At 75.4% G+C, this 56,484-nt stretch carries 51 protein-coding genes and 3 pseudogenes (2 of these 54 running past the window's edge); 24 read left to right on the top strand and 30 right to left on the bottom strand.

Features of this window, described 5'->3' with window-relative positions:
- Both GTY84_RS02180 and GTY84_RS02175 read left to right on the top strand, forming a co-directional pair.
- Window positions 1–298 carry the 3' portion of a DMT family transporter gene (locus GTY84_RS02180; RefSeq protein WP_161224286.1) on the top strand. It extends 566 nt beyond the left edge of the window, so only the last 298 of its 864 coding nucleotides appear in the window; the start codon falls outside the window, past its left edge; its stop codon occupies window positions 296–298.
- A gap of 190 nt (window positions 299–488) precedes the next feature.
- Window positions 489–929 (top strand): hypothetical protein, encoded by a 441-nt coding sequence (locus GTY84_RS02175; protein WP_237531986.1) that lies wholly within the window; start codon window positions 489–491, stop codon window positions 927–929.
- A gap of 38 nt (window positions 930–967) precedes the next feature.
- Here the strand turns inward: GTY84_RS02175 and GTY84_RS02170 are convergent, their stop codons facing one another.
- The 5 genes from GTY84_RS02170 to GTY84_RS02150 form a co-directional block, all read right to left on the bottom strand.
- Window positions 968–3,343 carry a glycosyl hydrolase family 65 protein gene (locus tag GTY84_RS02170; protein WP_161224284.1) on the bottom strand — a complete coding sequence of 792 codons (2,376 nt, stop codon included), beginning with the start codon at window positions 3,341–3,343 and terminating at the stop codon, window positions 968–970.
- Between the two features lie 40 nt (window positions 3,344–3,383).
- A complete protein-coding gene (locus tag GTY84_RS02165) occupies window positions 3,384–5,768 on the bottom strand; it encodes a phosphoketolase family protein (protein ID WP_161224283.1) in 2,385 nt (794 codons plus the stop codon).
- Window positions 5,769–6,203: 435 nt separating this feature from the next.
- Window positions 6,204–6,680, bottom strand: a complete 477-nt coding sequence (locus tag GTY84_RS02160; RefSeq protein ID WP_345943313.1) for a GNAT family N-acetyltransferase — start codon at window positions 6,678–6,680, stop codon at window positions 6,204–6,206.
- A 94-nt stretch (window positions 6,681–6,774) separates the two neighbouring features.
- A complete protein-coding gene (gene tsaD, locus GTY84_RS02155; protein ID WP_161224467.1) occupies window positions 6,775–7,830 on the bottom strand; it encodes a tRNA (adenosine(37)-N6)-threonylcarbamoyltransferase complex transferase subunit TsaD in 1,056 nt (351 codons plus the stop codon).
- A gap of 501 nt (window positions 7,831–8,331) precedes the next feature.
- Window positions 8,332–8,610, bottom strand: a complete 279-nt coding sequence (locus tag GTY84_RS02150) for a metal-sensitive transcriptional regulator (RefSeq protein WP_161224282.1) — start codon at window positions 8,608–8,610, stop codon at window positions 8,332–8,334.
- A gap of 65 nt (window positions 8,611–8,675) precedes the next feature.
- Here GTY84_RS02150 and GTY84_RS02145 point away from each other — a divergent pair, with 65 nt between their 5' ends.
- The 4 genes from GTY84_RS02145 to GTY84_RS02130 all read left to right on the top strand — a co-directional run bounded on the left by GTY84_RS02145 (window position 8,676) and on the right by GTY84_RS02130 (window position 12,395).
- The gene (locus GTY84_RS02145; protein WP_161224281.1) at window positions 8,676–9,263 is read left to right on the top strand and encodes a rhodanese-like domain-containing protein; all 588 of its coding nucleotides are present in this window, start codon (window positions 8,676–8,678) and stop codon (window positions 9,261–9,263) included.
- Between the two features lie 31 nt (window positions 9,264–9,294).
- Window positions 9,295–10,038 carry a TetR family transcriptional regulator gene (locus GTY84_RS02140; RefSeq protein WP_161224280.1) on the top strand — a complete coding sequence of 248 codons (744 nt, stop codon included), beginning with the start codon at window positions 9,295–9,297 and terminating at the stop codon, window positions 10,036–10,038.
- A gap of 132 nt (window positions 10,039–10,170) precedes the next feature.
- Window positions 10,171–11,727 carry an MDR family MFS transporter gene (locus tag GTY84_RS02135; RefSeq protein WP_202549024.1) on the top strand — a complete coding sequence of 519 codons (1,557 nt, stop codon included), beginning with the start codon at window positions 10,171–10,173 and terminating at the stop codon, window positions 11,725–11,727.
- A 215-nt stretch (window positions 11,728–11,942) separates the two neighbouring features.
- Window positions 11,943–12,395: an NAD(P)H-dependent oxidoreductase gene (locus GTY84_RS02130; RefSeq protein ID WP_161224278.1), complete on the top strand. Its 453-nt coding sequence runs from the start codon at window positions 11,943–11,945 to the stop codon at window positions 12,393–12,395.
- Window positions 12,396–12,496: 101 nt separating this feature from the next.
- Here GTY84_RS02130 and GTY84_RS02125 read toward each other — a convergent pair whose 3' ends face one another.
- The 3 genes from GTY84_RS02125 to GTY84_RS02115 all read right to left on the bottom strand — a co-directional run bounded on the left by GTY84_RS02125 (window position 12,497) and on the right by GTY84_RS02115 (window position 15,232).
- Window positions 12,497–13,429, bottom strand: coding sequence for a M56 family metallopeptidase (locus GTY84_RS02125; RefSeq protein WP_161224277.1), 933 nt, complete (start codon window positions 13,427–13,429; stop codon window positions 12,497–12,499).
- 6 nt (window positions 13,430–13,435) lie between these two features.
- A complete protein-coding gene (locus GTY84_RS02120; protein ID WP_161224276.1) occupies window positions 13,436–13,822 on the bottom strand; it encodes a BlaI/MecI/CopY family transcriptional regulator in 387 nt (128 codons plus the stop codon).
- Between the two features lie 396 nt (window positions 13,823–14,218).
- Window positions 14,219–15,232: a zinc-binding dehydrogenase gene (locus GTY84_RS02115; protein WP_161224275.1), complete on the bottom strand. Its 1,014-nt coding sequence runs from the start codon at window positions 15,230–15,232 to the stop codon at window positions 14,219–14,221.
- A 114-nt stretch (window positions 15,233–15,346) separates the two neighbouring features.
- On the opposite strand from GTY84_RS02115, the gene GTY84_RS02110 reads away from it, so the two are divergent.
- The 4 genes from GTY84_RS02110 (at window position 15,347) to GTY84_RS02095 (ending at window position 20,273) form a co-directional block, all read left to right on the top strand.
- Window positions 15,347–15,952, top strand: a complete 606-nt coding sequence (locus GTY84_RS02110; protein ID WP_202548981.1) for a TetR/AcrR family transcriptional regulator — start codon at window positions 15,347–15,349, stop codon at window positions 15,950–15,952.
- 241 nt (window positions 15,953–16,193) lie between these two features.
- Window positions 16,194–16,646 (top strand): hypothetical protein, encoded by a 453-nt coding sequence (locus GTY84_RS02105; RefSeq protein ID WP_161224274.1) that lies wholly within the window; start codon window positions 16,194–16,196, stop codon window positions 16,644–16,646.
- Window positions 16,647–16,746: 100 nt separating this feature from the next.
- Window positions 16,747–17,385, top strand: coding sequence for a class I SAM-dependent methyltransferase (locus GTY84_RS02100; protein WP_345943312.1), 639 nt, complete (start codon window positions 16,747–16,749; stop codon window positions 17,383–17,385).
- A 608-nt stretch (window positions 17,386–17,993) separates the two neighbouring features.
- Complete coding sequence (locus GTY84_RS02095) at window positions 17,994–20,273, top strand: catalase (RefSeq protein ID WP_161224272.1); 2,280 nt, start codon at window positions 17,994–17,996, stop codon at window positions 20,271–20,273.
- 134 nt (window positions 20,274–20,407) lie between these two features.
- Here the strand turns inward: GTY84_RS02095 and GTY84_RS02090 are convergent, their stop codons facing one another.
- From GTY84_RS02090 to GTY84_RS02070, 5 genes and pseudogenes are all read right to left on the bottom strand, one after another.
- Window positions 20,408–21,289 (bottom strand): YegS/Rv2252/BmrU family lipid kinase, encoded by an 882-nt coding sequence (locus GTY84_RS02090; protein ID WP_161224271.1) that lies wholly within the window; start codon window positions 21,287–21,289, stop codon window positions 20,408–20,410.
- A gap of 134 nt (window positions 21,290–21,423) precedes the next feature.
- Window positions 21,424–21,849 (bottom strand): annotated as a pseudogene (locus tag GTY84_RS02085) (FAD-linked oxidase C-terminal domain-containing protein); the annotation flags it as partial.
- Window positions 21,850–22,250: 401 nt separating this feature from the next.
- On the bottom strand, window positions 22,251–22,529 hold the full coding sequence (locus GTY84_RS02080; protein ID WP_345943311.1) for a hypothetical protein: 279 nt from the start codon (window positions 22,527–22,529) through the stop codon (window positions 22,251–22,253).
- Between the two features lie 165 nt (window positions 22,530–22,694).
- Window positions 22,695–22,868 carry a CsbD family protein gene (locus GTY84_RS02075; protein WP_161224270.1) on the bottom strand — a complete coding sequence of 58 codons (174 nt, stop codon included), beginning with the start codon at window positions 22,866–22,868 and terminating at the stop codon, window positions 22,695–22,697.
- A gap of 210 nt (window positions 22,869–23,078) precedes the next feature.
- A complete protein-coding gene (locus GTY84_RS02070; protein ID WP_345943310.1) occupies window positions 23,079–24,530 on the bottom strand; it encodes an MFS transporter in 1,452 nt (483 codons plus the stop codon).
- Between the two features lie 384 nt (window positions 24,531–24,914).
- Between GTY84_RS02070 and GTY84_RS02065 the strand changes: the two genes are divergently transcribed.
- From GTY84_RS02065 to GTY84_RS02045, 5 genes are all read left to right on the top strand, one after another.
- Window positions 24,915–26,279 carry an FAD-dependent oxidoreductase gene (locus GTY84_RS02065; protein WP_161224269.1) on the top strand — a complete coding sequence of 455 codons (1,365 nt, stop codon included), beginning with the start codon at window positions 24,915–24,917 and terminating at the stop codon, window positions 26,277–26,279.
- A gap of 557 nt (window positions 26,280–26,836) precedes the next feature.
- Entirely contained in the window at window positions 26,837–28,057 is a 1,221-nt protein-coding gene (locus tag GTY84_RS02060; protein WP_237531968.1) for a hypothetical protein, read from the top strand.
- A 424-nt stretch (window positions 28,058–28,481) separates the two neighbouring features.
- Window positions 28,482–29,054 carry a 2Fe-2S iron-sulfur cluster-binding protein gene (locus GTY84_RS02055; protein WP_161224268.1) on the top strand — a complete coding sequence of 191 codons (573 nt, stop codon included), beginning with the start codon at window positions 28,482–28,484 and terminating at the stop codon, window positions 29,052–29,054.
- The gene (locus tag GTY84_RS02050; protein ID WP_161224267.1) at window positions 29,051–30,043 is read left to right on the top strand and encodes a xanthine dehydrogenase family protein subunit M; all 993 of its coding nucleotides are present in this window, start codon (window positions 29,051–29,053) and stop codon (window positions 30,041–30,043) included. The genes GTY84_RS02055 and GTY84_RS02050 overlap by 4 nt, the downstream gene beginning before the upstream one ends.
- 35 nt (window positions 30,044–30,078) lie before the next feature.
- Window positions 30,079–32,229, top strand: coding sequence for a xanthine dehydrogenase family protein molybdopterin-binding subunit (locus GTY84_RS02045; protein ID WP_161224266.1), 2,151 nt, complete (start codon window positions 30,079–30,081; stop codon window positions 32,227–32,229).
- A 292-nt stretch (window positions 32,230–32,521) separates the two neighbouring features.
- Here the strand turns inward: GTY84_RS02045 and GTY84_RS02040 are convergent, their stop codons facing one another.
- Complete coding sequence (locus GTY84_RS02040) at window positions 32,522–33,856, bottom strand: hypothetical protein (protein WP_161224265.1); 1,335 nt, start codon at window positions 33,854–33,856, stop codon at window positions 32,522–32,524.
- Between the two features lie 158 nt (window positions 33,857–34,014).
- On the opposite strand from GTY84_RS02040, the pseudogene GTY84_RS33325 reads away from it, so the two are divergent.
- Window positions 34,015–34,305 (top strand): annotated as a pseudogene (locus tag GTY84_RS33325) (hypothetical protein); the annotation flags it as partial.
- Between the two features lie 211 nt (window positions 34,306–34,516).
- Here GTY84_RS33325 and GTY84_RS02030 read toward each other — a convergent pair.
- From GTY84_RS02030 to GTY84_RS02015, 4 genes are all read right to left on the bottom strand, one after another.
- Window positions 34,517–34,747 carry a hypothetical protein gene (locus GTY84_RS02030; protein WP_161224264.1) on the bottom strand — a complete coding sequence of 77 codons (231 nt, stop codon included), beginning with the start codon at window positions 34,745–34,747 and terminating at the stop codon, window positions 34,517–34,519.
- 209 nt (window positions 34,748–34,956) lie between these two features.
- Window positions 34,957–35,217, bottom strand: coding sequence for a DUF5133 domain-containing protein (locus GTY84_RS02025; RefSeq protein WP_161224263.1), 261 nt, complete (start codon window positions 35,215–35,217; stop codon window positions 34,957–34,959).
- Window positions 35,218–35,406: 189 nt separating this feature from the next.
- On the bottom strand, window positions 35,407–35,949 hold the full coding sequence (locus tag GTY84_RS02020) for a hypothetical protein (protein ID WP_161224262.1): 543 nt from the start codon (window positions 35,947–35,949) through the stop codon (window positions 35,407–35,409).
- A gap of 28 nt (window positions 35,950–35,977) precedes the next feature.
- Complete coding sequence (locus tag GTY84_RS02015; protein ID WP_265291864.1) at window positions 35,978–36,544, bottom strand: ATP-binding protein; 567 nt, start codon at window positions 36,542–36,544, stop codon at window positions 35,978–35,980.
- 190 nt (window positions 36,545–36,734) lie between these two features.
- On the opposite strand from GTY84_RS02015, the gene GTY84_RS33320 reads away from it, so the two are divergent.
- Window positions 36,735–36,962 (top strand): DUF397 domain-containing protein, encoded by a 228-nt coding sequence (locus tag GTY84_RS33320; RefSeq protein WP_161224260.1) that lies wholly within the window; start codon window positions 36,735–36,737, stop codon window positions 36,960–36,962.
- A 154-nt stretch (window positions 36,963–37,116) separates the two neighbouring features.
- Complete coding sequence (locus GTY84_RS02005) at window positions 37,117–38,031, top strand: helix-turn-helix transcriptional regulator (protein WP_161224259.1); 915 nt, start codon at window positions 37,117–37,119, stop codon at window positions 38,029–38,031.
- 117 nt (window positions 38,032–38,148) lie between these two features.
- Here GTY84_RS02005 and GTY84_RS02000 read toward each other — a convergent pair whose 3' ends face one another.
- Both GTY84_RS02000 and GTY84_RS01995 read right to left on the bottom strand, forming a co-directional pair.
- Window positions 38,149–39,525: a hypothetical protein gene (locus GTY84_RS02000; protein WP_161224258.1), complete on the bottom strand. Its 1,377-nt coding sequence runs from the start codon at window positions 39,523–39,525 to the stop codon at window positions 38,149–38,151.
- A 581-nt stretch (window positions 39,526–40,106) separates the two neighbouring features.
- Window positions 40,107–40,925 (bottom strand): SAM-dependent methyltransferase, encoded by an 819-nt coding sequence (locus tag GTY84_RS01995; RefSeq protein WP_161224257.1) that lies wholly within the window; start codon window positions 40,923–40,925, stop codon window positions 40,107–40,109.
- Between the two features lie 341 nt (window positions 40,926–41,266).
- Here GTY84_RS01995 and GTY84_RS01990 point away from each other — a divergent pair, with 341 nt between their 5' ends.
- The gene (locus tag GTY84_RS01990; protein WP_161224256.1) at window positions 41,267–42,148 is read left to right on the top strand and encodes a Gfo/Idh/MocA family oxidoreductase; all 882 of its coding nucleotides are present in this window, start codon (window positions 41,267–41,269) and stop codon (window positions 42,146–42,148) included.
- A 196-nt stretch (window positions 42,149–42,344) separates the two neighbouring features.
- Here GTY84_RS01990 and GTY84_RS01985 read toward each other — a convergent pair whose 3' ends face one another.
- A complete protein-coding gene (locus GTY84_RS01985) occupies window positions 42,345–43,238 on the bottom strand; it encodes a GNAT family N-acetyltransferase (protein ID WP_161224255.1) in 894 nt (297 codons plus the stop codon).
- A 419-nt stretch (window positions 43,239–43,657) separates the two neighbouring features.
- Between GTY84_RS01985 and GTY84_RS01980 the strand changes: the two genes are divergently transcribed.
- On the top strand, window positions 43,658–43,879 hold the full coding sequence (locus tag GTY84_RS01980; protein WP_161224254.1) for a hypothetical protein: 222 nt from the start codon (window positions 43,658–43,660) through the stop codon (window positions 43,877–43,879).
- A 265-nt stretch (window positions 43,880–44,144) separates the two neighbouring features.
- Here GTY84_RS01980 and GTY84_RS01975 read toward each other — a convergent pair whose 3' ends face one another.
- The 6 genes from GTY84_RS01975 to GTY84_RS32810 all read right to left on the bottom strand — a co-directional run bounded on the left by GTY84_RS01975 (window position 44,145) and on the right by GTY84_RS32810 (window position 50,821).
- Entirely contained in the window at window positions 44,145–44,672 is a 528-nt protein-coding gene (locus GTY84_RS01975; protein WP_237531967.1) for a DUF5709 domain-containing protein, read from the bottom strand.
- Window positions 44,673–44,862: 190 nt separating this feature from the next.
- Window positions 44,863–46,434, bottom strand: coding sequence for a hypothetical protein (locus tag GTY84_RS01970; RefSeq protein ID WP_161224253.1), 1,572 nt, complete (start codon window positions 46,432–46,434; stop codon window positions 44,863–44,865).
- Window positions 46,435–46,708: 274 nt separating this feature from the next.
- Window positions 46,709–49,063 carry a glycosyl hydrolase family 65 protein gene (locus GTY84_RS01965; protein WP_161224252.1) on the bottom strand — a complete coding sequence of 785 codons (2,355 nt, stop codon included), beginning with the start codon at window positions 49,061–49,063 and terminating at the stop codon, window positions 46,709–46,711.
- Window positions 49,060–49,800: a beta-phosphoglucomutase family hydrolase gene (locus GTY84_RS01960; protein ID WP_161224251.1), complete on the bottom strand. Its 741-nt coding sequence runs from the start codon at window positions 49,798–49,800 to the stop codon at window positions 49,060–49,062. Before GTY84_RS01960 ends, GTY84_RS01965 begins: the two co-directional genes overlap by 4 nt.
- A 92-nt stretch (window positions 49,801–49,892) precedes the next feature.
- Window positions 49,893–50,300, bottom strand: coding sequence for a DUF3662 domain-containing protein (locus GTY84_RS01955; RefSeq protein WP_161224250.1), 408 nt, complete (start codon window positions 50,298–50,300; stop codon window positions 49,893–49,895).
- Between the two features lie 350 nt (window positions 50,301–50,650).
- Complete coding sequence (locus GTY84_RS32810) at window positions 50,651–50,821, bottom strand: hypothetical protein (RefSeq protein WP_202548979.1); 171 nt, start codon at window positions 50,819–50,821, stop codon at window positions 50,651–50,653.
- 146 nt (window positions 50,822–50,967) lie between these two features.
- On the opposite strand from GTY84_RS32810, the gene GTY84_RS01950 reads away from it, so the two are divergent.
- The gene (locus tag GTY84_RS01950) at window positions 50,968–51,909 is read left to right on the top strand and encodes a MurR/RpiR family transcriptional regulator (protein ID WP_345943309.1); all 942 of its coding nucleotides are present in this window, start codon (window positions 50,968–50,970) and stop codon (window positions 51,907–51,909) included.
- Window positions 51,910–52,261: 352 nt separating this feature from the next.
- Window positions 52,262–52,645, top strand: a complete 384-nt coding sequence (locus tag GTY84_RS01945) for a hypothetical protein (RefSeq protein WP_202548978.1) — start codon at window positions 52,262–52,264, stop codon at window positions 52,643–52,645.
- Between the two features lie 50 nt (window positions 52,646–52,695).
- Here the strand turns inward: GTY84_RS01945 and GTY84_RS01940 are convergent, their stop codons facing one another.
- Window positions 52,696–53,562: a hypothetical protein gene (locus GTY84_RS01940; RefSeq protein ID WP_161224247.1), complete on the bottom strand. Its 867-nt coding sequence runs from the start codon at window positions 53,560–53,562 to the stop codon at window positions 52,696–52,698.
- Window positions 53,563–53,761: 199 nt separating this feature from the next.
- On the opposite strand from GTY84_RS01940, the gene GTY84_RS01935 reads away from it, so the two are divergent.
- Window positions 53,762–54,475, top strand: a complete 714-nt coding sequence (locus GTY84_RS01935; protein WP_161224463.1) for a TetR family transcriptional regulator — start codon at window positions 53,762–53,764, stop codon at window positions 54,473–54,475.
- A gap of 247 nt (window positions 54,476–54,722) precedes the next feature.
- Complete coding sequence (locus tag GTY84_RS01930) at window positions 54,723–55,130, top strand: zinc ribbon domain-containing protein (protein WP_345943308.1); 408 nt, start codon at window positions 54,723–54,725, stop codon at window positions 55,128–55,130.
- A 102-nt stretch (window positions 55,131–55,232) separates the two neighbouring features.
- On the opposite strand, the gene GTY84_RS01925 is transcribed toward GTY84_RS01930, so the two are convergent.
- Together GTY84_RS01925 and GTY84_RS01920 are read right to left on the bottom strand one after the other, a co-directional pair.
- The gene (locus GTY84_RS01925) at window positions 55,233–55,622 is read right to left on the bottom strand and encodes a PPOX class F420-dependent oxidoreductase (protein ID WP_161224246.1); all 390 of its coding nucleotides are present in this window, start codon (window positions 55,620–55,622) and stop codon (window positions 55,233–55,235) included.
- 103 nt (window positions 55,623–55,725) lie between these two features.
- A pseudogene (locus tag GTY84_RS01920) lies at window positions 55,726–56,484 on the bottom strand (aminotransferase class I/II-fold pyridoxal phosphate-dependent enzyme) (it continues 418 nt past the right edge of the window).

The following is a 56,484-nucleotide window of genomic DNA, read 5'->3' as shown; positions in this document are numbered from 1 at the left end:
GTCCGCCGGCGGAGTGGTGGGGTTCCTGACCGCGTGGCAGACCTACGGGTTCGCGGTGGCCGGGCTGTGCGCGGTGCTGCTGCTGGAGCACGCCATGCAGGGCGGGCCGCTGGTCGCCTCGCAGCCCGCCCTCACCCTGGGGGACGCGACGGTGAGCCTGCTGCTCGGCGTGGTCCTGTACCGCGAGGACCTGCGCATGGGCTGGTGGGTGCTGCCCCAACTCGTGGGTGTGGTGCTGATCGTGGTGGGAGTGGTCACCCTGGCCCGGCGGGGCGTCGACCTGAGCTCGGGGCGGTGAACGGCGCGGGCCCCGGGCCGGTCCGTGCGCGCCGGGACCCCGCGGCCCGTCCCGGCGGGGGCCGCCGTTACCCCTCCGGGGTGGGGGTAGCCCGTCCGAGTGGTGGGCTCGCGGGGGCGGCCGTACGGTCGGTACAGCGCGGAGACACGCGACCCCGAGACGGCCGGGAGCAGACATGGGCAGAAACCCGATGAGGGCAGTGGTCACACTCTGTGCCGCCGCCACGCTCGCAGTACCCCTCGGCACGGCCTCCGCCGCGCCGTCGCCGGACCGGACCACGACACGGCGGGGCGGCGACCCCGTCCTGGTCGACTGCGCCTCGCGGCCCGAGGTGGGACCGGCCTCGTTCATCCTCGCCTGCGGGGACGGCAACAGCAGGCTGGCCTCGATGAGCTGGGTGCGCTGGGACGCGCGGGCCGCCGCGGGCCGGGGCGTCAACGTCGTCAACGACTGCGTGCCCTACTGCGCGGCCGGCACCTTCCACTCGTATCCGGTGCGGGTCCGCCTGGACCAGCCCCGGCCCTGGGAGAAGGACCCGGGGCAGGAGCACTACACCCGGATCACCCTCGTCTACACCGATGGCGCGCCGGACGGGGCGCCCCGCGTGGTGACCCTTCCCCTCTGGAGCTGACCCGCTCAGCTCGTGAAGCACCTCCGGAGCTGACCCGCTCAGCTCGGAAGCACCAGCCGGCAGGTGTCGCCGGGCCGGAGCCGTACGGACCGGTCCGGCAGCCGGATGTCCAGGGCCGGGAGGTCGGAGTCGGGCACGGCGATGTCCAGCCGGCCGTGCCGCAGCCGCAGCTCCACTCCCCAGTGGCCCTGGAAGCGGACGGAGAAGCCGTACGACGACAGTTCCGGCAGCGGCACCGGGTCCAGGTGCAGGGAGCCGTCCCGGGTCTCCAGTCCGGTGAGCCCCCGCTGGACGAGGTCGAGGGTGCCGGCCATGGCGCCGAGGTGGATGCCCTCGCCGGTGGTGCCGCCCTGGAGGTCGGCGACATCGCCCTTGAGCGCCTCCTGGCAGAAGGCCCACGCCTCGGCGCGGCGGGCCCTGGCGAGGATCCGGCCGTGGACGAGTCCGCTGAGGGTGGAACCGTGGCTGGTGCGCTCCAGGTAGTGGTCGACGGTGCGCTGCCAGGTGTCCTCGTCCAGGTGGTAGCCCAGCCGGGCGAAGAGGGAGCGCAGTTCGCCAGGTGGGAAGAGGTAGCCGAGCATGAGGACGTCGGCCTGCTTGGAGGCACGGTAGTTGTTGGGGCTGTCGCCCTCCGCCTCCAGGACGCGGTCCAGGCGGCGGATGTCCCCGTAGCGGGCCCGGTAGCCGTCCCAGTCGAGTTCTGCGAGGTCGCCGTAGCCCTCGAACTGGCTGATGACGCCCTCGTGGAAGGGCACCCGGAGGGTCCGGGAGATGTGCTCCCACCGCTCCGATTCGGCGGCGTCCAGGCCGGTGCGCTCGACGAGTTCGCGGCGGCGGGGCTCGGGCAGGGCGCGCAGCACCTCCAGGGTGCGGGCGAGGACCCAGGCGGCGGTGACGTTGGTGTAGGCGTTGTCGTCGAGGCCCGGCCGGTCGGCGCCGGGATAGGCGTCGTGGTACTCGTCGGGGCCGACGACGCCGAGCAGCCGGTGGCGGGCCAGCCGGTCGTCCCAGACGGCGGAGTCGGCCCAGAAGCGCGCGATCTGCAGCATCATCTCGGCGCCCTTGGTGTGCAGGAACTCGGCGTCGCCGCTGGCCTCGCAGTACTGCCAGACGTTGTAGGCGATGGCCGAGCCCACATGGCGCTGGAGGTGCGAGTGGTCGGGCAGCCAGCGGCCGGAGTGCGGGTTGAGGTGGAGCCGCTGGGTCTCCTCGCGTCCGTCGCTGCCGCTCTGCCACGGGTACAGGGCGCCGCGGCGGCCGAGCGCGCGGGCGGCGGCCCGGGCGCGGTCCAGACGGCGGTGCCGGTAGTGCAGCAGGGCCCGGGAGACCTCCGGAAAGTGCAGGTTGAGATAGGGCAGGACGAACAGTTCGTCCCAGAAGACGTGTCCCCGGTAAGCCTCTCCGTGCAGTCCCCGGGCGGGCACACCGACGTCCAGGTCGGCGGTGTGCGGGGAGAGCGTCTGGAGCACGTGGAAGAGGTGCAGGCGCAGGATGGCGCCCGCCTCGCCGGGGACCCGCAGCCCGGCGCGGCGCCACAGCAGCCCCCAGGCGGTGCGATGACCGGCGAGCAGCCCGTCGAAGCCGGGGGCGTCGTCGACTCGATCCACGGCGGCCTGGAGGGGGTCGCTGATGGCGTGGTCCCGCGAGGTGTGCAGGGCGACGGTCTTGTCGACGGTGGCGGGGCGCCCGGGGGCGAGGCCCAGGGTGGCGCGCTGGGTGATCCGCAGGTGCCCCCGGCCCACCGCGAGGGGCGTTGCGGCGGTGGTGCGGGCGGCCATGCCGACGCGGATGTCGGAGGTGCGGGTGCGGCAGCGCAGCCACACCGTTGCGGGGCCGGCGGTGCCGGTCCGCACATGGGTGAGGTGGCGGCCCGCGAGGTCCCGGTAGCGGGGCACGCCCGCGTTGGTGACCCGGCCGTCGAGGGCGGCCTCCACCTCCAGGTCGAGGTGGCCGCCCTCGACGGTGAACTCGGTGCGCAGCGCGGCGAGATGGGGATCGCCCATGTGGACGATCCGCAACTGGCGCAGGGTCAGTTCCCGTCCGCCGTCGAGCCGGTAGCGGGTGCGGCGCTCCAGGACGCCCGATTCGAGGTGGACGGTCTGGCGGTGGTCGAGCACCTCGGCGGTGTCCGGGGTGAGCCAGTCGCCGCCGACGGGACGGCAGCGCAGCGGCAGCCAGTTGGGGAGGTTGACCAGGTCCTCGTTCTCCACCCGGCGTCCCGCGACGGTGGAGGTGAGCCGGTTGTAGCAGCCGGCCGCATAGGTGCCCGGGTAGTGGACGTCGTCCGCGGCGCACTCGGCGAGCGCGCCGCGGGTGGCGAAGTAGCCGTTGCCGAGTGTGCACAGGGACTCCCTGAGCCGCTCCCGCTCGGGGTCGTAGTGCTCGTAGTCCCAGGTGGAGGCGGTGGCGGTCACGGTGCTCCCGGTGTTTCGACGGTGTGGCGGGCGGTGTCGGTCAGCCGCCCCAGGTCCAGTCGGCCACCTCGGGCAGGTCGACGCCGTGTTCGCGGATCCAGTCGTGGTGGCGCAGCCGGGTGTCCTCCATCCGCTGCCGCACGGCCGCCGCGCGCACGGCGAGGCCGGGCACCCGGTCGATGACGTCCATCACCAGCCGGTAGCGGTCCATGTCGTTGCCGACGACCATGTCGAAGGGCGTGGTGGTGGTGCCGACCTCCTTGTACCCGCGCACATGGAGGTGGGCGTGTCCGGTACGGCGGTAGGCGAGGCGGTGGATGAGCCAGGGATAGCCGTGGTAGGCGAAGACGACGGGCCGGTCGCGGGTGAAGAGGCCGTCGTACTCGAAGTCGCTCATGCCGTGCGGGTGTTCCCCGGCGGGGAGCAGCCGGGCGATGTCTACGACGTTGACCACGCGCAGGGCGAGGCCGGGCAGGTGGCGGCGGATGAGCTGGGCGGCGGCCAGCACCTCCAGGGTGGGGACGTCCCCGGCGCAGGCGAGGACGACGTCGGGTTCCCTTGAGCCGTCCTCGGTGCCCGCCCAGTCCCAGATCCCGGCGCCGCGCGCGCAGTGCACCCGGGCCTCGTCCATGGACAGCCAGTCGAAGCAGGGCTGCTTCCCGGCGACGATGACGTTGACGTAGTCACGGCTGCGCAGGGCGTGGTCCGCGACGGAGAGCAGGGTGTTGGCGTCCGGCGGCAGGTAGACCCGGACGGCCTCGGGGCTCTTGTTGAGGATGTGGTCGACGAAGCCGGGGTCCTGGTGGGAGAACCCGTTGTGGTCCTGGCGCCACACGTGCGAGGTGAGCAGGTAGTTGAGGGAGGCGATGGGGGCGCGCCAGGGGAGCCCGCGGGTGACGCGCAGCCATTTGATGTGCTGGTTGACCATGGAGTCGACGATGTGGACGAACGCCTCGTAGCAGGAGAACAGTCCGTGCCGGCCGGTGAGCAGATATCCCTCCAGCCAGCCCTGGCAGGTGTGTTCGGAGAGGATCTCCATGACCCGGCCGTGCCGGTCGAGGTGCTCGTCGACGGGCAGGGTCTCCTCCTGCCACGCCTTGCCGCTCGCGGTGTAGACGTCCTGGAGGCGGTTGGACGCGGTCTCGTCGGGGCCGACGAGGCGGAAGTCGCGCCGGTCGGCGGTGGCGGCCATGACGTCGGCGAGGAGGCCGCCGAGGACGCGGGTGGGTTCGTGGCTGCTCGCGCCGGGCTTGCCGACGGGGACGGCGTGGGTGTCCAGGGGCGGCAGCGGCAGTTCGCGCAGCAGCAGTCCGCCGTTGGCGTAGGGGGTGGAGCCGAGGCGGCGGGGGCCCTCGGGGACGGTGGCGAGGACGGCGGGGCGGGGGGCGCCGTGTTCGTCGAAGAGTTCTGCGGGGCGGTAGGAGCGCAGCCAGCCCTCCAGTTGCCGCAGGTGGTCCGGGTCGGAGCGGACGGCGGCCAGGGGGACCTGGTGGGCGCGCCAGGTGCCCTCGACCGGCAGTCCGTCGACCTCGGCGGGCCCGGTCCAGCCCTTGGGGGTGCGCAGGACGATGACGGGCCAGCGGGGGCGGTCGGTGGCGCCGTCCTCGCGGGCGGCGCGCTGGAGGGCGGCGATCCGGTCCAGGGCGGTGTCCAGGGCCGCGGCCATGGCGCGGTGCACGGCGGCCGGGTCGTCGCCGGTGACGTGGAGCGGGTCGTGCCCGTAGCCGCGCAGCAGCGCGTCGAGTTCCGCCTCGGGGAGGCGGGCGAGGACCGTGGGGTTGGCGATCTTGTAGCCGTTGAGGTGCAGCACGGGCAGGACGGCGCCGTCGTGGACGGGGTCGAGGAACTTGTTGGAGTGCCAGGAGGCGGCGAGCGGGCCGGTCTCCGCCTCTCCGTCGCCGATGACGCAGGCGACCACGAGGTCCGGGCGGTCCAGGGCGGCGCCGTAGGCGTGGGAGAGGGCGTAGCCGAGTTCGCCCCCCTCGTGGATGGAGCCGGGGGTCTCGGGGGCGACGTGGCTCGGGACGCCGCCGGGGAAGGAGAACTGCCGGAAGAGGCGGGCCATCCCGGCGGCGTCCCGGGTGACGTCCGGATAGGTCTCGGTGTACGAGCCCTCCAGCCAGGAGTTGGCGAGGACGGCGGGGCCGCCGTGGCCGGGCCCCCAGACGCACAGGGCCTCCAGGTCGCGGGCCTTGATCACCCGGTTGAGATGGGTGTGGACGAGGTTGAGGCCCGGTGAGGTGCCCCAGTGCCCGAGCAGGCGCGGCTTGATGTGCGCGGGCCTCAGCGGCTCGGTGAGCAGCGGATTGGCCATCAGGTAGATCTGGCCCACGGAGAGGTAGTTCGCGGCGCGCCAGTGGGCGTCCAGGGCGGCCACCTCCTCGTCGGAGAGGCCGGGGAGCGCCTGCTGCGGGTCGGCGGGCATCGGGGGTCCTTTCCCGTTCGGGAGACGGTCGTCGCCGGGGCGGGTGCCGCGGTGCACATCCCACACCCTGCTGGGACGGGGCGGGTACCCGTGAGGGCCGTTCGGGTCACCTGCCGGGCCGAAGGGGGCACGGGGCGTTCCGGGAGCGGGGGCACGGAGCGATCCGGGAGCGGGGGCACGGCGCGGGCGCCGGGACGGGACGGCGTCACCCGGAGCCGGGACGGGCGCCGTTCCGGGACGGGCCGGACGCTCCGGGGCGGGGGCGCTGTTCGCGGCGGCCGGTCCGGTGGCGGGCGCCCTCTCCGTGTGTCAGGGCCGCGTGTCCGGGCCGCGTGTCCGGGCCGCGTGTCCGGGACCGCCGCGGCCGCGGGCGGCGAAGCGGTCGAGGAAGGGGCTGCCGATGTCAGCGGTACGCACGAGTGCTCCCCGGGTCGGTCAGAGCGGATGGGGAGCTTCGGCACGGGCCTGATGCCCGGGGCCCAGGAGGACGACGAGGCCGCTGCCCTCGGGCGCGGGAGGGGCGGCCTGTGTCCGGCCCCGGCGCCGGCGGAACGCGGGCGTGGTGCTGGCGCGGACGGAGGTCAGCAGCCGGCACCGGCCCCCGGGGGCGTCCGCGGTGACCGCGTCCAGGAGGGCCGTGCCCACCCCGCGCCCGCGCACGGACGGAGCGACGGCCGTCCCGTCGACCTCCCGGCCCTCGCACAGCCACCCCGCCGTCCGCTCCGCCCCCAGGACGGCGGCGCCCTGCGGGTAGCAGCGGCCGGACGGAAACGGGACGGGCGTGGTCCGGGCGGTGGCCGGGCCGAGCGGGACGTCGTCCACAGTGAGGGCGCCGACGGCGGTGAAGCCGGGCCGAGCGGTGGCGCCGGCCGGTCGACGGACCGGCCCGCCGTCGAGGCGTCCTCCGACCACGACGGACCGGCGAACGCCTCCCGGTACACACGCCGCACGTCCTCCCCGCGGGCCGGCAGCTCGGCCCCGGTCGGAGAACGCGCGGCCACTTCCCTCACGCCACCCGCGCGGGCTGGGCGGCCGGGTGCAGCACGGCGCGCTCCAGCGGGGCGGACGGGTCGACGGACAGGTCCAGCTGCGCCGGATCGGCGCCCGCCCGGACCAGGAGGTCGCCGACGGCGGCGATCATCGCCCCGTTGTCGGTGCACAGTGTCAGCGGCGGCACCCGCAGCTCCACACCGGCGGCCGCGCACCGCTCCTCGGCCAGCGCCCGCACCCGCGAGTTCGCCGCGACGCCGCCCACCACGACCAGGGTCCCCACCTCGTACTGGCGGCAGGCCGCCAGCGCCTTGCGGGTCAGCACGTCCGCGACCGCCTCCTGCAACGAGGCGGCGCCGTCGGCCAGCGGGATCTCCTCACCGCGGGCCCGGCGCCGCTCGGCCCAGCGGGCGGCGGCCGTCTTCAGGCCGGAGAAGGAGAACGCGTACGGGTGCTCCTTCGAGCCCAGGAGCGGGCGGGGGAAGGCGACAGCGCACGGGTTGCCCCCCTGGGCGGCGCGGTCGATGGCCGGGCCCCCCGGATAGGGGAGGCCGAAGACGCGGGCGACCTTGTCGAAGCACTCGCCCGCCGCGTCGTCCACGGTGTCACCCAGGTGCAGGATCGGATCACGCACCAGGTCGCGCACCAGCAGCAACGAGGTGTGCCCGCCGGAGACGATCAGCACCACGCACGGGTCGGGCAGCGGCCCGTGCTCCAGGGTGTCGGCGGCCACGTGCCCGGCCAGATGATGCACCCCGTACAGCGGCACCCCCGTGGCGTACGCCAGTGCCTTCGCCCCGGACAGACCGACCTGGAGCGCCCCCGAGAGACCTGGCCCGGTGGTCACCGCGACGGCGTCGATGTCCTCCAGGCCCATCCCCGCCTGCCCCAGGGCCTCCCTGACCACGGGGTTGAACGCCTGGAGATGAGCGCGGGAGGCGATCTCGGGGACCACTCCCCCGAAACGCGCGTGCTCATCCATGCTCGATGCGACGACGTGCGCGAGCAGCCGCCCGCCGGAGACGATCCCGGCCCCGGTCTCGTCGCACGACGACTCGATGCCCAGCACCACCGGAGCCACCACGGCCACCTCTCTCGCACATCATGTGTTCCTGCAAAGGATGTGCAATAAGGTATCGCGCGGCCGTGCCCGCCCACGTCGCCGCGCTCCCGCTGGTCTCCTGTCGGCGTCGAAAGATGGCGTGCGTGCCGACGATGTCGAGGGGCGCCGCGGTCGGCGCCGGCCCGGTGACGGCGGTCGCCCGCACCACGGCCGCCTCCGGCGCCCCGCCCGCGCGTGTCGGTCCCGACCAGCCGGGAGCCGCCGCCGGCCCTTTTCCGGCGACCGCGACGCCGGACGACCTCGACGCCGGGCGACCGGGACGACCGGCGACCTTCGCGAACGGCGCCCGGACGCGAGGGCCCCGCCGGACGCGCCGCGCCGGATCCCCGGAGGGGCCGCGATGTGCGTCGCGGTGGCCGGGGGAACGGCCGCAGGCACGGCGAACGGCCCGGCCCCCGCGTCGGGAACCGGGCCGCCGGGGCGGGCGGCCGGGCGGGCCGCCGGTCCGGGTCAGGCCAGGGAGAGGAAGAGCTTCTCCAGCCGGGCCCGCATCTGCGCCGAGTCCCGGACGGCCGGGTCCTCGCTGGTCATGCACTGCTGCAGCCCGGTGGCGATGATCGAGAACCCCGCCCGGTCCAGGGCCCGGGAGACGGCGGCGAGCTGGGTGACCACGTCCTCGCAGTCCCGGCCCTCCTCGATCATCCTGATGACCCCCGCGAGCTGCCCCTGAGCGCGCCGCAGCCGGTTCAGCGCCGACTTGAGTTCGTCGGCCGTCATGTCGAGCTCCACGCTTCCTCCTCCACATACCCCCATGGGTATCCTACCCTTGCGGGGGCCAGTACAGAGAGAAAGGTATGTCCTCCGTGACGACCACCACTTCCACCCTCACCGCCGACCGGGCCGCCGAGCGCCTCGGCTCCTTCACCGTCGTCGACGTCCGCTCCCCCGGCGAGTACGCGGGCGGACACCTGCCCGGCGCCCGCAACGTGCCGCTGGACCGGCTCGACGAGGCGGCGTCCGCACTGACCGCGGCGGCGGACCGCGGCCCGCTGCTGCTGGTGTGCGCCTCCGGGAACCGCTCCGCCAAGGGCTGCGAGCGACTGTCGGAGCTGGGCATAGCCACGACCACCCTGGAGGGCGGCACGAGCGCCTGGGAGGCGGCCGGGCACCCGGTCGAGCGGCCCGCCGGGGCGACCCGGACGCCGTGGCCCATGGACCGGCAGGTCCGCCTCACCGCCGGCGCCCTGGTCGCCGCGGGGTTCGTGGCGGGGCGCTTCTGGCGGCCCGCGCACGTGCTGTCCGGGGCGATCGGCGCGGGCCTGGTCTTCTCCGGGGTGACCAACACCTGCGGGATGGCCGCCGCGCTGGCGAAGCTGCCGCACAACCGGCCCGCGCCGGGCGCCGTCCCCTTCGAGGAGACGCTCCGGCAGCTCGCCGGTTAATAATTTTGCAGGGCGTGCAGATTTGCATAGCATGCACGCCATGTCCGAGAAGAACGTCCCCGGGGGCGGCCTGCGGGAGCGCAAGAAGCGCGCCACGCGGGCCGCCCTCGCGGAGTCCGCGGTGCGGCTCGCCGCGGAGCACGGGGCGGACCGTGTCACGGTCGAGGCGATCAGCGCCGCGGCCGGGGTCTCCGTGCGGACGTTCTTCAACTACTTCGACTCGCGCGACGACGCCTTCGTGGCGATCGACCCGGACGCGGGCATCCGGATGCGACGCGCCGTACTGGACGCGCCCTTCGGGCTCTCCCCGGTGGAGGCCCTGCACGACGCCCTGACCGCCGAACTGGCCGAGGCGGAGCACCAGCACGAGCTGTGGCGGCTGCACATCAAGGTGCTGCACACCGCCCCGCACCTGCTGGTGCGGATGCTGTGCGCGCACATGGCGCACGAGACGGAACTGGCCGAGGCCGTCGCGCTCCGGCTGCGCTCCACCGCCCCCGGCGGCCGGAACGGCCCGTCCGGTCCGGCCGCGCCCGGGCCCGTCGGACCCGCCCGCGGTGCCGCGGCGGACTGGGCCGGTGCCGGTGCCGGGTCCCACGAGGACCGGCGCGCGGCGCTCGACCTCTATCCCCGGCTGCTGGCCGCGGTCGCGGTCACCGCGGTGCGCACGAGCGTGGAGCACTGGTTCACGCACCAGGAGGACGCCTCCCTGCTCCCCGTCTTCGACGAGGCGTTCGCCCTCCTCACCGCCGGCCTTCCGGCGCCTCCCGCCTGAGACCTCGCACGCCGGCCGGCCGGTCCCCCGGACCCCGGTCCGTGCTCCCCCGCTCGTTCGCGAGCCCCAGACCACCATGAAAGAGATCCCGTGACCCCAACCCAGGCGCCCGCCGCCGCGCCTCCCGCCGCCATGTCCCACCGGCAGATACTCCAGGCCATGTCCGGTCTGATGGCCGGAATGTTCGTCGCGATCCTGGCCGGGACCGTGGTGGCCAACGCGCTGCCGACGATCATCGCCGACCTGGGCGCCACCCAGTCCGCCTACACCTGGGTCGTCACCTCGGAACTGCTGGCCATGACGGCCACGGTGCCGCTGTGGGGCAAGCTGTCCGACCTCTTCAACAAGAAGCTGCTGCTCCAGCTCTCGCTGGCCATGTTCGTGGTCGGCTCGCTGCTGGCGGGCTTCTCGCACGGTGTGGGCCTGCTCATCTTCAGCCGCGTGGTGCAGGGCATCGGCGCGGGCGGTCTGACCGCTCTCGCCCAGGTCGTCATGGCCTCCATCATCCCGCCGCGCCAGCTCGGCAAGTACGCCGGGATCTTCGGCGCGGTCTTCGCCGTGGGCACCGTCGCCGGTCCGCTGGTCGGCGGCGTGCTGGTCGACACCTCGTGGCTGGGCTGGCGCTGGTGCTTCTTCATCGGGGTGCCGTTCGCGCTGCTGGCCATCGCGCTGCTCCAGCGCACGCTGCGGCTGCCCACCGTGCGGCGCGAGGTGCGCATCGACTGGCTCGGCGCGTTCCTGATCGTCGCCGGTGTCAGCGGTCTGCTGATCTGGGTCACGCTGGCGGGCAACGAGTTCGCCTGGGGCTCCTGGCAGAGCCTGACCCTGGCCGCCTCCGGTGTGCTGGTGCTGGCGCTCGCCGTCCTCGTGGAGGCGCGGACCGCCGAGCCGGTCATCCCGCTCGGCATCTTCCGCAACCGCACGGTGACACTCACCACGGTCGCGAGCCTGTTCGTCGGCGTCGCCATGTTCGGCGGGACCGTCTTCCTCTCCCAGTACTTCCAGATCTCCCTGGGCAAGTCACCCACGGTCGCGGGCCTGATGAGCCTGCCGATGATCATGGGGCTGCTGGTGTCGTCCACCGTGGCCGGGCAGGTGATCAGCCGGACCGGCAGGTGGAAGCGGTACCTGGTGGCGGGCGCGATCATCATGGCCGTCGGCCTCGCGCTGCTGTCGACCATCGACGCGGGCACCCACTTCGGGCTGCTCAGCATCTACATGGCGATCCTCGGCATCGGCGTCGGCATGCTGATGCAGAACCTGGTGCTCGCCGCGCAGAACGACGTGCCCGCCGCCGAGCTGGGCACGGCCACCTCCGTGCTGTCCTTCTTCCGCAGCATGGGCGGCACCATCGGCACGAGCGTCCTCGGTGCCGTCCTCGCCAGCCGGGTCGGCGACGAGATCGCCAAGGGCCTGCGGGAGACCGGCGCCGCCGTGCCGGGCGGGGGCTCCGGCGAGACCACCGTCCCCGACATGTCCACACTGCCCGGGCCGATCCGCGCCGTCGTCGAGCACGCCTACGGTGTGGCCACCGCCGACCTGTTCCTGGTCGCCACGCCGTTCGCGCTGCTCGCGCTGGTGGCCGTGGTGTTCCTGAAGGAGAAGCCGCTGAAGACCACCAGCGGCATGGAGCGCCTGGCCGAGGAGTCCGCCGGGGCGGCCGAAACCCCGGCCGCCCCGGTCGGCTGAGCCCGGCCGCGCCACCCGTACGGGGGAGCCGCCCGTCCCCGGTACCGGGGGCGGGCGGCTCCCCCGTACGTCGGGTCGGCGGACGCAAGGCGTCGTGCCCGGCGGACGACAGGCGGCGTGCGGGGCGGGGGCCGGGGGTGTCTCCCCCGGAGGGACGCGGCCCGGACGCGCGGCGCGTGTTGCGGTCGTAACGCGGGGGACGGCAGGCTGCGGAGGTGCCCACTCTGCTGATCGTGCATCACACGCCGTCCCCGAACTGCCAGGCGCTCCTCGAAGCCGTCGTGGCCGGGGCCACGGCCCCGGAGATCGAGGGGGTGCGGGTGGTGCGGCGGGCGGCGCTCGCGGCCACCCCGATCGACGTCCTGGAGGCCGACGGATACCTGGTGGGCACCCCGGCCAACCTGGGGTACGTCTCGGGGGCGCTGAAGCACTTCTTCGACCAGGTGTACTACCCCTGCCTGGACGAGACCCGAGGCAGGCCCTTCGGCTCCTACGTGCACGGCGGCAACGACACCACCGGCGCGGCCCGCGCCATCGAGACGATCACCACGGGACTGGGCTGGCAGCGCGCCGCCCCGGCGGTCAGCGTGATCGGTGAGCCCGCCAAGGGCGACCTGGACGCCTGCTGGGAGCTGGGCGCGGCCCTGGCCGCCGGGCTGATGGACTGACCCGCCGCGCCCGCCCCGCCGGCACACCATGGCCCCGCCCCGCCGGCCCACCACGGCCCCGGGCCGCGACGGCGGTCACGCCCGCCGGGCCCGCCCGGTCGCTACAGGGGGGTCGCGGCGCGGAGGATGAGGAACATCGTGACGGCGGAGTTCGCGGACGACATCGCGGAGACGGCGGTCCCGGCCGCCGCCGCCCAGGCCGCCAGGCCCACCGAGGTGAAAACCGAGGGCCAGTTGCGCACCGCGGGGGCCGGACCCAGCAGGGCCGCCACCCGGCGCGGCACCGGACCGGGCGCCGCGAGCCCCGCGAACACGGCGTGCGGGGCGCCGCGCGAGACCAGGGCCGCCCTGCCGATCGCGACCGCCACCACGCGGCGGTCCCCCACCGTCCGGGCGGCCTCCTCGTCCGCCCACCGCTCCGCCGTGTAGGCGACGGCCGTCCGCAGCGGCCGGAGGAACGGGTTGGCGAGCGCCGCGAGCCGCACGGTGAGCAGGAAGCGGTGGTGGCGGGCGGCCAGGTGGGCCCGCTCGTGCGCGAACAGCGCGCGCCGCTCCCCGGGCCGGAGCAGGCCGAGCAGTCCGGTGCTCACCACCACCCGGTCCCGCTCCCCGCCGGGCAGCGCGTAGGCGTAGGGCGTCGCGTCGGGCAGGACGGCCACCTCGCGGCCGGGCAGTCCGGCGAGCGCGCGGTGGGCGCGACGGCGCACCCGGCCGTGGCGCCACAGGGCCCGCGCCGAGGCGGCCACCACGGCGCACAGCGCGGGTATGGCCGCCCGGCCGATGATCTCGTCGTGGGGCACCGCCGCCCGCACCTCGGGGTCGGACCAGGCGTCGGGCAGCGGGTTGCCGGGGAGCTGGGCGGTGCCGACCACCATGACCAGGGCCAGGCAGACCGTGCTGCACAGGGCCATCACGGCGGCCACGGCGGACAGCAGGCGGGTGGCGGTGCGCGGGTGCAGATGCTGCTCCGCCAGCCGCGCGACGGGCCATGCCGTCAGCGGCAGGACCAGTGGCAGTAAGACGAAGAACCCCATGAGGCGTCAGACGTCCTCCGGGCCGCGTCCGTGCTCCAGGAGTTCGCGCAGCAGGCGCTCGTCGTCCGGGTCCAGCCCGGTGACGAAGCTGGCGAGGACGGCCATGCGGTCGCTCTCCCCGTCCAGGACCTTGCGCATCTTGCGCGCTGCCAGCCCGGCCTGGTCCGCCGCCGGGGTCCAGGCGAAGGAACGGCCCGCGCGCTCGCGGCCGACGGCGCCCTTGTCGAGCAGCCGGGTCAGGATCGTGATCACCGTGGTGTAGGCGAGGTCGCCGCCCATGTGCTCCTGCACCCAGCCCGCCGTGACGGGGCCGTCCGCCTCGCGCAGCGCCGCCAGCACCAGTGCCTCCAGCTCGCCCTGGCCCCTGCGCCTCGGGCGCCGGTGATCCGTCACCGCCCGCCTCCCTTCCGCCGCCGTCCGTTGTCCGAGGGGACATCGTATAGACGGCCGGGAGGTGTGCCCGGGGCGGGCGGGGAGCGACGCGTCCCGGGAGGCCGGGCCCCAGGACCCCACGCTCTGCGGACCGGGCGGTGCCCCCGGCCGGGGCGCCGCTCCGCCGTGGAGCAAGGACGCCCGGTCCGGGCGCGACGCCTGCGGGCGGCGCGGACGACATGCCGACCGGTCGGCCCCATGGCGGTCACCGCGATCCCGCGAACGGAGCCGGGCTCACCGGCCGGGGCGCCGCCGCCGTCACCGCTCGGACCGGATCTGAGCGGATCGGATCTGAGCGGATCGGACCGGTGGCCGGACGGGGGCGGGGGCCGTCCCCGTCCGGTGGCCCGGGGCGGGTCAGGGGCGCAGGATCAGACGGACCGGGTTGCCCTCCTTGCTCTCCAGCCGGGCGACCGCCTCGGCGGCGTCGGCCAGCGGCAGCACCCCGCTGATGGAGCCGGAGAAGTCCAGCCGCCCGCCCTGGACGAGGCGGAGGAGCTGCGGCAGGGCCACCGGCATGTCGGAGCCGTAGTGCCCGAGGACCCGCTGCTGGAGGTAGCTGAAGCGGGTGCCGTCGGTGAGGTTGAGCGGCTTGTCGGTCAGGCCCACCAGCACCAGCCGGCCCTTGGGGGCGAGGACGGAGACGGCCTGCTCGCGCACCGGCGGCACCCCCGCGAAGTCGAAGGCGACGGCGAGCCCCGCCCCTCCCGTCGCCGCCGCGACGGCCTGCGGGAGCTCCGGATCGGCGGGGTCGAGGGCGAGATCGGCACCGGCGGCCGTGGCGCGCTCGCGGGCGACCGGGGTGGGGTCGACGGCGACGACCGGGCAGGCGCCCACGGCGCGCAGCAGTTGCACGGCGTGCACGCCGAGGCCGCCGGCCCCCCAGACACCGGCCGCCTCGCCGGGGCGGACGGCACCGGTGTCGGTGATGGCACCCCAGGGCGTGGAGACGGCGTCGGGGATGATCGCGCCCTGTTCGAACGGGATGGAGTCGGGCAGCGCGGTCAGGGCGGTGGCGGAGGACAGTGCGTACTCGGCCCAGCCGCCGTCGTAGTCGACACCCCGCGTGTGGGTGACCCCGTCGCGGACCTCTCCGGCGTACAGCACGACCCGCTGCCCGGGCGACCAGGCCGTGACGCCGGGGCCGGTCTCGGCGATGGTGCCGGCGACCTCGTGGCCGAGGGTGACGGTGTCGCCGGGCAGGAGCAGCGGGGTGAGGGTGCCGTCGATGAGGTGGACGTCGGACAGGCACACCCCGGCGGCCTCGACCTTGACCAGGACCTCCCCGGGTCCGGGCTGCGGCCGGGGCACCTCCTCCATCCGCAGGGTGCGGCTCGGGACGTGCAGGCGGGCGGCGAGCATCTGCGCCATGTCATGACCTCCTTGGTGCTGCGACCCCCGGCGGCGGACGATCGGTCCCCATCGCAGGTCGACTTGCGTTAACCGTAGCACTCAACGCAGGTCGAGTTGCTTTAGGCTGGGCCGATGACCTCTCCGGAACCCTCCGTCCCGCCCCTGCGCCGCCGGGGGGAACCGATGCGCCGGGCCGTGCTCGCCGCCACGGTCGAGCTGCTGTCGGCCCAGGGGCTGGCCGCGACGACCGTCGGTGCCGTCGCCCGAGCAGCCGGGGTGCACGAGACCTCCGTCTACCGGCGCTGGGGTTCCCGCGAGAACCTGGTCCTGGACGCGCTCACCACCCGGATGGACACGGCCCTGCCGATACCGGACACCGGGCGGGTCCGGGAGGACCTGCTGGAGTTCTTCGGCGCGCTGGCCGGGCTGCTCGGCACCGCACAGGGGCGCGCCCTGCTGCGCCTGAGCGTCGAGGCCCAGGAGGACGCGTCCCTCGACGACCGGCGCCGTTCGTTCTGGAGCGAGCGCCTGGACCGGGCCGGGGAGATGGTCCGGCGCGGGGTGCGGCGCGGCGAGCTGGCGGCGGACACCGACGCCGGTCTGCTGATCGAGGCCGTGAGCGGCCCGCTGTTCGTGCGCGTCCTGCTCAGCGAGGCGCCGCTGGACGGGGAGCTGGTGCGGGGGCTGGTCGATCTCGCCCTGGACGGTGGTCGGTCCCGGGCCCAGCAGGAGGGGTGACTCCTGCCTCGGGGCGCGACGGCCGACGGACGGGCGCGAGGCCGACCGGCGTGGTCCGGGCCGCGGGGCGGGTCCTGGCATGAGCGGGCCCACCGCTCATCCGGCGCCTCGGCGGCGCGACGGGCGGGTGCGGCGGGGTGCGGCAGCTCCGGGCACTCTTCGGACCCGCGCGGCGGGGAACCCGGAGCCGGTCGTGACCGTCCGCGCGCGCCGCCGCGCCCCGTGCCGAAGGAGTCACCGGATGCGATCCTGGATCAAGGGACTGATCGCGGGCGCGGCCGGAACCGTCGCGCTCAACCTCACCTCCTACGGCGACATGCTGCTGCGCGGCCGGGGCTCCAGCGAGGTGCCGGCCCACCTCGTGGACGCGGTCGCCGACCGGGTGGGGCTGGTCCTCGGCGACGAGGAGTCCGGCCCGCACCGCGAGCAGGCCGTCGGCGCTCTGCTCGGGCATGCCACCGGTCTCGGCGTGGGCGCGGCCTACGGGCTGCTGCGGGGGCGGCGCGGACCGCTGCCGGACTGGGTGGCGGGGCCGCTGCTCGGCGCGGCCGCCATGGCGGGCGGCGACCTGCCGGCCACCGCGCTCGGGGTGACCGATCCCGGCCGGTGGGACCGGGTCTCGTGGCTGTCCGACCTGATCCCGCACCTGGTGTACGGCTACACCACGGCGTCGGTGTACCAGGCGCTGCGCTGAGCCGCCGGGCGCCGCTTGCCGGTGGGGCGCCGGTGGTGGAACGATGCCCCGGCCACCTCGGCCCGCGGCATCGTTCCGCGCCGTCCACCGGAGGACCCTCGTGACCGACGACCTGCAACTCCCGCCCCCCATCACCGTGTTCGACGAGCTGGGCGCCGAGTACGAGAGGGCCTTCGCGGGGGATCCCGCGCGACGGCGTTCCCTGGAATGGCTGCTCGGACGCCTGGCACCGGGCAGCAGGGTCCTCGACGTCGGCAGCGGTACCGGGCGGCCCACCGCCGAGACCCTCGCGGACGCCGGTCACCGGGTGCTGGGCGTCGACGTCTCCCCGGTGATGACGGAGCTGGCGGCCCGGCAGGTCCCGGCGGCCTCGTTCCGTTGCGCCGACATCCGCGACGAACCGCTGGAGGAGGCGTCGCTCGACGCGGTCTGCGCCTACTTCTCCCTGCTCCAGCTGGACCGGCGGGAGCAGACGGAGACCCTGGGACGGCTGACGCGGGCGCTGGTGCCGGGCGGCCATCTCGCCCTGGCGACGGTGCCGTTGGACATCGAGAACGTCGACGCCCTCTTCATGGGCCACCGGGTGCGGGTGAGCAGCTTCACCGCGCCGGACCTGACGGCGCTGGCCGAGGAGTCCGGCCTGGAGGTCCTGGAGCGGGAGGAGAGCGAGTTCACTCCGGCATATCCCGACGCCACCCCGGAATCGCACCTGTTCCTGCACTGCCGCCGCCGCGCGTAGAGCCGTCCCGGCCACCGGGCCGGTGGGCGGGGCGACCGGCCGGGAGCGGGCCCGCCCTCTCCTGCCGGCGCGGCACCGGACCGGGGGTCACCGGTCCACCGCGAACGGACCGGTGACCGCGCCGACGAATCCGCGCCGACGCTCGACGGACGCGTTGGGCCGACGCCCGCCGCCCCCGACAGCCCGCACCCCGTGCCGGTGGCCCGGCGTTCCGCCGTAACACCCTTTCAGAGAGGGGCCGACGCCCCCTCCCCCGGATGCGCTCTCCCGGTGGCGTGGCGATGGTCCGGCGGTGAGGCTGGTACGGGCGCCCCGAGAGGCGCCGTCCGCACCCGACCCCGCACCCGCGCCGCGAGACCCCTCTGTCGCGTTCCCGCACCACGGCGTACGCGGGCCTTTCCGGTGTCGGCCCCCCGGCGGTTCGCCGACGGGTCCCGCCCGGCGGGGTCCGATTCCGGTGCCGGCGCTCCGTACCTCCCCCGACGGGCGGTGGGAGCGGGGATGCCTCGATCCCCGGGGTCCGGGTACGCGGTCACGGCCCGTCCGCGGATCGCGGAACGCTGAACGCCCGGCCGCGCGGTGGCCGGAGCAGAACGGAGAGCAGCCCGATGAGCGAGGCCAACCCCCTCAGGCGCGCCGCCCACAAGGTCACCGACGCCCTGCGGGGCGACGACGGCGGGCCGCCGGACGGGATCCCCGGCAGGCCGGCCGTCGAGTCGCCCCCCGTGGCCGAACCCACCGAGCCCCGGGAGCCCCTGCCCCCGAAGCCCGACCAGGGCGGTCCTGCCACCGTGTCGCCGACCGGGCAGCCGACCGGAGCCGACCGGGCCCGCGTGGCGCAGTCCGGCAGCTATCTGACCAACGCGCAGGGCACCCGGCTGTACGACACCGACCACTCGCTGAAGGCGGGACCGCGCGGGCCGGTGCTGCTCCAGGACCACCATCTGCGCGAGAAGGTCATGCACTTCGACCACGAGCGCATCCCCGAGCGGGTGGTGCACGCGCGTGGCGCCGGAGCCCACGGGGTCTTCCGGAGCTACGGCACGGCCGCCCGGGTGACCCGGGCGGGGTTCCTCGCCGCGGACGTGGAGACGCCGGTGTTCGTGCGGTTCTCCACCGTGGTCGGCTCGCGCGGCTCGGCGGACACCGTGCGCGACACCCGGGGCTTCGCCACGAAGTTCTACACCAACGAGGGCGTCTTCGACCTGGTCGGCAACAACATCCCGGTCTTCTTCATCCAGGACGCCATCAAGTTCCCGGACGTGGTGCACGCCGCCAAGCCGCAGCCCGACCGGGAGATCCCGCAGGCGCAGAGCGCGCACGACACGTTCTGGGACTTCGTCTCCCTGCACACCGAGGCGACCCACCACACCCTGTTCTTCATGGGCGACCGGGGAATCCCCCGCTCGTACCGGATGATGGAGGGCTTCGGGGTCCACACGTTCCGGCTGGTGGACGCGGAGGGCGCCACCACCCTGGTCAAGTTCCACTGGAAGCCCCGGCTGGGCGTGCACTCCCTGGTCTGGGACGAGGCGCAGCTCATCAACGGCGTCGACCCGGACTTCCACCGCCGGGATCTGGCGGACGCCATCGAGGCGGGTGCCCATCCCCAGTGGGAGCTGGGCATCCAGACCTTCCCGGACACCCCGGACCAGACGTTCGAGGGCATCGACCTGCTCGACCCGACGAACCTCGTGCCGGAGGAGCTGGCGCCCGTCCAGCCGGTCGGGGTGATGACCCTGGACCGCAACCCGTCCGACTTCTTCGCGGAGACGGAGCAGGTGGCGTTCCACGTCGGCCATCTGGTGCCGGGCATCGACGTCACCGACGATCCGCTGCTGGCGGGGCGGCTGTTCTCGTACCTGGATACGCAGATCTCCCGGCTGGGCGGCCCCAACTTCCCCCAGCTCCCGGTCAACCGGCCGCACGCGCCGGTCAACGACATGCTGCGGGACGGGATGCACCAGACCGCCGTGCACCGGGGGGTGGCGCCGTACCGGCCCAACTCCCTGGACGGCGGCTGCCCGTTCACGGCGGGCGCGGACACCGGGGCGTTCGTGGAGGCGCCGGTGCGGGTGCCGGAGGCGACGAAGGTGCGCGAGGCCCCGGAGTCGTTCGCCGACCACTTCAGCCAGCCCCGGCGGTTCTGGCTGAGCATGAGCCCGGTGGAGCGCGAGCACATCATCGGCGCCTACACCTTCGAACTGGGCAAGTGCTACGAGCGGGCCATCCGGGAGCGGACGCTCCAGGTTCTGGCCAACATCGACCCGGAGCTCTGCGCGGGGGTCGCGGAGGGGCTCGGGCTGCCCGCGCCGGGGCCCACGGTGCCACTGGCCGACGTGGCGCCGAGCCCCGCCCTGTCCCAGGTCGGCGGCGCGTGGCCGACCGACGGGCGGGTCATCGGGATCGTCACCGGCGGGGCCGACCTGGAGGGGGTGGCGGCGGTGCGGGAGGCCGTGCTGGACGCGGGCATGGTCCCGCTGGTGGTCGCGCCGACCGGCGGCACCCTCGGTTCCGGCGGCACGGAGCTGACGGTGCAGCGGAGCTACCTCACCGCGCGGTCCGTCGAGTTCGACGCCGTACTGCTGGCCGGGGTGCCCGCGCTGGGCGGGGACGCCTACACCGCCCGGGACTACAAGGCGCCGCCGTCCCCCGCCACGCCCTCCACCACCGACCCCCGGGTGAGCCTGCTGGTGGCGGAGGCCTTCCGGCACGGCAAGGCCATCGGGGTCTGGGCGGGCGGCGAGGCGGCTCTGGCGTCGGCGGCCGTTCCCGCCGACGCGCCGGGGGTGGTCGTCGCCGACTCGGGCACGGCGGCCCTGGCGCGGATCACGGAGCTGCTGGGCTCCCACCGGGTGTGGGAACGCTTCACCACACCGACGGGCTGACGGGGAGAACGGGCGGGGACGGCGGCGGGCGGGCCGCCGCTCCCGTCCACCGTCGCGCCGTCACCCCGCCCCGCCCGCTCGGCCGATGATGCGGTGGGGTGAACAGCCTCGCCCCGCAAGGGTTTTCGTGCGTTTCAGCGCAGCACGCGCAGCGCGCCGGGCAGTACCCGGGCGGTCACCGGGAGGACGGCGTCCACCTCGCCGTCCGCGCCGTACGGCAGGGACCGGTCGGCCTCGACGCGTATCTCCCGGCCGCGCACCACCCGCACCTGGGGGCGGCGCACATGCGCACCCGAGGCCAGTTCGTTCATCAGGGCGAAGAACAGCCGGCGCGGGGCGTGGTGGATCATCACGACGTCCAGCAGTCCGTCGTCGATCCGGGCACCGGGGGCGACGAGGCGGTCGAAGCCGTAGTAGCCGGAGTTGGCGGCCACGACGGTGTAGCCGGTGAAGGAGTGCTCCGCGCCGTCGACGGTGACCCGGTAACGGGCGGGGCGCCAGCCTGCGACGGCCCTCAGCGCGCCCGCGTAGTAGGCGGCGGTGCCGCGCAGCAGCCGGGAGCGGTTGGCGTGACGGTTGGCGAGCGCGTCGACCCCGGCGTAGACGCTGCCGAGGACGGCCGTGCGGTCGTGGACCGCCGAGGTGACCTCGATGGTGTCGACGGCACGCGGTTCCCCGTGCAGCAGGACGGCGGCGAGCCGGGCCGGGTCGTCGGACAGTCCGAGGGCCCGGGCGAAGTCGTTGCCCCGGCCCGCGGGGACGAGGCCGAGCGGCGTCCCGGTGCCGCTGAGGGCGCCGCCGACGCAGCCCGCCATGCCGTCGCCGCCGACGGCGAGCACCACCCGGCCCCGCTCCCCTGCCCGCAGGGCGAGTTCACGGGCGTGCGCGAGGCTGCCGCTGTGCTCCGTCTCCAGCCCGGCTCCGGCCTCCCGCAGCAGCCGGGCCACCCCGCGCAGGGCGGTGGCAGCGGTGGCACCGCCCGCGGAGGGGTTGACGACGGCGGTGAACTGTCGCATCGCTGTGCCTTTCGGAACCGGCGGACGGCGCCGGGCCGGCCCTCCGCCGGGGAACGGGCGGGGTGGCGGGCCCGCGCCGTGCGGGACGGGGACGGGACGGAGGGGGCCGGTGGCGGGGCGGGACGGGGCGGTCGGTCGGCGGGCAGCAGGACACCCGGGTCGAGCACGCCGGAGGGGTCCGGCCGCCGCTCGACGGCGCGCGGCGAGTGGACGCCGAGGGTCCCGGCCTCACGCACGCAGCGGTCGCGGTGGTCGGTGCCGACGGCGTGGTGGTGGGTGATGGTGCCGCCCACGGCGAGGGGCGCGACGTCGGCCGCGTACTTGGCGCGGGTCCAGGGGGCCACCGGGTCCGCTCCCCTGGCGCGGACGACGGTGAAGCAGATGGAGCCCATGTTCTCGGGGGCGTGCGCGACGTGGCACATGACCAGCGGCGGGATGCCCGCGGCGGTCGGCATGGCGGCGAGCGCGTCGCACGCGGCGGCGGTGTGCGGCGCCGCGGTCCGGGACGAGTGGGCGGCGGTCTCCAGGGGCTCGGCGAGCGCCCTGGAGTCGAGCAGGGACCACCGGCGGCCCGTGCGCGGCGCGGGCCCGCGGGACGCCGAGAACCTCGTCGCGGCTCTCGGGCGCCGCGTCGGCGGGGGCGACGGAGGCGGGGGCGCAGGGGGTTGCGCCGAGCACGTCGCGCAGCGGTCCGGATCACCCCGGCCGTTCCACAGCGTCATGGCCTGTCGTCCTCACCGGTCGCCTGGTCGCGATGCCGTGGGCACGGCTTCACAGGGCGCTACACCGTGACACATGACACCCAGCCGTCACAACCATGGCGAACGGGCGGTGAGCGACCCGGGGGTGGCCGGTGAGGGCGACGGTGACGCGGGACCGGGCCGGAACGAGGAATGAAGGGGCCGGGGGCCGGAGCCTGTGCCCGGCCCCCGGCCCGCCGTACGGGGGTCCCGGTCGCTCCTCAGGCGCCGGGATCGGTTTCCTGGAGGGCCTCGCGGATGCCCGTCTCGACCCGGTCCCGCGATTCGTCCCCCGCCCTGATGTACTCGGCCATCGCGGTCCGCGCGTCCCGGTCCAGGTCGCGCCAGGCCCTCAGCGCGGTCTCATAGGTATGGGACTGCCGGGGGGTCCATCGGTGCTGGGTCGGAGGTCCGTACGAGTCGCGCAGCACCTCGACCCGGCGCTGTGCCTGGTCGGCGGCGCGACGCTTGTGCACGAGTTCGTCGAATGTGTGAGCCACACTCGAAAAGCCTAGTGAGCCGGGTGCGGTTCCGCGCGTCGAGCCGAAGCGGGCCCGCGTGCGACGGGCGAGCCGGGACGGCGCCGGGCGCGCGCGAGGGCCGGGCGGCCGACTCGCTGTCGGCCGCCCGGCCCTCGACACCTCGCCGGGCGGTCGGGCCCCTGCTCAGTGCCGAAACGCGTCCTTGCCCTTCTCCTTGGCCTGGCGGACGTCGCCCTTGGCCTGATCGGCCCGGCCCTCGGCGGTCATCCGCTCGTTGCCGACGGCCCGGCCGACCGCCTCCTTGGCCTTCCCCTTGGCCTGTTCCATCCGGCTCTTGGACTTCTCGCTGCCGGCCACTGGTACTCACCTCTCCTGGCGTTCGGATGCTGTTCCTCCTGCGGGTCGCCCGTGTCGCCGGAATCAAACCCGGCGGCTCGGCGAGGGGCGGCCGAGGGGCGCGGCGTCGCGCGGGCCCGAGGGAGGGTCCGGTCTCCGACAGGTGTCAGAAATCGGTGAACACTTCGCAGTGAAGTGTTCACCGATTCTCACCCCCTCCGCGACTCCCGGTCAGCCCTGGCCCGCGTGGGTGATGCTGTGCGCCGTCTCGGGTGGGCAGGTCCGGTCGCCGTCCTCCACCCTGTCCCGCCGCCGGTCGACGACGGCCACGGCCAGGGCACCGAGCATGGCCGCGACCCCGGAGCCCACGGACAGGGCCACGGCCGCGTGGTAGTCGTGACCGGTGGCGTTCAGCGTGAGGTAGAACAGGCCCGGCAGCGCGGCGGTGCCGACCGCGCCGCCCAGCCGCTGCCCGGTCTGGAGGGCTCCCCCGGCGGCGCCCGCCATCCGCACCGGGACGTCGTGCAGGGTCATGGTGACGTTCGGGGAGATCACACAGCCGCTGCCGAGCCCCCCGATCAGCAGGGCGGGCGCGGCGACCCAGGCGGCCCGGTCGGCGGGGACCTGCCAGAGGATCAGGGCCGTTCCCCCGAGGCCCGCCATGACGGCGATCAGCCCCCACACGGTGAGCGTCCGGCCCAGCCGGTCCACCAGCCGCCCGGCCACGGCCGCCGCGACGGCGGAACCGACGGCGAAGGGGGTGACCGCCAGCCCCGAGCGCAGCGGCGAGAAGCCCAGCCCGTCCTGGAAGAACAGCGCGAACACCAGCCACACCCCGCTGAAGCCGATGAAGTACAAGGTGCCCAGGACGGCACCGGTGGCATAGCCGCGGGTCTCGGTGAGGAGACCGGGGTGGAGCAGGGGCTCCCTGCCGCGCCGGGCGGTCAGGCGTTCCCAGCGGGTGAAGCCGGCGAGGATCAGCAGGCCCACCGGGAACAGCCACCACAGCCGGCGCAGCCCTCCGGCGTCCGCCACCACCAGCGGCAGCATCAGCGCCAGGATCCCCGCGCCCAGCAGGGACACGCCGACGGGGTCGAGCCTGCCCCGGCCGCCGCGCTCGACACGGGGCAGCAGCCGGGCGCCGAGCACGAGGGCGACGATGCCGACGGGCACGTTGACGTAGAAGATCCACCGCCAGCCGTGCGGTCCCGCCAGCGAGAGGATCAGGCCGCCGATGACGGGGCCGACGGCACTGGAGATCCCGACGGTCGCGCCGAAGAGACCGAAGGCACGCCCGCGCTCCGCGCCCCGGAAGAGCTGCTGGATCAGCGCGGAGTTCTGCGGGGCCAGACAGCCCGCCGCCACCCCCTGTGCGAGCCGCGCGACCACCAGCAGGGTGATCCCGGGCGCGGCCCCGGCGGCGGCGCTGCACAGCACGAAGCCGGCCAGCGAGAGGAGGAACACCCGGCGTCTGCCGTAGGCGTCGCCGACGCGTCCGGCGGTCACCAGGCTGAGGGCGAAGGCCAGCGCGTAGCCGGAGACGATCCACTGCACGGAGGCCGCCGAGGCACCCAGCTCCCGCTGGATGGAGGGCAGGGCGACGGCGACGATGGTGACGTCGAGGAGCGTCATGAACCCGGCGACCAGAGTCACCCAGAGAGCCCGCCACCGGTTGGGGTCCACACGGGCTCCCTTCACGAGACCGCCGCTCCGGCACGGGCGCCGGGGCGGTGCGCGGTTCCCCGGCCGCGTCACCCACGGCAACCGTTCCAAACCCGTGGCCTGCGCGAAGGCCGGCCCGACGCGGCTCCGCACGGGCCGTGCCGGGGCGCCGCCGGGACGGTCGTGCCGCTGCGCTGCTCGCACAGGCCGCCGCACGAGTCGTCGCACGGGCCGCCGCACGGGCCGCGGGGCGATCGGCCCGGGCGGCGGGACCAAAACCCCCTCTGTGACATCCCATAAGCGGGCCTTATGGGGCCATAGACCGGACCCAGGTACCGACTTAGGGTTGCCTTAGTTTAGGCTTCACTGCGAGTCGATACGTCGCCGCTCGAAGGGAACCTGAACATGCCCCGCCCTCTGCGGGTAGCCATCGTCGGATCCGGCCCCGCCGGGATCTACGCCGCCGACGCCCTGCTCAAGTCCGAGGTGGCCGCCGACCCCGGCGTCTCCATCGACATCTTCGAGCGCATGCCCGCGCCGTTCGGTCTGATCCGTTACGGCGTGGCGCCCGACCACCCGCGGATCAAGGGCATCATCACCGCCCTCCACCAGGTGATGGACAAACCGCAGATCCGCCTCTTCGGCAATGTGGACTACCCCACCGACATCAGCCTGGACGACCTGCGCGCCTTCTACGACGGCGTGATCTTCGCCACCGGCGCCACCGCCGATCGCGCGCTGGACGTCCCCGGCATCGGTCTCGACGGCTCCTACGGGGCCGCCGACTTCGTCTCCTGGTACGACGGGCACCCCGACGTGCCGCGCACCTGGCCGCTGGAGGCCGAGAAGGTCGCCGTGCTCGGGGTCGGCAATGTTGCCCTGGACGTGGCCCGCGTACTGGCGAAGACCGCCGACGAACTGCTGCCGACCGAGATCCCGCCGAACGTCTACGACGGACTCAGGGCGAACAAGGCCGTCGAGATCCACGTCTTCGGCCGCCGCGGCCCCGCCCAGGCGAAGTTCAGCCCGATGGAACTGCGCGAGCTGGACCACTCGCCCAGCATCGAGGTGATCGTCGACCCCGAGGACATCGACTACGACGACGGCTCGATCGCCACCCGGCGCGGCAACAAGCAGGCCGACATGGTCGCCAAGACGCTGGAGAACTGGGCGATCCGTGACGCCGGCGACCGGCCGCACAAGCTGTTCCTGCACTTCTTCGAGTCCCCCACCGAGATCCTCGGCGAGGACGGCCGGGTCGTGGGCCTGCGCACCGAGCGCACCGCCCTGGACGGCACGGGCAACGTCAAGGGCACCGGCCGGTTCAGGGACTGGGACGTCAGCGCGGTCTACCGCGCCGTCGGCTACCTCTCCGACCAGCTCCCGAAGCTGCCCTGGGACCTCGGGTCCGGCACCGTCCCGGACCGGGGCGGCCGGGTGATCGAGGACTCCGGCGAGCACCTCACCTCCACGTACGTCACCGGCTGGATCCGGCGCGGCCCGATCGGCCTGATCGGCCACACCAAGGGCGACGCCAACGAGACCGTCGCCAGCCTGCTGGACGACCACGCCAACGGCAGACTGCACACCCCCGTCGCACCCGCCCCGGAGGCCGTGGACGCCTTCCTCGCCGAGCGCGGCGTCCGCCATACGACCTGGGACGGGTGGCACAGCCTCGACGCCGCCGAGCGCGCACTGGGCGAGCCGCAGGGCCGCGACCGCGTGAAGCTCGTCGAGCGGGAGGACATGCTCCGCGAGAGCGGCGCCTGACCGGCACACCGACCGACGGCGCCGGGGCCGCACACGGCCCCGGCGCCGTCGGCGTGTCCGGGACGGGCGCGCGGTCACGGTGACCACGGCCCGGGCGCGCGCAGATGGACGAGGGAGCCCGGCGGGCGCGCGGAGGAAGCGGGGTGTGCGCCCCCGGGCGCGCGGAAGCACGGTCGGGCGGGGCACGGACGGGCCCGCCCCTCTGCGGATGGTGGGCGGGCCCGCCCGCGCCGCTCATTGTGCGGGGGCGCGGGGCCCGTAGGCCAGAGGCCGACCAGGATCGGCCGGACCCGGGGCCCGCGCACGCCACGACGGGCCGCGACGGGCCGGTCGCGGGTGGGGCCACGCCTTCGGGCAACGGGAGGAGGGGCGCCCTCCTGTTCCGTGCCCGTGTCGGGCCGGAGGGTGCCGAACCGTACCGGCTGCCTGCGTTCCGGCCGGCGGCCGTGCCGTCAACGCGCCTTCGGCGGGCCGGGCCGCCGGACCCCGGGTTCCCGGAAACGGCCCGGAACGGCGATACTGGGGGTCCGCCCGTACACCGCCACCCCCATGGACCGATGCCGAGCCATTCCACCGCCCGTCCCACGACCCCGCCCACGCTGTGGCCGGCGCGTGGCCGCCATGTCGGTTCCGCCGCGGAGGACACCGTGCGGCACACCCTCCGTCGGCACAAGGACGCCCAAGTCCTCGACGACTTCCAGGAGTTCGCTCCGGAGGGGACCGGCGACCGGCTCCCCGGGCCGCATGTCTTCGAAGCCCGCTGGAGGGCCGCCGACACCGTCACCGTACGGGCCCGGCTCACCCTGGCACCGCCCCGCGGAGGCGGGCAGGCGTGGACCCTCCTCGCCGAGGCGGAGGACGCCTGGGACCCCGCGTGGCCGTCCCCGGCCACCATGTTCTGGCCCGACGACCCCGACGTCACCTGGGACCGCGACATCGCCACGGGCCTGCGGATGCGCGGCATCAACAACCTGCCGGACGACGACAGGGCCGTACGGCGGCTGCTCAAGGAGGCGCGGCGCAGCCCCTGGAACATCCATGTCGTCGTCCATGAGGCGATGACCCCCGACCACCGGGGCCGGGTGCCGCTGGCCGACCGGCTGCCGCCGGGGCTGCGGCACCGCGTGGTGGAGCACCGGGCGGCCCCGCAGCAGTTGCGGGCCGTGAACTGGGCGCTGGCCGACCTCGGCGCCGAGGTGCCGCGCGGCGGCGCGGTCGTCCTGCCGGGCAGCCCGGCGCCGGACGGCTACTCGGCCGCGGAGTACACGGTGCGCACCGTGTACCTGGACGGCTCGGAGCCCACGGAGCTGATGGACGCCGTGGCGGCCTTCGCCGGACTGCCCCGGCCGCTCGCGGACGGCGCCGAGGAGGAGCTGACCGCGCTGCGGGAGGACTGGCGGCTGCTGACGACGGAGGAGGAGCTGGTCCGGCAGCGCAAGCTGGTGGCGATGTACGCCGAGGCGCTGGCGGCGATGACGGAGTCCCGTGACCTGTACCGGGAGGCGGCCGAACGCGCGAACGAGGCCCTGGCCGCCTGCCGGCAGTCGGCGGGCGCCTCCGGGCGCCAGGCGGGCGGCTCCGGCACGTCCCCGCTGCGGCAGTTCACCCGCACCCTGGAGCGGTTCCGCGGCGGGCGGCGGGCCTCCCGGACCGCGGCGGACGGCGCCCAGGACCCGGGCGAGGACGGGCGGCGATCCGACGACCCGGCACCCGGCTCCGGCTCCGGCTCCGGCTCCGGCTCCGGCGGGACCTCGGCGCGGGACGGTTCGGAGGACTGACACCCGCCGGGTCCGACGCCTCCGGGCCGTCCTCGGGAAAGCGGCCACGCGGGTCACGCGCGCCCCCCCCCGGGGGGAGTCGGCGACCCGGAACGCGGCACGACCGTCCCGGAACACGACCGTCCCGGAATCCCAGGCGGGCCCCGGCCCCAAGGTGAACTGTGCCCTCGGCACGGGCGCCGCCTACCGCCCCGTACGGGTGGACGACGCCTCCCGCACGGTGCGCGCCGCGCCGCCCGACCGGTGATCCCCCGTCCCGCGGCGCCCGGGAGCCCGGGACGCCCGGAAGGGAGCACGGGGGAACGCCCTGCGCCCCGGAACGGGTATGGGGACGGGGCGCACGAGGGCGCCCCCACGTGTCAGCCCGCGCTGCGTGGATACGCGGACCGCACAGCACGGCCCGTCCCGGAAGGTCACCGACGCCATGGACAGCCAGCACCACGACGGCCCCACCGCCCCCGCACCCGCACCCGCACCCGCCCACAGCTCACCGGTCGCCCTCACGGTCAACGGCGTCCCGCACACCCTGACCGTCGACCACCGCCGCGTCCTGCTGGACCTGCTGCGGGAGGACCTCGGGCTGACCGGGGCCAAGAAGGGCTGCGACCACGGCCAGTGCGGCGCCTGCACCGTCCTGGTGGACGGGCGGCGGGTCAACGGCTGCCTGCTCCCGGCCGTCGCCCTGGACGGCGCCTCGGTCACCACCGTGGAGGGCCTCGCCGGGCGGGACGGGGAGCCGCACCCCCTGCAACGGGCGTTCCTGGAGCGCGACGCGTTCCAGTGCGGGTACTGCACCCCCGGCCAGCTCTGCTCCGCCGTCGGAGCGCTCGCGGAGGCCGCCGCCGGACACCCCTCGCACGTCACGGACCCGGAGGTGCCGTCCGGCGGGCCGGTGCCGCTGGACCGGGACGAGATCCGGGAGCGTCTGAGCGGCAACCTGTGCCGGTGCGGGGCGTACCCGCGCATCGCCGACGCGGTCGAGGACGTGATCCCGTGAAGCCCTTCGCCTATGTGCGGGCGACCGGTGTCGAGGAGGCCACCGCCGCCTTCGCCGCCCATCCCGGGGCCCGCTACCTCGGCGGCGGCACCAACCTCGTCGACCTGATGAAGCTCGGAGTCGAGACACCCGGCGCGCTGGTCGACATCACCCGGCTGCCGCTGGACGCGGTGGAGGAGCTGCCGGACGGTTCGCTGCGCGTCGGGGCCACCGTCCGCAACAGCGACCTCGCGGCGCACCCCGCGGTCCGGGACCGCTATCCGGCGTTGTCCCAGGCGGTGCTGGCGGGCGCCTCCGCGCAGTTGCGCAACGCCGCGACCACCGGCGGCAACCTGCTGCAGCGCACCCGCTGCCCGTACTTCCAGGACGTCACCAAGCCCTGCAACAAGCGGGAGCCCGGTACCGGATGCGGCGCGCTGGAGGGCCTGCACCGGGATCACGCGGTGCTCGGGCACTCCGGCAGGTGCGTCGCCACCCACCCCTCCGACATGGCGGTGGCGCTGGCCGCGCTGGACGCCCGGGTGGAGCTGCACGGCCCGGAGGGATCGCGCCGGATACCCGCCGCCGACTTCCACCGGCTGCCCGGGGAGCATCCGGAGCGGGACACCGAGATCCATCCCGGCGAGCTGATCACCGGTGTGGTCCTGCCCGCCGCCACGGCCGGGCTGCCCTCCGCCTACCGCAAGGCCCGCGACCGGGCGTCGTACGCCTTCGCACTCGCCTCCTTCGCCGCCGTGCTGCACGTGGCGGACGGGGTGGTGGAGCGGGCCGGACTCGCCTTCGGCGCGCTGGCGCACAAGCCGTGGCGGGCGCGCCGGGCCGAGGACGCCCTGCGGGGCGCGGCGCCGACCCTCGCGGCGTTCGAGCACGCCGTGGAGCTGGAGCTGGCCGCCGCCGAGCCGTTGCGCGACAACGCCTACAAGGTGCCGCTGGCCCGGCGGCTGGCCCTGGACGTACTGGCCCGGCTGGCACCGCCCGCCGCGGACTGACCCCGCGCCCGCGAGGGCGCCCCCGAGGAGGACCCATGACCGGCACCGAGACCGCGCTGGGCGCGCCCGTCGAGCGCCGGGAGGGACCGGAGAAGGTCACCGGCACGGCGCGGTACGCGGCCGAGCACCACGTCCCCGGCCGTGCCCACGCCCGGCCCGTCCCGGCGGCGATCGCGCGCGGCCGGGTGGCCGGCGTCGACACGGCGGCGGCGCTCGCCCTGCCCGGAGTGCTGGCGGTGCTGACGCACGAGAACGCCCCCCGGTCGGCGGAACCCGACGATCCCGTGCTGGCCGTCCTGCGCGGGCCCCGCGTCCCGCACCGGGGCTGGCCCGTGGCCCTGGTGGTGGGCGAGACGCCGGAGGCCGCGCGGGAGGGCGCCGCCGCCGTCCGCGTCGCCTACGAGGCGGACGGCTTCGACGTGACCCTCGCCGAGGGGCACCGCGACGCCGTGGTCCCCGAGACAGCCAACGGCGGCTACCCGGCCGTCACCGCGCACGGCGACACCGGGGCGGGGCTCGCCGCGGCGGCGGCCCGGATCGACGTCGAGTACCGGGTGCCGCCGCTGCACAACCACCCCATGGAGCCGCACGCCACCACGGCCCGGTGGGACGGCGAGGCGCTGACGGTGCACACCTCCAGCCAGGGGACCACCGCCGTGCGCCGGGAGCTTGCCCGGATGTTCGCGCTGCCGCCGGACCGGGTCCGGGTCCTCGCGGAGCACGTGGGCGGCGGCTTCGGTTCCAAGGGCACGCCCCGGCCCGACGTGGTGCTGGCCGTGATGGCGGCCCGGCACACCGGCCGCCCCGTCACCGTGGCGCTGCCCCGCCGGTATCTGCCGTCCGTCGTCGGCCACCGGGCGCCGACCCTGCACCGGCTGCGGCTGGGCGCGGACGCGGAAGGGCGGATCACCGCCCTGGTGCACGAGGTGACGACGCACACCTCCCGGATCAAGGAGTTCGTGGAGCAGGCGGCGGTACCGGCGCGGGTGATGTACCGGGCCCCGGCCCTGCGCACCGTGCACCGCGTGGTCCCCCTGGACGTGCCGACGCCGTCCTGGATGCGGGCCCCCGGCGAGTGCCCCGGCATGTACGCGCTGGAGTCCGCGATGGACGAGCTGGCCGTCCGGCTCGGCGTCGACCCGGTGGAGCTGCGGATACGCAACGAGCCGGACACCGAGCCCGACAGCGGCCGGCCGTTCAGCAGCCGGCACCTGGTGGAGTGCCTGCGCGAGGGCGCGCGCCGGTTCGGCTGGACCGGCCGCGACCCGCGTCCGGGGACCCGCGCCGCCGGGTCCCTGCTCACCGGCACCGGGGTGGCTGCGGCCACGTATCCGGTGCTGGTGGCTCCGTGCGCCGCGACGGCGCGGGCCCTGCCGGGCGGGGACTTCCTGGTCCGGGTCAACGCCACCGACATCGGCACGGGGGCCCGGACGGTCTGCGCGCAGATCGCCGCCGAGGCGCTCGGGGTCGGGCCGGACCGGGTGGCCGTCGAGATCGCGGACAGCGACATCGGGTTCGCCCCGGTGGCGGGCGGCTCCGCGGGTACCGCCTCCTGGGGATGGGCCGTCCACGAGGCGTGCGGGCGGCTCATCGAACGGCTGGCCGGGACGGCGGGCCCGCTGCCCGAGGAGGGCGTCGGTGCCGCCGCCGACACCACGGGGACGGCCGACGCCGAGAGCCCCTTCGCCCGGCACGCCTTCGGCGCGCACTTCGCGGAGACCTCGGTGGACACGGTGACCGGGGAGGTGCGGGTGACCCGGATGCTGGGTGTGTTCGCCGCCGGTCGCATCCTCAACCCCCGCACGGCGCGCTCTCAGTTCATCGGCGGGATGACCATGGGCCTGGGCATGGCGCTCACCGAGGACGGTCCGGTCGACCCGGCGTTCGGCGACTTCGCCCGGCCCGACCTGGCGTCGTATCACGTGCCGGTCCACGCCGACGTGGGGAGCGTGGAGGCGTACTGGGTCGACGAGCGGGACGACCGGCTCAACCCCATGGGCGGCAAGGGCATCGGGGAGATCGGCATCGTGGGCGCCGCGGCCGCCGTGGGCAACGCCGTGCACCACGCGACCGGTGTCCGCTTCCGTGAGCTCCCGCTCACCCCCGACCGGGTGCTGACCGGGCTCCTGGACCACGGGCATCCGCCGGGCACGCTGGGCGTCCGGTCCCCGCGGCGGAACGGGTGACCGACCGGGTGGCTCGGAGCGGGGGCCGCCGTCCCAGAGGACGCGGCGGCCGGACGCGGGCGACGGCGCGCGGCCTCCGCGGCACCGGCCGCCGCCGCGACGGGTACCCGGGCTTCCCGGCGGCGGGCCTTCCGACGGCGGGCAGGGTGGCGGGCTCGGTGGTCGCCGGCCCCGGGCGCCGGTGGCGGGCGCGGTGGTGGCCGAACCCGGGCGCCGGTGGTCGGCGGCGGCCGGAGGACCGGCGCCGGGCGGCGCGGCCCGAGGCCCGGCGGGCGCGGCGGAGGCGGCGAGGTCAGTGGGTGACGCGGCCGACCCGGGCCATGGTCGCCGGTGACCCGGCCCGCCCGCCGGAGGTCCGGCCCTCGGAGGTCCGGCCGTCGACCCGGGCGCAGAGGGCGGCGAGCGCGCTGAGCGAGGCCAGGACGGCGAGGCCGACGGCGGCCCAGGTGGGGGCCAGTGCCAGCTCCATGGCTCGGGCCGGCCGCGGCGAGGGCCCGGTGGCGGCGTGCAGTGCGGCGACGGCCGACGCCGCCGGGGCGAGGACCGCCAGGGCGAGCGCCTCGGGGACTGGGCGCACGGTCAGGAGCAGGGCGACGGCCAGGCAGAAGGCCGACAGGCCGAGCGCGAGGGCGTAGGCGCGGACGGTGGTGCCATCGTGGTCCGGCGGGAAGTGGGCCACTCCGCAGCAGGCGAGCAGGGCGACGGTGAGCCGGAGCGGCCAGTCAGCCGTGCGCGCGTTGGCCGGGGGCACCTCGGCGGGTTCCGGCGCCGAGGCGGGCCGCCGGACCGGGAGGGCGTGCCGACGCCCGGGAAGGGGGTCCCGTGCCGGGGCGGCCGGTTCGCGGTCCCGGGTGCGGTGCGGGGACCGGCGGCGTCCGGCGCCCAGTACGCGGCGCAGGACGCGGCCGCAGAGGACGCCGGTCGAGCCGCCGCGCGCGGCGGGACGCCGGGGCCGGTCGCCCGCGCGGGTGCCGTCCGGGCCCTCCCCGGCCGGCGGGCGGCGGCCCGGGTCGGGGGCCCCCTGCCGTTCGTCGGCCAGGCGGCCGATCAGTTCGACCAGTTCGGTGACGGGCCTGCCGAGGGCGGCGGTGCGCACGGCCTCCTGGCCGCAGCGCGGTTCCAGAGGGGCGCGGTGCAGCAGGTCGACGAGGCGGGTGACGTCCTCCACCGAGCGGCTGCGGACCGCCGCGCGGACCGCCTCGTCGGCGCCGTCGGGGCGGCGCGGGGGCCGGGTCAGGAGGACGGCCAGCCGGGCCACGTCCTCCACGGGGCGGTGGACGCCGACCGCGCGGAGCGCGTCGGCGGTGGCACTCTGGTACCGGGGCGACAGCTCCAGCGCGGTGATCAGGTCGACGACCTCCTCCAGCGGCCGGTCGGCCACCGCGGCGCGCACCAGGTCGCCCACGGGGTCGCCGTGGGCCGCGGGGCAGGGTTCGCCCGGTCCGGGTTCCGGGGGCCGTTCCCCGGCGGCGGGGCCGGGCCGGAGGGTTCCGGTGCCGCAGGTGGTGGGCGCGGCGGGCGGGTCGAGGAGGGCTATGTCGTCCGCGGACGAGCGAGGTGAGGAAGAGCCGGTGGTCATCATCTCTCCGTGTGAGGGGGTGCCGCCCTGCTCCCCGATGTGCGACACGCGTGGTGTGGTGACCATTACTAGGCGGGTCCGCCGCCGGGTGCCACTCCTGATGCGCCACGGGGATGAGGGAGGCGGCGGACGGCACCGCCGGGGCCGTGCCGGGGAAGACGGACGGAGGAGGGCGCGCGCCGCGCGCCCGTGGCGGAAGGGGCCGGATGGACACGTCCACGGTGGTGATCGTGACGGGGCTGGCGCTCGCGGCGGCGGCCGTGCTGGCCGTCGCGGTGGCGGTGCTGGTGCGGCTGGTGCGCGCCCGGCGGGACCTGGTGCGCGCGGGGCTGCCGGCGGGGCCCCGGTGGGTCTTCTGGGGAGCCGTCCTCTATCTGGTGCTCCCTGCCGATCTGCTTCCGGACCCGGTCTATCTCGACGACATCGGTGTGCTGCTGCTCGCGCTGCGCTCGACCCGGGGCGCGCTCGGCGGGCGGGGAGGGGGCGGGGAGCGGCGTCCGGAAGCCGGTGCGCCGGATGACGGCTCCGGCCCGGGGGCAGGGCGCGGGTGGTGGCCGGGGAGGCCCGGCGGCCGGACGGCCCGGCCGGGGTGGGGGGCGGCGGGTCGGCCGTCCGCCCGCTCCGCCGCCGGCGGCCGGTCCGACCGGGTCCCGCGGAAGCGGTGAGCGGACGGCACGGGGGCGGCGGGGCGACGAGCGGGGGTGTACGTCAGTTCGGGCGCGGTCCGGGCAGCAGAGCGGTGCGCTGCCAGCCCGCCCCCGGGGAGGGCGGTGGCCGGTCGGTGCCGGGCAGATGGCCTGGGAGGTGGCCCTGCGTGCGCAGCGGGCGCATGACGACCTCCAGTTCCCGGTGCAGGCGCTCGGCCTCCCCGCGCACCTGCGCGGGGACGTCGCCGCACTCGGCGACGAGTCGGTCGTAGATGGGGGAATCCTGGAACACCCGTCAACGTGCCTTTCGTGTCGTCCGCCCCCGCACGGAGGCGCGACTGAGCAGTCTAGGCGTCCCGTCGGGCGGTGCGGCCCATTCCGTCCAGGATGTGGGAGCCGCCACGCGCCGGGCCCGCCGCGCGGTCCGGTCCGGTGCCGTCCGGCCGGTTCGCCGCCCGGGGCGGGCCCATGCGGTGTCGCGCACCCCGGGGCGCGACGGGATCACACGGCCAGCGGCAGGCCGCTCTCCCCCTCCGGGTCGGCCGTGCGGACGGGCTCCGCACACCGCCTCCCGCTCAGCAGCGCGTCGGCCCTGGCCACCGCCTCGTGGATGCGGCTGGTCGCCGTCATGACGCACAGGGTGTAACTGACGTCGGCCAGTTCGCGTGCCGCCTCCGGCAGTTCCCGCTCTGCCTGAGCGATCCGCAGCGACGCGTACCGCGTCAGCAACTCCCTGACGACCTTCGGGTCCGGTTCGAGCACGTGGCGCCCCTCTCTCGATGTGGCCTGCGTATGCCCGGACCTGCTCGGAACATTCCTCAACTGCACGCTGACGCCCGTAATTGACCGGAAACAGCGCGCATGGCGAAAGGATGTGCGGATGCGAAGCGGACCCCCGCGCCTCCTCCCCCGCAGGGGCGGGGGCCTCCTCCCCCAGGGCGGGTACGGGTCTCATTCCCCGATGGCGCGCGCCAGTTCGGTGGTGGCCCGGGCGATCTCGCTGTCGTCCTCGGCGAGCAGGTCCTCCAGGGCGCTCCGGCGGCTGCGCACCGCCTGGCGGGCGGCCCGCTCCCACACCACGGGGTTCTCCCGGTGGTTGAGCAGCTTGGGGTAGACCGTGGCGGTGCTCTCCCACTGCCGGGCGTCCGCGATGCTCTTGAGGAGCTGGATGATCTGGGCCCGGCAGCTCACCTGCGGCCACCGCGCCAGCTCCCAGAGGAAGGGGACCGTCGCGGCGGTGGCCTGCTCGACCACGAAGCCGTACTGGCAGATCCGCCCGCGCAGATCGCTGAGGGCTCCCCGGGCGGTCTCGGGGTCGCCCCAGGCGACCTCGTCGAGCAGCCGGGGGATGGCCTCGGCCGATCCGCTGGAGTCCCGGATCTCGTCCCAGGGCACCCGGTCCAGTCCCGCGAGGGGCGTGGTCCGGGCCGCTCCGGGGGGCGCGTGGCGGGCGGCACGCTCGGAACTCGGTGGTGGCGTCGGAGCGCTGCGCATGGTGTGGGGCCCTTCCGCGGCAGTCGGGTCAGATGAGGGGGCGGGCCGGCAACATGGCCCAGACGGTCTTGCCCGCGGGGGGCCGGGGGTGCCAGCCCCATTCCTCCGCCAGGGCCTCGACGATGCGCAGGCCGCGCCCGCGCTCCCGCAGCGCGGATCCGTCGGAGGGACCGGGCACGGGTGCGTTGTCCCCGGAGTCGGAGACGGTCAGGGTCAGGTGCCCGGTGCCCAGGGCGAGTCCGAGGCGCACCTCCGGCTCGCCCGCCGCGGGCGACGGCAGCGCGTGCGCCATGGCGTTGGCGGCCAGTTCGGTGAGGACGAGGACGGCGTCGTCGCCGAGGTGGTCGACGGACCAGCCGCGCAGCGTCTCGCGGGTGAAGGTCCGGGCCCGGGCGAATCCCTCCCGACTGCACCCGATGCGCAGCACCGCGCGGACGGGGTGGGCCGAGGGGGCGGCATCCGAGGGGGCACGGGGAACGGGCGGCCGGTCACGGGAGCGGAACTCCGGCGCGGCGGTGTGCGCGAACCCGGCGGCCCGGCCGGTCGCGCCCGTCTCCGGCGCGGATCGGCCGGTGGACCGAACTGTTCGATGCACGGATAACGGCACAGCATCTCCCTGATGCGACGTCAGGACAGGGCGCCTACAGAGGGGTTGACGCCAGCGTTAGTATCCCCGTGACAGCGCTCGCGTGCAATTGCACGAGAAATTGCGCGAAAGGAATCGGCCGGGAGCGGTGAAGGCCGACACAGTGCGGACCGCTCCCCCGGACGGCAAGGAGACTTCGGTGCCAACAGTGCGAAACGGTGTACGGGCCAGCTCGCTGGAGACTCACTGGATCAAGACTCGGCACAGCGCCGCCGAGGGCAACTGCGTCGAGGTCGCGCGCGTCGACGGGGGGATCGCGATGCGCAACTCCCGCTTCCCCGACGGCCCCGCGCTCGTCTACACCACGGCCGAGGTGGCCGCGTTCCTCGCCGGGGCGAAGGACGGTGAGTTCGACCACCTGCTCTGACCGGGGCAGTCGCGCCGCCACCGCCGTCCCCCGGCGGTGGCCCGGAGGCCGACTCCCGGGATTCCACCGGGGTTTACTCCGGACCGGGGCGTTCCCGCCCGGCGGAATGAGATAGTGTGTTTACTCAAATTTGCCGGTCGACCGGGGAGCCAGGATGTCCGCCGCGTCACCTCACGTCTCCCGCCTCGCACCCTACCTGGACCGGACCGAGCCCGCTCCGACTCTGCTGAAGATGCTCGTGGGCGTGCAGTTGGCGGGATTCCGTGAGGACGCGGGGCTCTCCCAGGACCAGGCGGCGCGCGAGGTCGGGTTCAGCGCGGCGAAGCTGTCGCGCATCGAGTCGGGCAAGAGCCGCAGGCCGCCGACCGAGCGCGATGTCCGCGCCCTGCTGGAGCGATACGGCACCGAGGAGTACGAGGTCTCGGTGCTGCTCCAACTGCTGGAGCGGGCCGGGGAGCCCGGCTGGTGGCAGCGGTACGACAAGCGGCTGATGCCCGAGTGGTTCGACCGTCTCGTCGGACTCCAGGAGGCGGCGGCCACCATCCGCACCTTCGAGATCCAGTACGTGCCGGGGCTGCTCCAGACGGCCGACTACACCCGGGCGGTCGTCGAGCGGGGCCTGCCGAACGCCCCGGCGGCGGAGATCCAGCGCCGGGTGGAGCTGCGCACCCGGCGGACGGGGCTGCTGCACCGCGCCGACGCCCCGCAACTGTGGGCGATCATCGACGAGTCGGTCCTGATGCGGGTGCTCGGCAGCCGCGACATCATGCGCGAGCAGCTCGCGCACCTGATCGAGATGTCCGCGCACCCGCACGTGACCCTGCAGATCGTCCCGTTGGACGTGGCCGACGCCCCCATGCCGCCGATTCCGGTGACCTATCTGCGGTTCGGCGGCAGCGATCTGCCGGACGTCGTCTACCTGGAGCACATCAAGAGCGCCAACTTCCTGGAGGACGTCGACGAGACCGAGGAGTACCGGGTCGCCCTGGACCACCTGGCCGACGACGCTCTGACGCCCCGCGAGTCACGGGAGCTGCTGCGCGCCACGATGGCCGCGCGGTACCCCTGACGGCACTCCCCCGCCGCCCCGCACCGGTCGGCGTGGCTCCCCGGTCCGGACCCGGGGCGCCACGGACGAGGCCGTGCCGCCGCCGGGCCGGGGCCGGACGCTCCGGTGCTCCGGCCGCTACAGGGGCGGCAGGTGACGGGCGAAGACGCCGTAGTACGGATAGTCCACGGGCGCGGCCGGTTCCACCGCGAGGAACACCGCGGTGGTGCCGAGCGCGTCGACCGCCACCCCCCAGGACTCGCTGGCGCTCTGCGAGCCGTCCGACGCCCGGCTCACCCGCTCCGTGCGGCCGGTGCGCAGGTCGTGCCGGAAGATGTCCTCGGCCTCGTTGGTGTCACCGGGCACCAGATTGGCCGACGTCGACTCGAAGTACACCCAGCGGCTGTTGGCCGTGATGCGGGCGCCGCCCGCCGAGCCGTCGGCCGGGGCACCGCCGATGCCACCGCTGACCCTCGTGGTCGTGCCCAGCTTCAGGTCGTGGACGAAGACGTCGTTGCGCGGACCGGGGACGGACGACAGCCCCGTCCCCGCCACGCGGTCGGCGAAGACGACGTAGCGTCCGTCGGCGCTGATCGATCCCGAGCCGGGGGCGATGCCGATCAGCTCGCCGTCCGCGTCGATGCTGGCGCCCCGGGTCTGTCCGGTGCGCATGTCGTGCAGGTACAGGCGGCGGTAGGCCGGCTTGAGGATGCCCTCGCCCTCCTCGGCGCCGGACTCCCGCCCGTGCGGCAGGTTCGTCCCGGTGGAGATGAAGACGACGAGGTTCCCGTCCCCGCTGATCACCGGCAGGGTGACGAGCCGGTTGGCCGGGGCTCCGTCGGTGCCGACGCTGGCCAGCCGGGTGGTACCGGTACGGCGGTCGGTGACGAAGACACCGCCCTGGGCGGCGAATGCCACCTTCCGGCCGTTCCAGCTCAATGACGGCAGGTTGGGGTTCGATCCCCTGGAGGACTCCTCCGAGGTGGCCCCGGTGACGAGCCGCTCGGTCCGGCCCCTCCGGAGGTCACGGACGTAGACGACGGTGCCACCGGACGGACCGCCGGGCACCAGGGAGGTGTCGTCGGAGGTGAAGGCCACGTACCGGCCGTTGCCGCTGATCGCGCTCTCGTACGAGGCGCCGTCGGCCTGCTCGCCGCCGTCGCCCACGCTGACGCGTTCGGTCCGCCGGGTCCACAGGTCCCTGACGAACACGTCGCTCTGCCCGTTCGTGTCGCCGGGCACCAGATTGTCCGCGTCCGACACGAAGACCGCGTAGCGGCCGTCGCCGCTCACGTCCACTGCCCACGACATGGCGTCGGCCGGTACCCCGCCGGGACCGGCGCTCACCCGGATGGTGCCCGTGGGCAGCGGCTCGGCGTGCGCGGGCAGCGCCGACGCGGCCAGGGCGGCGGTCGCCAGGGCGCACCCGCCCCGGAGCAGCCAGCGACGGCCCGAGCGGTCCCTCGGTGGCTCGTCGCTTCCCGTGTCCCTGATTCTCCTGCGTGTCCTCGCCATGGTCCCTCCCCTTGACGGTTCCTCACCTTGGCCGGGCGTGAGCGGGCGGGGACGGCGGCCGTGTGCGCGCACCGGCCTCCCCCGGCGGCCGGGCTGCGGGAGAGCAAACAGCCGGATCTGACGCGTCGTCAAGACCCCACCGGCCACAACCGGCCGCACTCCGGCGGCCCGGCCGGGGAGGACGGCGGGCAGTCCCCGTGCCGTGGACGGGCCGACGGCGGAAGGGACCGGCCGACCGGCCGGGGCGGCCCCTCGCGGAGGGGGCGGCTCCGGCCGGACGGGCACGGACCGCGTCCGCGGCTCCCCGCAGGCGCGGTCTCCGGTCCGCCGCCGGGGATCACCGCTGTGGCCTGGCCGGATGCACGGAAGGCCGGCCCGTGCTTGGCACCGGGCACGGCACCGGCGGAGGGGAGGACCGGACGGCACGGCCGCGCGGACGCTCCCGATGGGCGAAGGGGCGGATCCGCCCGCCGAGGCCGCCGGGGGCGGTGCGGGACCTCGCCACCCGGGCGACGGATCGGCCGGTAACGGCGCCCCGCCCGGGCGGCTCCGGGCATCACCCGGCGCGCGGGCCGGGCCGGTCAGGCGAGACGGCCGACGCCCCCGTACTCGATCCACTCCTGGGTGAGCTGGCGGGGAGCCACCTCGTTGTCCGGGCGCCAGGTGGAGACCTCGACGAGACCCGGCTCCAGGATCTCCATGCCTTCGAACAGGGCGTCCACGTCCCGGGGTTCGCGCACCCGGCCCCAGTTCCCGTGGGTCGCGTCGTCCATGAACCGCGTGACGGAGTCGCGGACCTCGGCGTCCTCGCTGACCAGTTGGCACATCACGGCGCAACTGCCGGGCACCAGCCGTTCCGCCACCCGGCGGACCACGGCCTGCGGTCCGTCGGTGTCACTGTCCGGGATGCAGTGGAAGACCGAGTTGAAGAGCACCCCGACCGGGCGGGAGAAGTCGATCAGGCGCCGGGTGTCCGCGTGGTCGAAGATCTCGTCGGTGGACCGCATGTCGGCGTGTATGACGGCCGTGCGGTCGTTCTGGTCGAGCAGGGCCCGGCCGTGGACGAGCACCATCGGGTCGTTGTCGACGTAGATGACACGGGAGTCGGGCGCGATGCGCTGCGCGACCTGGTGCACGTTGTCCTGGGTGGGCAGACCGGAGCCGTGGTCGAGGAACTGGCGGATGCCGTAGTCCTCGGCGAGGGTCTTGACGACCCGCGCGAGGAACCTCCGGTTGTTCAGGGCGAGCCGACGGGTGCTGGGGACGACCTTGTCCAGTTCCTCGACGGCCTGGCGGTCGGCCGCGTAGTTGTCCTTGCCGCCCAGGTAGAAGTCGTACATCCGCGCGGCGGTCGGCACCTTGGCGTCGATCTCCTTGGACAACCGCTTCTCGGACGGCATCGTTCCCCCAGCTCTCCATCGCGCCAACCGTACTGGCCTGACTGACAGTACATCCTAGGGAAGCACCGTTCGAAGAAACCAGAGGCCGGACTGAATGATCGTCAACATCATTACTCATAAACAGAGTTGATCGTCACTCGGGGTGGTGAACGGGGCCGGTGCCGACGAGGGCCCGATTCCCGCCATCCGGGCGGCGCGACCAGGAGCGCGCCGAGCCGCCGCGGGCGAGGCGGTGCGGGGACGGCGTCCGTGTGACAGGCTCGGCACCGGCCGGACCGTGCTCCCGCACACCCCGGCCGGCGGGGCCCGGGCGGGTCCCGGCGACACGGAGAGGCGGCGGCATGCGCATCGGACTGCTCGGCACCGGCCCCTGGGCGGACATGGCACACGCCCCCGCCCTGCGGCACCATCCGGACGTGGACTTCGCCGGGGTGTGGGGACGGCGTCCGGAGGCCGCCGAGGAACTGGCCGCCCGTCACGGCACCCGCGCCTACGGGGACGTCGACGCCCTGCTGTCCGACGTGGACGCGGTGGCGGTGGCGCTGCCGCCGTCCGCTCAGGCCGGGCTGGCGGTGCGCGCGGCGCGGGCCGGATGCCACCTGCTCCTGGACAAGCCGCTCGCCGTGTCGGTGACCGAAGGACGGGAGGTGGTCGCGGCGGTGCGGGAGGCCGGGGTCGCCACCGTGGTGTTCCTCACCCTCCGCTTCCGGCCCGGGGTGGAGGCGTGGGTCGCCGAACAGTCCGCGCGGGAGGGCTGGTTCACCGCGCGGGCGCAGTGGCTGGGCTCGGTGTTCACCAGCGACAGCCCCTTCGCCCACTCGCCCTGGCGGCGGGAGAAGGGCGCGCTGTGGGACGTGGGCCCGCACGCCCTCTCCGTCCTGCTCCCTGCGCTCGGGGACGCCCGGCGGGTGGCCGCCGCCGCCCAGGGGCCCGGGGACACCACCCACCTCGTCGTCGAGCACACCGGCGGCGCGACCAGCACCCTGGCACTCAGCCTGACCGCGCCGCCCGCCGCCGCGGGGGTCGAACTGGAGCTGCGGGGACTCGCGGGGGTCACGCGGCTCCCCGCGGACCCGGGCGAGGGCGTGGAGCCCGCGTACCTGCGCGCGGTGGACGCCCTGCTCGCTTCGGCCCGCACCGCCACACCGCACCCGTGCGACGCCGCGTTCGGGCTGCGGATCACGGAGATCCTCGCCGAGGCCGAGGCGCTGCTGAACGCGTGAACCCCGGCTCTCGGTGCCCGGCCCCGGGGGGCGGGACCGCGAGGTGACACCGGGGCCCGGCGGCCCGGGGCACGGGGCACGGGGCCCGGGAAACGCGGCGCACCCGGGTCCGCGACGAACGACGGCGGTACGGGGACGGGTCCCCCGCCGGGGCCGGACCCCGCTCCCCGATCCGGCCCGATCCAAACGAAAGACCCTAACCGCGCGGAGCCCGGAAGTTGATCCGCTCCCTCGTCACCGGATAGCCCGCCCGGGCGAAGGCCCTGGCCATGGGCACGTTCCCGCGGTCGGTCGCGGCGGACACGAACCCGGCGCCCCGTGCGGCGAGGAAGTGGGTGCACTCGGCGAGCAGGTCCAGGGCATACCCGTGTCCGCGCTGCTCCGGTACGACACCGATGAATCCGACGCACGGGCCGGAGGGGTTGTGCGCGGGGATGTGGATGCCCGCGAGGTCGCCCCCGGGGGTGTACGCCACCTGCCACCACGCGCGCGGCGAGGGGCACCAGTGGAAGAACTCCAGATCGGACCGGGCCGCCCGGTCCGGGCCGCCCTCCTCGATGTCCAGCAGCGCGTGGGCGTCCAGGGTGACGGAGTGGATGCGGCGCAGCGCGTCGAGGAAGACCTCGTCGTCGGGCTCGGGGCGGTACTCCAGACGGCCGGGGCGTCGGGGCAGCCCGCACTCCGGGGTCCAGCGGTACAGGAAGCGCTCCACCAGCGGTTCGTACCCGGCGGCGCGGGCGGCGGCGAAGCGGGCCTCGGCGGCGGCGCGCAGCGCGGGGTCCTCGCGCCAGGTGCCGGGAGGGTTGAGTTCGAGCTCGACCTGCCAGGGGGCGGTGCGCAGGAGCGCGGCGCCCGCCTCCTCCTCGCCCTCGGCCACGTCGAACCAGTTGACGGTGAGGGGTTCGGTGTCGTCGGGGCCGCCCCACCAGGCGCCCCGGGCTACGACGGCGCCGTCGCGGAGCGCCACACGCAGCCACTCGGGGCGGAAGCGGGTGAGCCGGTGCCCCTCGCGGGCGCCGAGGGGGTCGGGAAGGGTGTCGAAGAGATGGGCGTCGCTCGCGTCGAGCGCGCGGATGACCAGATCGGTCACGGAGTCCTCCGGGTCGCGTACTGCGGGGCGCGCTCCCGGTCAGATCCGGCACGCCGGGACGACGGGGAGGGAGCGCGGGCGGGGTGTGAACGGCACGGCTCTGCCCTCCTTCCGTCGGTCCGGGGCGTGGTGAGCACACCGTAGGCGCCGCGGCGGGCGCGGCACCACTGGTTTTTGTTCCGGGCGCGGCGGGGCGGAGGCGGCGGCGGGGCCCGGGAGCGGTGAGCGGGTCCGGCGCGGGGCGGCCCCCGGCGCGTCCGCCGGACGCCGGGGACCCCGGTCGGGCGGGTCCGCGGGTGGGCGCTCCGGATGCGCGGGCCGCCCGGGCGTTGAATGGTGTTATCGGGATATTCGGGACCGGTACCGGCGCCGTCCGGGGCCGGACCGGAGCAGCGATGCGGATGCGAGGAGCAGTCAACATGTCGACGTCACAGCCCGGTGCCTCCCGTCCGTCCGGCGACGGGGGGAACGGCGACCGCGCCACCCCCGACGCGCTGCTGCACACCCGCAACGGCACGGAGGTGTCCCCGGAGGACCTGGTGCTCGCGGCCGGCCGGGACATCACCGAGAGGAACCTCGAATGGGCCCGCAGGAAGCTTGCGGAGGAGGGCCCGGCGGCGATGGACAAACTGCTGCCCTGACGCGGCGGGGAGGATCCGGACGGCTCGGCACCCCGGCGCACGGACTCCGGCCCCTACCCGGGGCGCTCCCCCGGCCCGTTCCACGGTGCCGAGGGGCGGCGCCCCGGGCGCGGCGGCGCCGGATGCGCACGGGGCCGTCGTCCCGCACCGTCCGTGCCGTCCCGGTCCCCACTGACGCGCGAGCGGCTCCCGGGGTGACCGGCACCGGCGCGGAACCGGTCGCCCCGCAGGGACCGGCACCCGCGGAAGCCGCCCGGTCCGGCCGTCAGCCGCCCCCGCCGGGCCGGTCGGCGTCACCGCCGGAACCCGCGCCACCGCCGGACGGGGATCCCGCCCCGTCCTCCTCGACGACGTGCACCGCGGCCTCCTCCGCCCCGGCGGCCCCGCCGTCGATGCCCACGTCCTCGGCGACGGACTCCTTGGTGGTGTCGGCCCGCACGCCCTCGTCGGGGGCGACCAGGCGGCCGGCCCGTTCCGCGCCGGTTTCGGGGCCGACGGGTTCGCCCTCGCCACCCGGGGTGTCGCCCACGCCGTCGCCGAGGGACGGGGCGACATCGGGGACCTCCTGGGCCAGTCGCCGGTCCAGGGTCTCGCCGTCCCGCTGCTCGGCGGCCGTGGTGCCGTGCCGGGTGACGCCGAGGGGCTTCTCCGGCGGCGAGTAGCCCTCGTCGAGGACCTCGTCGTAGTCGCGTCCTCCCAGGACGTTCTCCGGGTCGAGCGGCGCGGCGTCCCCCTGCTCCTCGTTGGTCCCGGTGGGCTGGTGAACGTCGTCGGCCATCGGGTCGGTGTCCATCTCCGGCCTCCCTCTCGTCGCTCTCGTCCGCTCGTTCCGCGTGTCTCGGCCCGCCGGCGCGGCGGGCCCGTGGCGGGCTCGCCGGCCATGGCCGCCGTGCGCGCCGGTACGCCGGTACGGCTGCCGCGTTTCCCGCCGCGCGCGCTCCAATCCCGGTGCCGCCGTCCGGCTCCGGCCGCCGGGGCGCCGTTCAGCGGCCGGAGGCCGCCGCGCCGCCGTCCGGCGGGGGCGCGAGCAGGACGGTCAGACCGCCGACGCGACGCGGGGTCCAGGCACGGGCGTACGGAGGCGGGGCGGCGCCGGGGGCGGTGACGGCGGCGACCGGGATTCGGCGGGCGGCGGCCCCGATGGCGGCGGGCGTGGTGTTGGCGTTGTGGCCGCTGATGTCCCCCGAGGAGCAGCCGGTGTAGTAGCCGAGGGGGATGGACTCGTACCCGGTGAGCAGGCAGGGCGGACGGACGCCGAGGGCGTGCAGGGTTCCGGCGGCGCGGGCCCAGTCGCGGCGGGCGGCGCTCTGCCCCGCGGTCACATGGGTGAGGACGGCCAGTTGCGCCGCGAGATGGGCGGCGGCGCCGAGGGCGAGCAGTGTCGTGGCCGCCGGCCGCCACCGGCCTCGGGGGGCGCGCGCCAGATGCCCGAGGGCGTCGGCGACAGGCGGGGCGAGCAGGGCGTAGGCGGGCTGGAGGAAGCGGGGCGCGGCGTAGTCGATGGTGAGCAGGTAGGGCGCGGCGGCCGTGGCGGCACAGGCCAGCGGAACCGCGGTCGGCAGGGTGCGCCCGGCCCGGATTGCCACTGCCAGGGCGAGGGCGGCGAGCAGCGGCAGGGCGAACCACCACCAGGTGAGCGCCGGGCTGGGCAGCGCTCCTGCGCACGGGCGGCACAGCCCGCGCCCGCCGAGGGCCCGCAACTGGTCGTCGAAGGCCAGGTGCCGACCCAGTCCGCCCTGGATGCGGGAGGCCTCCGCGAGCCGTTCCCCGAGCCCGCCGTAGCGGGCGTAAGCCTCGGCCACCCATTCCGCCGCCCCGGCGGAGAGGCCGCCCACGAGGGCTGCCGCCAGCGGCAGGTGGCGGCGCGCCAGGACCAGCACGAGCAGCGGCGCGCTCACCCAGACGGCGTCGGCCGGACGCATCCAGGCCATCAGCGCGGCCCCGCCCATCACACCGCCGAGCGGGACCGGGCCGGACGGCACGGGCCACCGCGACCCGGCGGGCCGTGGCGTACCCGGGGAACGTGGGGGCCGGTCGGGCCGGTCCGGCAGGGCGCGCAGCAGAAAGCCGACGCAGAGCAGGGCGCCGAGGGCGACCCAGAGGTTGGGCATGGCCTGGGGGCCGTAGAAGAGGGTGACCCAGAGGGTGGCGAAGAGCGCCCCGGCGGTGGCCAGCACCCGCGCCGGGAACAGCCCCCGCCAGGCCCGCAACGCCAGGTAGAGGCCCAGCCCGGAGAGGAGGGCCAGGTAGGTGCGCAGCAGCGCGGTGGAGGCCGACCAGGAGGCGACCGGCGCGACCAGCAGGGAGACGCCCCGGGAGCGGGGGGCGCTGAAGAAGGCCGCCGGGTGGTGGGTGGTCACCTGGCTGACGTAGACGATCTCGTCCCAGCCGAGGCCCAGCCCGGTGGCGTTCAGGAGGAGCTGGGCGAGGGTGAAGAGGGCGGCGACGGCGGCGAGGGGTCGGCGGTCGGTGGGGCGGCGCCCCGTGCCGGGGCGGAGCGTCTCGCGCTCGCGCCGTCGGCCGGTGACGGCGGTGGCCTTCGTGCCGTCACCCATGGCGCACCCTTCGCTCCTCGCCCGCCCGGGGGCTCCGGGGCGGCGCGGGCCGACCGCGGCACGTCCGGCCCGGTCCCCGGCTCCGGCCGGACGGCGGTGGCCAGCGGGCCGCGTCCGGCCGCGGTCGTCCCACCGGGGGCGGCCCGGTCCCGCGACCCGCGGAGTGCACGCCTCAACGAAGGCCCACGAACACGGTCAAACTACCCTTGGTTCCCGGGCCGCGCAGGGCGGGCGCGGCCGTACGCCGGACCCCTCCCGCCCTGCGCGGGGCGGCTCAGCGGACGTTCGGGCGGCGGTGCGGGGGCTGCTCGGGGGCGGTACGGCGCGGGGGCGCGGGGACGGCGCGGACCACGGGGCCGTCGCCGTTCATCCGCAGCGGCTCGCCGTGGTGGTGGATCGTCACCGGGGCGCCGTTGAGCAGGGTGTACGTCGCCTTGTCGGCCTCGATCTCCACCTGCAGGCACCGGCCGCGGAACTGGAGCCGGAAGGCGAGGCGGCTGAACTTCTCGGGCAGCCGCGGCGCGAACCGCAGGCTCTCGCCGTCGCGGCGGGTGCCGCCGAACCCGGCGACCAGCGCCATCCAGGTCCCGGCCAGGGAGGCGATGTGCAGCCCGTCGCGGGTGTTGTGCTCCAGGTCGGCAAGGTCCATCAGGGCCGCCTCTGCGGCGTAGTCGTAGGCCAGCCGCAGATGCCCGGTCTGGGCGGCCATGACGGCCTGGCAGCAGGCCGACAGGGAGGAGTCCCGCACGGTCAGCGGCTCGTAGTAGGCGAAGTTCCGGGCGATCTGCTCCTCGTCGCAGTGCTCGTCGAACCAGCTGCCGCAGGTGTACATGGCGAGGACGAGGTCGGACTGCTTGACGACCTGCTTGCGGTAGAGGTCGAAGTAGGGGAAGTGCAGCATCAGCGGGTACTGGTCGGCGCCGGTGGTGGCGAAGTCCCAGCGCTGGTGGCGGGTGTAGCCGGAGTCCTGCTCGTGGACGCCCAGTTCGTCGTTGTACGGGATGTGGACGGCCTCGGCGGCGTCCCGCCAGGTGGCGCTCTCCTCCTCGTCGACGCCGAGCCGGGCGGCCTCGTCCGGGAAGCGTTCGCAGGCGTCGGCCGCCGACAGCAGGTTCGAGCGGGCCATGAGGTTGGTGTAGGTGTTGTCGTCCGCGATGGCGCTGTACTCGTCGGGGCCGGTGACGCCGTCGATGTGGAAGACGCCGTGGTGGTCGTGGTGGCCGAGGGAGCGCCACAGCCGCGCGGACTCGACCAGGAGTTCCAGGCCGGTGCCCCGCTCGAACTCGGTGTCCCCGGTGGCCGCCGCGTACCGGACGGCGGCGTGCGCGATGTCGGCGGTCACGTGGAAGGCGGCGGTGCCGGCGGGCCAGTAGGCGGAGCCCTCGGAGCCGTCGATGGTGCGCCAGGGGAAGGCGGCGCCGCGCAGTCCGAGCTGGGCGGCGCGGTCCCGGGCTGCGGGCAGGGTGTCGCAGCGCCAGCGCAGCACCTCGGCGACGGCCCGGGGCTCGGTGTAGGTGAGCACGGGCAGCACGAACATCTCGGTGTCCCAGAAGGCGTGCCCGTCGTAGCCGGAGCCGGTGAGCCCCTTGGCGGGGATCGCGCGCTGCTCGGCCCGGGCACCGGCCTGCAGGACGTGGAAGAGGGCGAAGCGGACCGCCTGCTGGATCTCCTCGTCGCCGTGCACCTCTACGTCGGCGCGGGCCCAGAAGTCGTCCAGGTAGGAGCGCTGCTCCTCGACCAGTCCGTCCCAGCCGCTGTGCGCGGCGGCGGCCAGGGCGGCCTCGACCTGGTCGCCCATCGCGGGCCGGGATCGGGTGCTCGACCAGCCGTGGGCGACGGTCTTGCGCACCCGCAGCCGCTGGCCCGGTTCGAGGACGGCGGTGACGGTGAAGCGGGCCACGTCCACGTTGCTCTCGCTGGCCATGGTCGTCTCGTCGGGGCCGTCCACCATGTGGTCGGCGGCCACCGCGACCCGCAGTCCGCTCCGCCGGGTGCGGTGGACCAGGCGCAGCCGGGGCCCGGCGGCCATGTGCTCCTCGGGCTCCAGCGGGGACTGGAGCGCTCTGGCGGTGCGGGGGTCCCCGTCGGGGTCGGGCAGGCTCTCGTTGGCGACCAGTCCGGACTGGATGACCACCCGGGTGCTGTCGTCGACGGGCTCGACCTCGTACTGGACCGCGGCGATGGCCCGCTGGGTGAGGGAGACCAGCCGGGTGGAGCGCACCCGGACCGTCGAACCGGCCGGGGAGGTCCATTCGCAGACCCGCTCCAGGACGCCCCGGCGCAGGTCGAGGGTGCGCTCGTGCTTGACGAGGCGCCCGTAGCGCAGGTCGAAGGGCTCGTCGTCGACCAGCAGCCGCATCAGCTTGCCGTTGGTGACGTTGATGACGGTCTGCCCCGACTCGGGGTAGCCGTAACCCGCCTCGGCGTACGGCAGCGGATGCAGCTCGTGGACGCCGTTGAGATAGGTGCCGGGCAGACCGTGCGGTTCGCCCTCGTCGAGGTTGCCGCGCCAGCCGACGTGCCCGTTGGACAGGGCGAACACGGACTCGCTCTGCGCGAGGAGATCGAGGTTGAGCGAGGTCTCGCGCACGGACCAGGGCTCGACGGTGTACGTCCGGTTGGTGATCACTCGTGGCCTCCCAGCTCCGCGAGGTCCGCCACCACGCGGTCGGCGCCGTGCGCGTACAGGGCCTCGCGCTGACCGGCCCGGTCGATGCCGACGACATAGCCGAAGTGCCCCGATCGGCCCGCGTCCATGCCCGCGAGCGCGTCCTCGAAGACGGCGGCGCGGGACGGTTCGACGCCGAGGTCGCGGGCGGCGGCCAGGAAGGTGTCGGGGCGCGGCTTGCCGGGCAGGCCCCGTTCCCGGGCGACGACGCCGTCGACGCGGGTGTCGAAGAGCCGCTCGGCGTCGATGGCGCGCAGGACGTCGACGGTGTTGGCGCTGGAGGAGACGACGGCGGTGCGCAGCCCGGCCGCCCGGACCGCCCCGATGTAGCGCAGCGTGCCCTCGTACGCCTCGACGCCCTCGGTGCGGATCTTCTCCAGGACGAGCGCGTTCTTCCGGTTGCCGACGCCGTTGACGGTGTCGGCGCCGGGCGGGTCGTCGGGGCCGCCCTCCTCCAGGACGATGCCGCGCGAGGCGAGGAAGGCGCGCACGCCGTCGGCGCGGGGGAGGCCGTCGACGAACTCGTCGTAGTCGGAGTGGGAGAAGGGCCGGAATCCCGCTCCGTCCCGGTCCCGCAGGAAGTCGTCGAAGGTCTCCTTCCAGGCGGCGGCGTGCACCACCGCCGTCCGGGTGACCACCCCGTCGAGGTCGAAGAGGCAGGCCTGGATGTCGTCGGGGAGTCCGAGTCGCGTCGTCATACCCGACAGGTTCCCCACCGGGGCGCGTCCCATCGGGTGGTCCGCGCCACAGACGCACGCGCCGGCCACGGGGCCGGGAGCGCGGCCCGGTATCAGCGGGCGCCCGGGGCGAGCGGGAACCCCCCTGCGTTGACGTGCGGCATCACCCCGCCGGCCACCAGATAGCGCCCGTTGGGCACGTCGGAGCGGCGGGTGATGTGCACCGTGGGCGGTCCGGGCCAGGAGTATCCCCTGCGTTCGGCGTGGCGGACGAGGCTGTCGGTGAGGAATTGTCCGACGCGTCCGCCACGGCGCGTCAACTCCTCGTGGACGGCGTCGGCGAGGGCGACGTCGTAGGCGTTGGGGACCATGACCCTGCCCTGGGGGCCGGCCACGGCCTTGCTGTCGCACTCCCGGAGCAGGGCGTCGAGGAGTTCGACGCGCTCCCGCCCGAGGACGCGCGCCATCAAGGCGTCCCAACGGTTCTCCAGGGCCTTCTCCAGGGTGCCGAGGGCACTCACGCGTTGTCACCTGCCGGGAATCGGGGTCGGGGACCGGGGCGGACGGCCGGGCGGGCGCCGTGCGGGACGGGGCGCGGCGGGGGCCGTGGGGCGCCGGGCATGTCGTGCACGGACCGGCCGGGCCGAGGTGGTCCGGGTCCCGGTCCGGCCGGGCGGCCTGTGCGGTCCGGCCCTCGGGCCGGTCGAGCGGCCCGTGCGGGACGGGACTTGGGCGGGCCGGGTGGCAAAAGACGGGTGTGCGGGCCGGGGCGGGCCGGGGCGTGGCGGCGGCCCCGGTCGTGTGCGGGCGGGGCCGGGAGCCCGGCGGGGCCCGGGAACCGTGGCCGGGGAGCGGCCGGGGCGGGCCGGGGTCACCTGTCGGCGAAGTCGTCGGGCCGCACCCGCGCCTCCTCCAATGCCTCGCGCAGGGTCCGGCCGGTGCCGCCGGCCGGGCGGGGCGGGGTGTCCGTGCCCCGGCCGCCGGTGTCGTCGGCCTCGTCGGCGGACCCGGTGCCGGGCCGTTTCTCCTCCGGGACGGTCATGGTGACGGCTCCTCCTGATGGCTGTCGGGGTTCTCCGGAGCGCCGGGTTCCCGGACCGCCCCCGGCTATCCCCCCGGCGGCGGACGGGAACCGGAAGACGCCCAGGGCGAGCGGACGCACACGGTCGGTGAGCTATGTTGACCCCCGTGGGAGACACAGGAGGGGCGTCCGCGCCATCGCCTCAGCAGGCACGTGCCCGGGCGTCCGCGATCACCTCGGGGCGGTCCGTCCCCGACGCGCGACCCTCCCCCACCTGCCAGCTCAGGGATCTGTTCGACCGGCCCCGGCTCTCCCCGGGGCAGCGGCGGATCGCCCAGTACCTGATCGAGCACCTGCCCGAGGCGGCCTTCCTGTCGATCACGGACCTCGCCGACCGGGTCGGCGTGAGCCAGCCCTCGGTGACCCGCTTCGCGGCGGCGGTCGGCTTCGGCGGCTACCCCGCGCTGCGGGAGCGGCTCCAGTCGATCGCGCTGGGCGGGCGCGGCACCGCCCCGGCCGAGGAGTACCGGGGCAACGAGCTCCAGGCAGCCGTGGACGCGGAGATAGCGAACCTCACGAACCTGCGGCACGACCTCGCCGACGCCGACCGGGTGATCACGACCGGCCGCGCCCTGGCCGGGTCGACCCCGCTGACCGTGCTCGGGCTGCGCATCTCCGGGTCGCTCGCCGAGTACTTCGCCTACGCGGCCCGCCGGGTCCATCCCGATGTGCGCCTGGTGACCCGGGGCGGCACGGTCGCCTACGACGCCCTGCTCCAGTCCCGCGCGGCGGGCGGCTCCTGGGTGCTGGCCCTCTCGCTGCCCCGGCACGCGCACGAGACGCTCGACGCGGTGCGGGTGGCACGCGGCGCCGGGCTGCGGGTCGCCCTCATCACCGACCTGGCGCTCGGCCCGGTGGCCGACGCGGCCGACGTCACGTTCGCGACGGGCACCGGCTCGCGGCTGGTCTTCGACTCCTACGCGGCGCCGGGGGTGATGTGCGCGGCGCTGCTCCAGGCGATGACGGACGCCGACCCCGAGCGCACCCACGCGCGCCTGGAAGGGTACGAACAGGTCGCCGACCAGCACCAGTTCTTCCTGCGCGACTGACCCCGGCCGGTTCGCGGCACCGTCGGCGCCGCGTGCGGACGACGATACCGCCGGCCCGCGCGGACGACCCGGGGGCGGCCGTCCCCACCGACGTGGACATGAATGTTTTCATACGTCTTGCAAAGCTGATGGCATATATAAATACTGCTCACGGGTCGCGTTCCGGCTGTCCGGAAACCGTCCCTCGTCTGCGTGAACCCTTTCCGGCCGTCGGCTCCCACCCGCTCCGGCGCGCCCGGGGTGTCCCGTCGGGCGCGCCGACCCGAGCGCCCGCGGTGGTCCCGGTCATCCCCTGGACCGGGTCCGCACCTTCCGTCGCCCCCGTCCCGACGACGCCGCACTCCCGGAAGCGATGATCATGTCCCTGACGTCCATACGGCCCGGCCCGGACTGGCCGTGCCAGGTCAAGGCCCCCGGCAGCTACGACTGGGAGCGCTCGGCCGTCAGGTGGCTGCGCGACCTGGTGCCGGCCCGCTACGGTGGCTACCCCACCATGCTCCGCCATCCCGTGCTGCTCGCCCGCCACGCGCACCTCCAGGTGCAGCAGGAGATCAGGGTGGCCCGCACCGCCCTGCAGACCGCCCGCTCGGACCTGCCCCGGCTCGGACTGCCCGAGTCCGTCATCGAGCACACGATCAAGATGTACGCGGCGGAACTGCGGCAGTTGCAGCACATCGCGCGCAGCGTGCGGGCCGTCACCGAGGCCCTCGCCCACCGCCCGCCCGCCGGCCGCTGACCGGACGGCGGGCACCGGGCGTCAGGGCCGGTCGGCGAGGGGGGGCGGCGTCAGGGCCGGTCGGCCGGGCGCGGGCGCGGGGCGTCGAGCAGTCGGCGCAGGGCCCGTGTCAGGGCGGCGACGAAGGCGTCCCGGCCCTCGTCGTCGAGGGCGTCCAGGGACAGATAGGGGTTCAGGTCCTCCAGTTCGACCAGCAGCAGCCCACCGCCGGGAGCCCGGCAGGCGTCCACTCGCTGGATGCCGTGGTCGATGCCGTTCCACTCGACGAACCACCGGGCGAACGCGAGGTCCTCGGCCGTGGGTTCGTACCGCTCCAGCCGCCAGCGCCGCCCGGGGTCCGGTGCGTACAGGGCGTACTGGAAGCCGTGGTCGACGAAGTAGAAGGAGATCTCGTGGGCGAAGTCGACGCGCGGCTGGACCAGCAGTTCCCCGTCCGTCCCGTCGAGTTCCTCGCGGACCCGTCCCGCGGGCACCACGCGCAGCCCTATCGAGTCGGCGCCGAGCCGGGGCTTGACGACGTACTCGGCCGCCTCGGGCAGCAGATGCAGATCCTCGGCGCGGGCGACGGTGGGGATGACCGGCCGCCCTTGCGCGGTCAGGTCGAGGAGGTACTGCTTTCCGGCCATGTCCGCCCTGCCGGTGAGCTGGTTGTAGACGGGGATGCCGAGCGCGGTCACCCGCTCCCGGAAGGCGTCGTACGCCTCGCGGTACCCCAGGACGGGGCCGCTGTTGCGGACGACGGCGGCGTCGAAGGCGTCCACCAGCGCCGCCGCGTCGCGGGGGTGGCACAGGGCGAGGTCGAAGTGGGCGCGCAGCCGCGAGGTGAGCAGGATGTCCTCGTCGCAGTAGCGGCGGCCGCGGGCCGGATAGGCCAGGTCGGTGACGTAGAGGACGCGGGGGCGGCGGGGGGACGGCATGCGGGCCTCCTGGGTGATGGCGGAAAGTGATCGTAGGCCCTGGGGACGGCGGCGGACCCGGGAGGGAACCGGGTCCCCTCCCGTCACAGCACCGAGTGCCACCCCCGGCCGTCCTGCTGCTACGTTCACCCCCATGAGCTGCCAGAACGCGGAGCCACGCGGCGGGAGCGCTCGGGACGCGGCGGAGGCGGGGCCGCCCATGCGGGAGGCCCTCGTCACGGCGGCCTTCCGGCTGTTCCTGGAGCGGGGCTACGAACGGACCACCGTCGACGACATCGTGGCGCTGGCCGGAGTCGGGCGGCGGTCGTTCTTCCGGTACTTCCCCTCCAAGGAGGACGTGGTCTTCCCCGACCACGAGCGGTGCCTGGCCCGCATGACGGCCTTCCTGGCCGCCTCGCCCCAGGACGGCGACCCGGTGCGGCAGGTGTGCGACGCCGCCCGGTCGGTGCTGCTCATGTACACCCGCGATCCGGACTTCTCGGTGCGGCGCCACCGCCTGACGAAGAGCGTCCCGGGGCTGCGCGCCCATGAGCTGTCGGTGGTGTGGCGCTACCAGCGGACCCTCGCGGACCATCTGCGCGCCCGGTTCGCCGGTGACCCGGGCGGCGCGCTGCGGGCCGACGTGATCGCCGCCGCGGTGGTCGCCGCCCACAACAACGCCCTGCGCTCCTGGCTGCGTTCGGGTGGCCGGGGCGACGCGGGCCGGGCGGTGGACGAGGCGCTCGGCCTGGTACGGGCGGCGTTCCCGGCCGGGCCCGCGTCCGGACCCGTGCCCGTCCACCCGCCCGCTCCCGGGCCCGCCGGGCCCGCGCGGGAGGGGTCCCCGCAGGACGTGGTGGTCGTCGTGGCCCGGCGCGGCGCACCGCTCTGGCGGGTCGTCCGCGAGGTCGAGAGCGCGTTCAAAGGCCCCTGAACCGCGGGCCGCCGAAGGTCCCCCGGGGAGCCCGGGAGATCCCCGGGCGGCGGTTCCCGAGGGGCTGACAGGGGCGGAGGGTCCGGGCTCCGGGAGCGGACGGCCGAAATCCGCGGTACGCAGTGCCTTTACGCCTGGCACTGAGTGCCATAACCTATGGGCCGTGCGGATGGCCGCGCACCGCGCCTTCGCGTGCCCGCGACACCCCGCGCGTGGATTCCGGCCCGAGTGCAGGGAGTTGACCAGCGTGCAGCACCTCTCAGGGAGCGTCGTTCAGCGGACACCCGGCTCCACGACGGGAGTTCTCGGCACCACCGCCCCGGACGCCGTGTTCTTCCAGCGCTGCACCTGGTGCGGCACCGCCGTCTACCACCGGGTGCTGTGCCCGGCCTGTCGCGGCAGCGACCTGCGCACGGAGCGCAGCGAGGGCCTGGGCGCGGTGCGCCACTCCACGGTGGTGAACCGCAACACGCCGTCCGCGCGGAACGTCTCACTGGTCGAGATGGCCGAGGGCTTCGTGCTGCGCGGCCGGGTCATGGGGCCGTTGATGGGCATTCAGTGCGGGGACAGGGTGCGGCTGTCCATGGCCAAGGACCCGGTGCGCGGCGAGCCCGTCTTCCAGTTGACCGACGACCCGTACCGGGCCTGGACCTGAGGCCGCCCGCGCACCGGCCCGGACCGGGCGCGCCCACGCCCGGCGCACGGGACACCGGGGCGCACGGCCCCGGGTACGGCGGTGCTCCGGGACCGCGCGGCCTCACGCCGTGAGGGTGATGGCGACGGCCACGGTGCCGTGGGCCCCCCGGCGCAGCCTGCTCCCGGCGAGGGCGAGCCGGCCGAGAAGGCCGTATTTGTCCGCGATCAGCCTCCGGTAGCGCCCGGCGAGGGCGGCGTCGCCGATCTCGGCCGTCGCGGGGACCTGGTCGCCCGTGGGGTTGCCGCGCGCGTCGCAGGGGGCGACCAGGACGTCCGGGCGCTTGCGGATGCGCTTGACCTTCCAGGAGTCGGCGCGCGTCCAGACGCCGAGCGTCCGCCCGTCCCGGACCACCCAGACCGGGGTGGCGACCGTGGTGCCGTTCTTGCGGTAACTGGTGACCAGCAGGTACTTGCCCGAGCCGAGCCGGCCGAGCGTGGCGTCGTCGTCCATGGTGGGGCAGTCTAGGGGCTGTCCCCGGCTCGCACGGCGGTTCCCGGCCCGATGACGCCCCCTGGCCGCTGCCCCGCCGCCTCGGGGCGGCCTCAGCACGGTCTCAGGGCAGGGCCGACGCCATGCGGCGGACGGCCTCCTCGATGACCTCGGGCGAGGTGGCCAGGTCGAGCCGGACGTGCCCCGCTCCCCCGCTGCCGAAGGGGAGACCGGAGTCGACCGCCACCCGCCCCCGGTCGAGGAAGACCCGGGCGGGGTCCTCGCCCGGGCCCGGGGTGCGGCGGTCGAGCCAGGCCGGACAGGCGGCCTCGCCCGGGTGGTGGACGACGTCCGGCAGGTGCTCGGCCAGGAGGGACCTGAGCAGCCGGCGGTTCCTCTGCAGCCCGGCCGGCAGGGCGTCGAGCCACTCTGTGCCGTGCGCAGGGCGGCGGTGCGGGCGATGACGCCGGCATGGCTCGCCCCGTGGCAGACCTCCTCCGGCATCCGGGCCGGGTCGGCCGCCGCTCCGGGACCCGCGCAGGCGAGCGCCGCCTTCAGTCCGGCCGGGTTCCAGCCCTTGGAGGCGGAGGTCGGCGCGAGGCCGCGGTCGGCGCCGGGCACGGTGAGGTACGGGACGAACCGGGGCCCTCCGGTGACGACGGGGGCGTGGATCTCGTCGGCGACGACCCGGACGCCGTGGCGCTCCCCGAGGGCGGGGACGGCGGCCGGTTCCCCGTCGGTGTGCACGGTGCCGGTGGGGTTGTGCGGGCCGCACAGCAGGTGGGCGGCCCGGCCGCCCTCCTTCGCCGACCGACGGAAGGCGCCCTCCAGCACATCGAGGTCGAGCCGCAGGTCCCCGCCGAGCGGGGCCTCGACCTCGCGC

It is taken from the genome of Streptomyces sp. SID8352 (genome assembly GCF_009862265.1).
Taxonomy (GTDB): domain Bacteria; phylum Actinomycetota; class Actinomycetes; order Streptomycetales; family Streptomycetaceae; genus Streptomyces.
Note: the sequence above shows the minus strand (reverse complement) of the source record. Positions and strands in the feature narration are given on the sequence as shown.

Coding starts and splice junctions, on each gene's coding strand:
- GTY84_RS02140 (WP_161224280.1), top strand. CDS start 9,295: ATGCACGCCATGTCCGAGAAGAACGTCCCCGGGGGCGGCCTGCGGGAG.
- GTY84_RS02125 (WP_161224277.1), bottom strand. CDS start 13,429: ATGGGGTTCTTCGTCTTACTGCCACTGGTCCTGCCGCTGACGGCATGG.
- GTY84_RS02105 (WP_161224274.1), top strand. CDS start 16,194: ATGCGATCCTGGATCAAGGGACTGATCGCGGGCGCGGCCGGAACCGTC.
- GTY84_RS02110 (WP_202548981.1), top strand. CDS start 15,347: ATGACCTCTCCGGAACCCTCCGTCCCGCCCCTGCGCCGCCGGGGGGAA.
- GTY84_RS02000 (WP_161224258.1), bottom strand. CDS start 39,525: ATGGCGAGGACACGCAGGAGAATCAGGGACACGGGAAGCGACGAGCCA.
- GTY84_RS02115 (WP_161224275.1), bottom strand. CDS start 15,232: ATGGCGCAGATGCTCGCCGCCCGCCTGCACGTCCCGAGCCGCACCCTG.
- GTY84_RS01925 (WP_161224246.1), bottom strand. CDS start 55,622: ATGGACGACGACGCCACGCTCGGCCGGCTCGGCTCGGGCAAGTACCTG.
- GTY84_RS02135 (WP_202549024.1), top strand. CDS start 10,171: ATGTCCCACCGGCAGATACTCCAGGCCATGTCCGGTCTGATGGCCGGA.
- GTY84_RS01990 (WP_161224256.1), top strand. CDS start 41,267: ATGCGCATCGGACTGCTCGGCACCGGCCCCTGGGCGGACATGGCACAC.
- GTY84_RS02090 (WP_161224271.1), bottom strand. CDS start 21,289: ATGCGACAGTTCACCGCCGTCGTCAACCCCTCCGCGGGCGGTGCCACC.
- GTY84_RS02060 (WP_237531968.1), top strand. CDS start 26,837: ATGCCGAGCCATTCCACCGCCCGTCCCACGACCCCGCCCACGCTGTGG.
- GTY84_RS02055 (WP_161224268.1), top strand. CDS start 28,482: ATGGACAGCCAGCACCACGACGGCCCCACCGCCCCCGCACCCGCACCC.
- GTY84_RS01940 (WP_161224247.1), bottom strand. CDS start 53,562: ATGCCGTCCCCCCGCCGCCCCCGCGTCCTCTACGTCACCGACCTGGCC.
- GTY84_RS01970 (WP_161224253.1), bottom strand. CDS start 46,434: ATGGGTGACGGCACGAAGGCCACCGCCGTCACCGGCCGACGGCGCGAG.
- GTY84_RS01995 (WP_161224257.1), bottom strand. CDS start 40,925: ATGCCGTCCGAGAAGCGGTTGTCCAAGGAGATCGACGCCAAGGTGCCG.
- GTY84_RS01980 (WP_161224254.1), top strand. CDS start 43,658: ATGTCGACGTCACAGCCCGGTGCCTCCCGTCCGTCCGGCGACGGGGGG.
- GTY84_RS01935 (WP_161224463.1), top strand. CDS start 53,762: ATGCGGGAGGCCCTCGTCACGGCGGCCTTCCGGCTGTTCCTGGAGCGG.
- GTY84_RS01975 (WP_237531967.1), bottom strand. CDS start 44,672: ATGGACACCGACCCGATGGCCGACGACGTTCACCAGCCCACCGGGACC.
- GTY84_RS32810 (WP_202548979.1), bottom strand. CDS start 50,821: ATGACCGTCCCGGAGGAGAAACGGCCCGGCACCGGGTCCGCCGACGAG.
- GTY84_RS02065 (WP_161224269.1), top strand. CDS start 24,915: ATGCCCCGCCCTCTGCGGGTAGCCATCGTCGGATCCGGCCCCGCCGGG.
- GTY84_RS02005 (WP_161224259.1), top strand. CDS start 37,117: ATGTCCGCCGCGTCACCTCACGTCTCCCGCCTCGCACCCTACCTGGAC.
- GTY84_RS02095 (WP_161224272.1), top strand. CDS start 17,994: ATGAGCGAGGCCAACCCCCTCAGGCGCGCCGCCCACAAGGTCACCGAC.
- GTY84_RS02045 (WP_161224266.1), top strand. CDS start 30,079: ATGACCGGCACCGAGACCGCGCTGGGCGCGCCCGTCGAGCGCCGGGAG.
- GTY84_RS02020 (WP_161224262.1), bottom strand. CDS start 35,949: ATGCGCAGCGCTCCGACGCCACCACCGAGTTCCGAGCGTGCCGCCCGC.
- GTY84_RS02165 (WP_161224283.1), bottom strand. CDS start 5,768: ATGCCCGCCGACCCGCAGCAGGCGCTCCCCGGCCTCTCCGACGAGGAG.
- GTY84_RS02145 (WP_161224281.1), top strand. CDS start 8,676: ATGTCCTCCGTGACGACCACCACTTCCACCCTCACCGCCGACCGGGCC.
- GTY84_RS02175 (WP_237531986.1), top strand. CDS start 489: ATGAGGGCAGTGGTCACACTCTGTGCCGCCGCCACGCTCGCAGTACCC.
- GTY84_RS01945 (WP_202548978.1), top strand. CDS start 52,262: ATGATCATGTCCCTGACGTCCATACGGCCCGGCCCGGACTGGCCGTGC.
- GTY84_RS01960 (WP_161224251.1), bottom strand. CDS start 49,800: ATGACGACGCGACTCGGACTCCCCGACGACATCCAGGCCTGCCTCTTC.